Origin of the sequence: Nonomuraea terrae (assembly GCF_004348995.1) — a bacterium.
GTDB lineage: Bacteria > Actinomycetota > Actinomycetes > Streptosporangiales > Streptosporangiaceae > Nonomuraea > Nonomuraea terrae.
Window position 1 is genome coordinate 1 of sequence record NZ_SMKQ01000025.1, and the last position, 56,498, is coordinate 56,498.

Sequence of the window (56,498 nt, forward strand, 5' to 3'; positions counted from 1 at the left end):
GTGTGAGGGGGTTGGGGGAACCGGGGGCGAGAGAGGTCGTCATGGGCGCGCGTCCTTCCCTGAAGGGGTCTCGCACCTATGTCGACATGCGGAAATGACGTCCGCCCCGCGCGTCGGGGGCAGCCAGACGTCGGCGTGGTGACGTTCAGGCGGCCATCGCCTCAAGAGGTCGCGCCGGCAGATCATCCCGAGAAGGCGGCCACCGCTGGAGATCGCGCCCGTGGAAACGACCGGAAAAACCGCTTCCCCCGGCCGGGCGGGCGTGATTAAGATCGCTGCGACCGCGAGACGAGAGAGAGGAGCCGGCCGTGCGCCACCGCACCGTTGCCGTCGTCCTCCCGTCGCGCCACGAGGTGATCCTGATGTCTCGGCCGCTCCGGTGCCGGCTGCGCGGCCGTCACCGGACGACGCCCTGACGAGGACGCCTCATCCCCCCTCGCCTGGGCTGATCGCGCTGTCCCACCACGACCATCCCGAAAGGGTTCATGGGCCATGCGTGCTCGCCTCTCCAGTCCCCTTGCCACTGTCCGCAACATCGGCGTCCTCGCCCACGTCGACGCGGGGAAGACCACCGTCACCGAGCGGATGCTGTATCTCGCCGGAGCCACCCACAAGCGCGGCGAGGTGCACGACGGCACCACCGTCACCGACTTCGACCAGCAGGAGCGCGACCGGGGCATCACGATCTTCGCCGCCGCGGTCAGCTGCGACTGGGACGGCCACCGCGTCAACGTGATCGACACCCCGGGCCACGTCGACTTCTCCGACGAGGTCGAGCGGTCGCTCCGGGTGCTCGACGGCGCGATCGCGGTGTTCGACGGCGTCGCCGGGGTCGAGCCGCAGAGCGAGTCGGTGTGGCGGCGTGCCGACCGGCACGGCGTGCCGCGCATCGCGTTCGTCAACAAGCTCGACCGGGCCGGCGCCGACCTGGACGCGGCGGTGGAGTCGATCCGCCGGCGGCTGCATCCGGCGCCGCTGGTCGTGCAGCTGCCGATCGGGCGCGAGGACGGCTTCACCGGCGTGGTGGACCTCGTGGGCATGCGCGCGCTCGTCTGGGAAGGCGGCGCCTGCCACGCGGGCCCGGTGCCGGACGACCTGCTGGCGGAGGCCCGGGTGCGGCGCCGGCTGCTGGAGGAGGCGGTGGCCGAGCTGCACGCGGGCGCGCTGGAGGAGTTCTGCGCGCAGCCGTCGCTGTCGGAGGCGACGCTGACCGCCGCGCTGCGCGACCTCACCGGGACGGGCGACGGCGTGGTGGTGCTGTGCGGCTCCGCGTACCGCGACCGCGGGGTGGAGCCGCTGCTGGACGCGGTCGTGCGTTACCTGCCCTCGCCGCTGGACGTGCCCGCGGTGCGCGGCCAGGACGGCGAGGCGCGCCCCGCCGACCCGGCCGCGCCGCTGGCCGCGCTGGCGTTCAAGGTGAACGCGACCGCGACCGGGCGGCTGACGTACGTGCGGATCTACTCGGGAACGCTGCGGAAGGGGGACACCGTGCTGGACGCGGGCACCGGCCGCGCCGAGCGGGTCGGCCGGATCCTGCGGGTGCAGGCCGACCGGCACAGCGAGGCCGAGCAGGCGGTGGCGGGCGACATCGTGGCGCTGGTCGGGCCGAAGACGGCCCGTGCCGGCACGACGTTGTGCGCGCCGGAGGCGCCGCTGCTGCTGGAGCCGCCGGTCGCGACCGAGCCGGTGGTGTCGGTGGCCGTGGAGGTTCGCCGGAGCACCGACGGCGACCGGCTGGCGGCGGCGCTGGCGCGGCTGGCCGAGGAGGATCCGTCGCTGGCCGTGCGGAACGACGCCGAGACCGGGCAGACCGTGCTGTCCGGGATGGGCGAGCTGCACCTGGAGGTGGCGGCGGAGAAGCTCCGCCGCGACCACCGGCTGGAGGTGAACGTCGGCCGGCCGCAGGTCGCCTACCGGGAGACGGTCGTGCGCGGGGTGAGCGGGCTGCTGTACCGGCACGTCAAGCAGGACGGCGGCGCCGGCCAGTTCGCCCACGTGGTGATCGACGTCGAGCCGCTGGAGGAGGGCGGGTTCGCGTTCGCCTCCACGGTGAGCGGCGGGCGGGTGCCGCGCGAGTACGTACGGGCGGTCGAGGCCGGCTGCCGGGACGCGCTCGCGGCCGGTCCGCTCGGCGGCCATCCGGTGACCGGCGTGCGGGTGACGCTGACCGACGGGGCCACGCACACCAAGGACTCCTCGGACCTGGCGTTCCGCACGGCGGGGCGGCTGGCGCTGCGGGAGGCGCTGCGTTCCTGCGAGCTGCGGCTGCTGGAGCCGGTCGTCGAGGTCACGGTCACCGTGCCGGACGACATGGCCGGTGGCGTGCTCGGCGACCTGACGGCCCGGCGCGGCCGCATCTCGGGCTCGCGGGCGCGGGCGGGCGCGGTGGTCATCACCGCCGTGGTGCCGCTGGCCGAGGTGTTCGGGTACGCGACCCGGCTGCGCAGCCGTACCCAGGGCCGGGGCACGTTCACCACCCGCCCGGCCGGCTACGCCCCGGCGCGCTGACCCGAGGGCCGGGCCCCACAGAACGGGGCCCGGCCCGAACCGGCGGCTACGGCGTCGTGACGGCCGCCCCCGTGACGGAGGACGACCAGTACAGCGCCCTGGCCACCTGCGGGAAGAGTCCCTTCGGGTGGTTGCGGAACATCGGCTCGGTGCCGAACATGACCACGGCCGCGCCGCGCTCGTCCCGGCCGCTGACCACGGCGGCCTGGCCGCGGGCCTGCTCGGGGCCGCCCATGCCGTTCTGGTCGGCCCGCCAGTGGCCGGAGACCAGCGGCCCCTCCGCCGCGTACGCCTGCTCGACCTGGACCTCCGGGCCGAGGCCGGTGAACCAGCGCGGCGAGTACACGAACGAGTGCTCGGGCGAGCCGGCGCCGACGGAGCCGTCGGAGACGACCGTGCGGACCACGCCGTTGGCGTCGCTCCGCCCGGCCACCCCGGTCACGGTGAGCAGCCCGGCGGCGGCGTTGAACGAGGTGCCGGTGCCGCCGCGGGTGACCACGCCGCCGGTGGTCAGGAACGCGTCGAGCGCCGTCCTGGCCTGCGGAGAGAGCTGGGCGTGGTTGAGCCCGCTGGAGACGAACAGCACGTCCGTCGCGCTCCAGTCGAACCCGTCGTTGAGCACCTGCGTGGAGACGGGCGTGACGGAGAAGCCCATCTCGCGCAGCGTGTACAGCTCGTCGGCGGACGCCGCCGCGGCGATGCGCACCTGCGTGAGCGGGGTGCCGCCGGACCGGCGCGCCGGGGTGAAGGCGACGCCGTAGCGGTCGGCGGCCGTCCGCGCGGCCGCCCTGGCGGAGGCGGGCACGACGGCCGTGCCGCCGTCGCCCCACGTCACCTCGACGCCCTGGGCCAGCAGGTCGTTGAGCGCCATGACCTCCTTGGCGTCGCCCACCTTCAGCGCGAGCGGGCCGAAGGTGCGCGGCACGGAGCCGGTCGGGGCCGCGGCCTTGACCGGGTCGGCCTTCACCCGCAGCGAGTCGACGGGCTCCACGGTGGCGCCCCACAGCAGGGCGTGGCTCCAGCCGGAGATGTCGTACATGGCGTCGACCCGCGGTGAGATGTCCTGGCCGGGCTCCAGCATGACGTTGGCCAGGCCACGCTTGGGCTGGCGCATGTCCACGACGTACGAGCCCTCGGGGTAGGTGGTGCGGCCGACGCGGAACGAGCGCTCGGCCCGCTCGACCCGGACGTCGTTGGCGATCAGGTGGTCCACCAGGCGCCCGGCGGCCATCTCCGACCGCTGCCCGGAGCCCGCCGGGATGACGTACGCGCGCGGGTAGGTCGTCGTGTAGACGTCCTCGGGGCCGAAGCCGGGGACGATGCCGAGCGGCACCTCCTTGGCCGGCTCACCGGCCGTGCCACGCCGGAACACCTCGATCTGGTCGGCGACCAGCTGCTGGTGCCGGGAGTGCACGAACGTGTACGTCGCCCGGATGGCGGCGGCGGCCACGTCGGTGTTGATCGCCGAACGGCGGCGCAACTCCTCGACCGGCAGGTTGGTGTAGTCGGCGTTGTTGACCCGCAGCGGGATCTCCACGGTGTGCGAGGCGACGGCGCCGTGGAAGGGCGCGTACTGCGGGGTGAAGATCGGCGGCCAGTCGTCCCAGCCCTCGGGGTCGTCCCGGAACGGGATCTGCACCGGGCGCACGCCGTCCTTCTCCAACGTGTAGCCCAGGCCGTTGACCGCGGCCTCCATGCCGAGGCCGTTGGCGTAGGTGTTCTTGATGAACAGGTCGTACTCGTAGTTGGCGCCGTGCGGCGGCGTGGTCGGCTCGATGAGGGTGCCGTTGACGTAACCGTGCAGGTCGACCATGGCGACCGGCTGGGTGTCCGTCATCAACTGGCGCATCGCCCGCGTCTCGGGCTGGGAGGCGGTGATGAAGTCGCGGTTGAGGTCGAACCCGGCGCCGTTCGGGCGCTGGCCGAGGACGCGGCCGTCGGGGTTGGCGGTGACGTTGAAGTACAGCCGGGTCTTCGACAGCAGGTCGGCCACGGCCGGGTCGGTGCTGGTCGCCAGCTCCTCGACGGTGCGCAGGACGCCGTCGGTGCCCTCCCACTCGTTGCCGTGGATGTTGGCGTTGACGAACACCGGGGCCTTGTACCGCTTGGCCAGAGCGCGGTCGCGGGCGGCGGAGGCCGGGTCGTTCTCGATGCGCTCGCGCATGCGGGCCTGCTCGCGCGCCTCGGCGGCGCTCTCGGGCGCGGTGACCGTGACGAGGTACATGTCGCGGCCCTGGTGGCTGCGGCCAAAAACCTCGACGCTGACGCGGTCGCTGCGCCGCTGCAGCTCGTTCAGCTTGGGCGCGATGGCGTGGTACGGCACCAGCCCGAGCTTGATCGAGGCGTCGGCCGGGTTCTCCGCGGGCTCCGGCAGCCGCGTCTGGCGCGGGTAGCCGTGACCGTGGGACGGCCAGGCCGGGTCGGGCCGTTTCTCCGCCTGCGGGGCGCGCAGCGTGCCGGCCTGCTCGGGCAGGCCGGCCGCCACCTCGTTCCGTTCGGGGCCGTTGCCGAAGTCGCGCACCGCCGGGGGCTGCGGGTCTGCGGGATCGGCCTGCGCGGACTGCGGGACGACCAGGAGCGCGGCCGAGACGGCCACGCCGAGAAGGGCGGTGGGTAAGCGCAAGGGAAGTCCTCCAGGGTGCGTGTCGGGGAGATCGGCATGCCGGTCCGCCGGGAGCGCCGCCCTGTGACGGCGGCGCTCCCGGCGGGCCCGGGTCAGCGGTCGGGGGTCAGCGGGCCCGGGCCAGTGGGCCCGGGCCAGCGGTCGGGGGTCACCGGTCGCGGGTCAGCGGTCGCGGTAGTCGGCGGCGATGCCGATGAGGGAGATCAGGCCGGCGGCGAACTCCATCGCCTCTTGATGGCCCTCGCTGAACGGCGGCTGGAAGCCCACGGGCTCCCACCTGCGGGTCTCGGAATTCCACAGGTCGGCGCCGACCTCGAAGTCCCAGCCGTAGATGCCGTAGTCGTACCAGAGCTCGTCGGCGGAGTTGCCCGCCGCCGAGTACAGCACGTCGGTGACCGGGCCCGTCTGCTGCGGCCAGATGACCGTGCCGCGCTCGGCGACGATCGCCTCCTCGATCGTGCGGGCCGAGTCGAGGAAGAACTCCTCCTCCTCGGGCGTCGGCCGCGGCAGGGTGACGCGGCCCTCGGCCTGGTAGGCGCCGGGAGGCCACATGAAGTAGCCGCCGTAGCTGTGCACGTTCATGGCGAACTTGATGTTGCGGTACGTGTCGGCCAGCCACATGACGTTGCGGCTCTCCGGCTCGGAGTGCTCGGCCGGGCCGGCGTACGAGCCGCTCTGGCAGTTGGTCGAGCCGCCTACGTAGCCGTCGTGCACCGAGCCGGCGGCGTAGTTGCGGTTGACGTCCACGCCCCACTGGTTGCGCAGCGCCGGGTCGGACTGCTGCGGCGGGCAGTGGTTGGTCATGTTCTTCCGCTGGGAGTTGAAGTCGTAGAAGCTGTAGTTCGCGCCGTCGGGGTTGACGACCGGGACGATGAAGACGTCGGTGCGCTCCAGCAGCTTGCGGGTGGCCTTGTCGCCGGCGTAGTTGCGCAGCAGCCGCTCGGCGGCCTCGATGCTGACCAGCGGCGTCACCCATTCGCGGGCGTGCTCCTGGGAGTAGGCGAGCACGCCGGTGCGCGAGCCGTCGCGGTGCACGCCGATCCGCAGCGCCAGCACCTCGGCGGGCTCACGGGAGACGTCCGCCGGGGCGTTGAGGAAGTCGTCGAGCTGCGTGGCCGGGGCCGGGGCCATGACGCCCGCGCCCGGGTCCGTCCGGTAGACGGACGCCTTGACCGGCAGGCCGGCGGCGGCGTTGATCGCGGCGGCGACCTGCGCGGCGGTGCTGACCAGCGCGCCGGAGGCGTCGGTGGCCAGGCTGACGGTGACCAGCTTGCCGTCGAGGCTCGCCTGCAGCGGCCGGTCCGGCGCGCCGGGGTCGACCAGCTCGACGCTCAGGTCGTTGCCGCCCTCGGAGCCGTAGGCGTCGGAGGTGACGACCACGGCCGCGGCGGGCGGGGTGCCGAGCACGGCCTGCGCGTGCCGCCGGTAGCCGTTGGTCTTGTACGGCAGCGTGATGAGGTCGGTGAGCTTCGGGTAGCGCCGGTGCAGGTCCTTGACCCGCTCGTTGAGCTGGGCCGGCGTCATGTACTGGGTGACGAAGTCCTTCTGGTAGCCGCGCGAGGCGCGGTCGGGCCTGTCGCCGTCGGGCCACTGCCTGACCTTGGCCTCGGCCTGGCCGCCGCCCGCCGAGGTGACGGTGATGGACTGCGGCTGGTTCCCGGCCGGGACCGGGGTGCTGAACTGGTGTCCCAGGTACTGGCCGGCGTCGACGTAGGCGACCATCTCGGCCTGGCCGCTCGTGCCCTTCTTGCCGCGCCAGGAGACGGTGAGGTCGGCCGCCTGCGCGGCGCTGCTGGACGCCTCGACCGACAGGAAGTATCCGTCGCGGGATTCATACCAGACCGCCCGTTCGATGACGATCTGGTCCTGCGGGGCGGCGGCCTTCGCCCTGGCCTGCGGCGGGGACTGCGGGGCCTCGGAGGCCAGGGTGGCGCCCAGCGGACGCAGGGCCTCCAGCTGGCTCTCGGTGACGACCGCGTCCACCTGGACGCTGCCGTCGGCCTGCGGGCGGACCCGTTCGGTGAGGTCGGCGCCGGAGGCCACCAGCCGTTCCATCGCGGCCCGGTCCGGTACCGAGAGCGTGACCAGCGAGGCCGGCTCCGGGTCGGCCGGACCGGCGGCCACGGCCGGTGTGGACGGCTGCGCGCCCACGAATGTCGTTGCAAGGACGATCAGGGCGACTGCGGACGCCCGTAAACCACGCATTCGGACCCTCCCGGATCTTTCGTGTGGAGATCATTGAAAGCTGACAAAGCTCCCACGGGCAAGACCCAAGAGGACGACGGACGGATCAGGAGGCGGTGACCTGCGGCACCGCCTCGTACAGCGCGAAGTCGGCGCTGATCGCGCTGGCCGTCTTCAGCAGCAACGGCAGGTGCTCCTCGGTGAGCTTCTCGAGGGAGGTCTCGGCGGCGTGGGCGTTGACGTTCACGGCGGCGATGACGTTGCCGAGCCCGTCGCGCAGCGGCGCGGCCACCGACCTGATGCCGAGGGCGAGCTGCTCGTCGGTGATCGCCCAGCCCTTGGCCCGCACCGAGCGCAGCACCGCCTCGCGCTCCTTGGCGTCGGGACGCCAGCGCGGCTCGATGCCGGAGCGGCTCGGCTCGGCCAGCACCCGCTCCACCTCCGCCGGCGGCAGCGCGGCCAGCAGCACCTTGCCCAACGAGGTCTGCAGCGCCGGGAAACGCGTGCCGACCTGCACCGACAGCGCCACGATCTTCGGCACCGCGACCCGGGCGACGTAGACGATGTCGGAGCCGTCGAGCTGCGCGATCGACGACGACTCGTTCGTCTGGGCGACGAGCCGCTCCAGATGGGGGCGCGCGACCTCCCACAGGCCCATGGAGCGCACGTAGCACACGCCGAGCTCCAGGACGCGCGGCGTGAGCGCGAAGCCGCCCCGCTCGGCCCGGGCGTAGCCGAGCTCCTGGAGGGTGAGCAGGATGCGGCGGGCCGTCGGCCGGGCCAGGCCGGTCGCGGCCGCCACCTCGGTCAGCGACATGACCGGGCGGCCGGGCTGGAAGGCCCTGATGACATCGAGGCCGCGGGCCAGCGCCTCGATGAAGTCAGGTCCGGTCTCACCACGTGCCATGTACACCCTCACTAGCTCGGATACGTCCGGTCCGACTTTAGACGGTCGCCCGTCCGCACAGCGTCCGGTCAGAGGCGGTGCGTGGCGTCGCTGCGGTAGTCGGTGTAGGTGTACGGGTTGTCGAGGACCTTCGCCGTAGGGATGTCCGGGTTCATGCCCTTGGCCCACGCCTCCTCCCCCATCGCGCCGCGCAGGTACTCGATCGTGCGGTCGATCTGGGCGCGGGCCGCGGCGAGGTCGACGCCGAGCAGCCGGTGCTCGTGCTTGACCACCCGGCCGTCGACGATGACGGTGTGCACGTCGCCGCGCTGCGCCTGGAAGGCCACGTGCCCGTACGGGTTGAGCAGCGGGAACGACACGGGCGAGTGGTCGTTCTTGATGAGCACGAGGTCGGCCTTCCTGCCGGGCTCGATCACGCCGAGGTCGTCGCGGCCGAGCGCGCGGGCACCGCCCCTGGTGGCCCAGTCCACGACCTGGTCGGAGCGCAGCGCGCAGTGCGTGACCGTCTCGCCCTTGGTCTGCGCCTCCAGGTGCTCGCGCGAGCGGTCGGCGCCGAGCGTGGTGCGCATGGCGGAGAACAGGTCGCCGCTCCACCAGACGCTGGTGTCCATGGACAGCGAGACCGGGATGCCGTGGGCGCGCAGCGTCCAGGTGGGCGGGTAGCCCTGGCCGGCGCTCTGCTCGCTCTCGGTGGAGACCGACACGGAGCCGCCGGTGGCCGCGATGCGGTGGTAGGAGTCGGCCGACAGCGAGGCGGCGTGAACGTAGATCGTCTCCGGGGTCATGAAGCCGTGCTCGTGCATCAGCCGGATGCCCTCGTCACTGGTGGCGCCCCAGACACCGGCGTGCGTGGTGACCGGGACGCCGAGCTCACTGGCCACCTCGAACGCGGGCCTCTCCGGGAACGCGGGATCGCCCAGCACGTCGAAGGCGATCTGGAAGCCGAGCATGTCGTCGCCGGTGATCCGGCGGCGCACGAAGTCGCGGAACTCGGGCGCGCCCGTCCACTCGGCGGGCGGCTGCTGGATGTTGCCGTACGCGAGCACGTACCGGCCGGGGACCGCCTGCAGCGCGTCCACGGCGGCATCGGCGTGCTCGACCGTCCGCAGCCCGTGCGACCAGTCGACGACGGTGGTGACGCCGGCCTCCAGGGCCTCGATCGCGGCCAGCGTGTTGCCGGCGTGCACGTCCTCGGGCCGGAACAGCTTGCCGTGCTCCAGGTAGAACCAGACGAAGTACTGGGTGAGCGTCCAGTCGGCGCCGTAGCCGCGCAGCGCGGTCTGCCACATGTGCCGGTGGGTGTCGATCATGCCGGGCATGACGATGCCGCCGGACGCGTCGATCACGGCGGTGCCCTCCGGCACCTCCAGGTCGGGGCCCACGGCGGCGATCCTGTCCCCCGTGACGAGGACGTCCGTGCGCTCCAGCACTCGCCTGCCGCCCTCGGGCGGCCCGTCCATGGGCAGCACGGTGCCGCCGCGCAGCACCACGGGCCGTCCTGCCTCGAACTCGTTCATGGCTCGCTCCTCGCTGAACTCCGCGGCGAACAGTTGTCCGCTCTACGGTCAAAGCAACTGTGATGAGCAGCTGCTGAGCTGTCAAGGCGGTTGACGCGGCGGCGGGATAGTGCTGGGATCACTTGAGCGGACATACGTCCGATGGACGGACGCGAGGATGGATTGTGAATGACTGACACCGTGGCAGCCGGGCCGCTGTCCGGCGTGCTGGTGGCCGACTTCTCCCGGGTGCTGGCCGGGCCGTACGCCACGATGCTGCTGGCGGACCTCGGTGCCGACGTCGTCAAGGTGGAGGGCCCGAACGGCGACGACACCCGCTCGTGGACACCGCCGTCGCGGGGCGAGGCGTCCACGTACTATCTCGGGGTCAACCGCGGCAAGCGGTCGATCGCGCTCGACCTGCGGGACGAGGGCGACGCGGAGCTGGCCAGGGAGCTGGCCCGGCGCGCCGACGTGCTGGTGGAGAACTTCCGGCCCGGCGGCCTGACCAAGTTCGGCCTCGACCACGCCGCCGTCAGCGCGCGCAACCCCGGCGTCGTGTACGCCTCCATCAGCGGCTTCGGCTCAGGGGCCGGGGCGCGGGTGCCCGGGTACGACCTGATGGTGCAGGCCATGTCGGGGCTGATGAGCCTCACCGGAGAGCCGGACGGGCCGCCGTACCGCGCCGGGATCTCGGTGTTCGACGTGATGGCGGGCAACCACGCCGTGATCGGCATCCTGGCCGCGCTGCGCCACCGCGACGCCACCGGGCAGGGCCAGCACGTGGAGGTGAACCTGCTGTCGTCGGCGCTGACGGGCCTGGTCAACCAGAGCTCGGCGTACGTGGCGGGCGGCGTGGTGCCGTACCGGATGGGCAACGCGCATCCGAGCGTGTTCCCGTACGAGCCGCTGCCGACGGCCGACCACGAGCTGATCGTGGCCGCGGCCAACGACGGGCAGTTCCGCAAGCTGTGCGAGGTGCTCGGCATCCCCGAGGTCGCCGCCGACCCGCGCTTCGCGCGCAACGCCGACCGCACCGCCAACCGGGAGGAGCTGCGGCCGATCCTGGTCGAGCGGCTCGTCACCCGGCCGGCGCAGGAGTGGTTCGAGCTGCTGGTCGACGCGGGCATCCCGAGCGGCCCGATCAACACCATCGACGGTGGTTTCGCGATGGCCGAGCGGTTCGGGCTCGACCCGGTCGTGGTGGTCGGCGAGGGCGAGAAGGCGGTGCCGACCACGCGCCACCCGATCCGCTTCTCCCGGACGCCCGCCGGCTACCGCCTGCCGCCGCCCGACCTCGACGAGCACGGCGCCGAGCTGCGCAAGTGGCTGGCCTCCAGGGGCCAGGATGCCTGAGTACCCGACCGCCCTCGGGGCGTCCACGCCGACGTCGATCACGCTGCTCGGCCACGACCTGGCCTCCGAGGTGATGGGCGAGGTGGGCTTCGGCGAGCTGGCGTTCTGGCTGGCCACGCAGCGCCGCCCGTCACCGGGTGAGACCCGCGTGTTCGAGGCCGTGCTGGCCGCGCTCGCCGACCACGGGTTCACGCCGACCGCGATCGTGACGCGGCTGACGTACCTGTCGGCGCCCGACTCCGTCCAGGGGGCGCTGGCCGCCGGGCTGCTCGGCGGCGGCTCCCGTTTCCTCGGCGTCACCGAGGACTGCGGGCGCTTCCTGCACGAGGTGGTGGCCGCGCACGACCCGCTGCCGAGCGACGACGCCGGCTGGGACGAGCTCGCCCTCCAGACCGTCCGCGCCCGCAGGGAGCAGCGCGAGCTCATCCCCGGGCTCGGTCACCACGTGCACAAGGACGGCGACCCGCGCACGCCGCGGCTGTTCGAGATCGCGGCCGAGGAGGGCCTGCTCGGGCCGCACCTGTCGCTGTTCGCCGCCATCGGCCGCGTGCATCCCGCCGTGCTGAACCGGACGCTGCCGCTCAACGGCGCCGGGGTCTGCGGGGCCGCGCTGGCCGACCTGGGCCTGCCGCTGGAACTGCTGCGCGGCTTCGCGCTGCTGGCCAGGACCGCGGGGCTCATCGGGCAGCTCGCCGAGGAGCTGCGCCGCCCCGTGGCCAACGAGATCTTCCTGTCGGTGGACCTGAACAACAAGCCCATTCCGCCCGAGCCGTTCCCTCCTGGAGAATCGCATGGCTGAGGTCGTCGCGGTCATCGCGTCCACGCACCATCCCTTCTACTACCGCGCCAGCACCGCCACCGGAGAGGACCGCCCGCCGTTCGCCGACGCGTGGGTGCGCAAGGTGGAGGCGTTCCGCGAGACCCTGACCAGGGCGCGGCCGGACGTGCTGGTCATGGTCGGCTCCGACCACTTCCACCAGCTCTGGCTGGACAACATGCCGCAGTTCCTGGTCGGCAAGGCGCCCTTCTACGACGCGAACTTCTACAACGAGGAACGCGAGTTCGGCCTGCCGCGGATGTTCTTCACCGGGCAGGAGGACCTGTCGTCGTACATCCTGCGCGAGGGGATCGACGCCGGGTTCGACCTGGCGTTCTCCAACGAGCTGCGGATCGACCACTCGATCACGTGTCCGATCATCACCCTGCGCCCGCAGAACGACCTGCCGATCGTGCCGATCTACACCAACATCTTCGCCCCTCCCCTGCCGCGTCCCTCGCGGTTCGTGCAGCTGGGGCGGATGATCCGGCAGCTCGTCGAGTCGTGGCCGTCGGATCAGCGGGTGGCGATCATCGGCACCGGGCACCTGTCGCTGGAGCTGGGCGGGCCGCGGCAGTTCGGGCCGCACGGCCCCGACCCGGAGTTCGACCGCAAGGCCGTGGAGTGGATCTCGACCGGCGACATCGAGGGGTGCCTGTCGGAGGTCACCCTCGACAGCCTGCACCTGCCGGGCAACGCCACCCACGGGTTCATGGACTTCATGCTGATGATGGGCGTCGCCGGCGAAGGCCGCAAAGCCGACTACGTCGACACCTATGACCTGTTCCACACCATGGAGGCGTACTTCACCTGGTACCCGGGAGGCCGGCCGTGAGCAAGTACCTGCTGAACAAGTTCCTGTTCACCGTCGACCGCGACCCCGAGCTGGTGGAGCGCTACCGCGAGGAGCCGCGTGCCACCGTCGAGTGGTGGGAGTCGGAGTACGCCAACCGCATCCTCGGCTCCCACACCGGCGAGTCGTCCACGTGGCTGCGCTTCGACGACGTCGAGCGGGAGGCGCTGGCCGCCCACGACTACCCGAAGCTGTTCGAGCTGGGGGCGCATCCGTTCCTGACGCTGACGCTGTTCATCGCCATGTTCGAACGCGACTACCCGCCGCTCGGCTTCCAGACCGAGTACGCTCAGCGCCTGTCCCACATGAAGCTCCCGTATCCGGACATCGCCACCTGATGAACACTCTGACCCTGCGCATTCCGCTTCCGGGGCACTCGACCGGCTGGGAGGCGCGCGTTCCGCTCCCCAACCCACGAGAGGCACGCATTGCGCTTCCGGGTGTCTCGGGCGGGGAGGCGTGATGCGGGCGGCGTTGATCGAGTCGTGCGCCCGGCCGCCCGTCGTCGCGGACCGGCCGGCGCCCGAGCCGGGATCCGGCTGGGCGGCCGTACGGGTGACCGCCGCCCCCATCACCCCGCTGGACCTGCTGTGCGCGGGCGGCACGTCGTACTTCGGCGTGCCGGCTCTGCCGTACGTGCCGGGGGTGCAGGGTGTCGGCACCGTCGGCGGGAGGCTCGTGTGGTTCCCGACCTCGGCCGGGATGGCGCCGGGCGACGGCAGCATGGCGGAGGTCGCCCTGGCCCGGTCCGCGGATCTGGTGGAGCTGCCCGCCGGGGCGGACCCGTACGCGGTGGCCGCGCTCGGCCTGTCGGCGGTGGCGGCGTACCTGGCGCTGACGTGGCGCGGGGAGCTGCGCGCGGGCGAGCAGGTGCTGGTGCTGGGCGCCGGCGGCGTGGTCGGCCAGGCCGCGGTCCAGCTGGCCCGCCTGGCCGGCGCCCGCCGCGTGATCGCGGCGGCCCGCTCGGCCGCGGCCCTCGAACGCGCCCGTCAGGCCGGCGCCGACGCCGTGGTCCCCCTCGATCCTTCCGAGATCACCGGCCACAGGCCCGGGACGGCGGCGGAGCCAGACACGGACACCGCTGCCGAGGTGGCGGAGCTGGCCGCCCGGTTGTCGGCTGCCTGTGACGGACCGGTCGACCTCGTGCTCGACCCGCTCTACGGGCTGCCGGCCGCGGCGGCGGCCCGCACGTTGCGCGAGGGCGGCCGGCTGGTCAACCTGGGCAGCTCGGCGTCGGAGACGTGCCCGCTCGACTCCTCCACGCTGCGCAGCCGCTCACTCCGGATCCTCGGCTACACCAACGCCTCCATCACCGCCGAGCAGCGCACCGCCGCCATCACCTACATCGCCGAGCAGTCGACGGCCGGCCGGCTCGCGGTGGCGTACGAGGTGATGCCGCTCGACCAGGTCGCCAAGGCGTGGCACCGCCAGGCGGACGGCACCGCGAAGGGCCGCATCGTCCTCCGCACCCCCTGACCGAACACGCTCAGCCCCCGATTTCCGGCCAACCGGGCCGCCTCCAGAACCCGCTACGACCGTCCGGGCACGCGACGTGCGCAGCCGCTGATCGCGCCGAACACGTGCGTAAGAGGCCTGTGCGTTGTCCCGGGAGATGCTTGACACCTCTGTCCAGGACATGCTTGACGGGTGCCGTTGTCGGCCGATCTTTCGTGCGTCGCGCGTCTGGAGGCCGGGATTGGCCCTGGTGAATGTCCGTTGACGAGCAGCGGTATCGGTGCTGGCCGGCGGTTCGGTGACTGAGGTCGCGTGAGGTCAGCGTGGTCGTCAACGTTCCGACGCCTCGGTTCAGCTCGACGACGGAAACGGATCCGCGTCACATGGACGTGGGCCCGTGGTCGGAGCGGCGTTCGACAGCCGTGAGCCGGCGTCCGTCGCGGCTTACCGGTCGTTGACGTTGGCCGTGACGATCCGGGGGCTGAACTCGAACAGGTTGGGGTCGCGCGGGTCGATGGTGGCCTCCACCCAGTGGGTGTTGCCGTCGCCGAACGTCTCGACCCGGGTGAACTTCTCCACCACCTGGCCGTTGTCGTACTTCAGCGGCTTGTCCAGCTTGAAGTAGTGGCTGTCACCGTGGACGAGCGCCGACTGGCCCGGGAACGCGAGAACCTGCTTGCGCAGTTCGGGGACGATCTCGTTGAAGCCGTCGTACTGAGCGGGCTGCAGCTTCTGCTCGTTGCTGAAATTCGGGTCGGCCTGCCAGGTCACGAGGACGCCCTTGACCCCGAGTCTCTTGGCCTCGGCATAGGATTCCGACAGCCAGTGGATGTTGGCCGCCTCGCGCTCCTGGTGTTCGGCCGTCATACGCGCGATCTCGCTGTCCGGCCGGGTCTCGCCGTCGACGCCCGCGTGCGGCAGATTGTCGTTGGAGCCCTGGACATTGAGGGTGACGTACATCACCGGGCCGTACACCCAGCGGACGTTCTCCCGATACTTCTTGTAGCCGGGCTCGGAGCTCTGCCGCTGCAGGGTCATCGTGTGACCCCCGAGGCTCTGGTCGGTCGGGTAGAAGACCCGCCGCTCGTGGTCGAGCCGCTCGAGCGGGTCGAAACCGCCGGTGCCCGCGCCGTACCGTCCCCAGCAGTCCGTCCAGTCGTTGTCGCCGGGGATCACGACGACAGGACGCTTCTGGCTGTTGAACGAGGCGAGCGACGTGGTGTAGAGCGAATCCGCGCAAGTGCCGTCGCCCCCGGCCTTGAGGTCGCCGTCGAAGATCGAGAACTTGATATCCGACTTGTTCATGTCGTCGATCAGACGGGGATACTCCACCCGTCCGGCGGCGCCGTACGGCATGTCGCCGAAGAGCCCGATCGTGTAGGGGTGGTCCTTGGCGTGGCCGTCATCGTGCTTGTCAGCGACGGCACTCGCGCTGCTCACGCCCATGGTCAGCGTCGCGATCGCAGCGGTCGCGGCCAGCGCCGCAGCGCCTCGCCAGATGTTGTGCATTTTCCGAAACTCCGTCATAAGGGGGAAACGATCGGCCGCAGCGTATCGGGGCGCGACTGGACGGCTCCTCCCTCGGAGATTGCACCAAAGCGACACCTAAGGGAATAAATAGATATATATCGCGCTTGTTGAAGCTGTCACTGGAACACGTAAGTGTTCACTTTTTAGATGGTCTGCCGTCATCAGGTACCTTGCGTGCAAGACGGCGAGAACTGCGGGACCCGCATCCTTCCACCCTCAGCCCATGGGCGAGTGAGCCACCACGTGCTCTTCTTAGGGCCGGCCAGTCGAGCTGCAGACAGTGAGCCCTCTTGCCGGCGAGGGGCGCTGGTTCTTCGTGAGGCCCGTCGTCAGCTCTCTCGCCGATCATGTTGACCGCACATGCGTCCTCGGGGTCGACCCGCGCCGGAGGATGGTCCGAAAGCGTCGGCGGGGTCGAGTTCCCGCTGAGCACCCCCGATCCGCTACTCTGTGGTACTTTGTAGCGGTACTCGGTATTACCGAGTACTTGGAGACCGAAGAGGGCCCACGATGGACGACCTGACGGAGATGCTGAAGGGCACGCTCGAGGGCTGCGTGCTGGAGATCATCGGCAGCGAGGAGACCTACGGGTACGCCATCACGCGTCGGCTGAACGAACTCGGCTTCGCCGACGTCGTCGAAGGGACGGTTTATACCATCCTGCTGCGACTGGAGAAGAAGGGCCTCGTCCAGGTGACGAAACGACCGTCCGGGCTGGGCCCGCCTCGCAAGTTCTATGCGCTCAACGACGCGGGGCGTCAAGAACTCGCGACGTTCTGGGCGAAATGGGAGTACATCACATCACGGCTCGGCAAGCTGAAGGAGGGCGGGAGATGAACTTCTGGGAGACCATCACAGGCAACGATCTCACCAGGGAATGGAAGGCGTTCGAAGCTCGGGCCGGGGCATTGCCGGCCGACCACCGGGCGGCGTGGGACGAGATCAAGGGTCATCTTTTTCTCTACGGGGACTTCACAGGTCGAAACTTGATGCCGATTCTCGACGGTGCTCTGGGGCTGCTCGAAGAGACAGCGACCGATGGGCAGAGCATTCACGAGGTGCTGGGAGACGACATCGCGGGCTTCTGCGCGGCGCTGGCCGGCGGAGAAGGAGCCCGGAGCTTTCGCGACCGGTGGCGCGAGCAGCTGAACAGGAACGTCGCGAGGAAATTGGGCCGGCTAGGAGGCTGACGTGGGCATCCACGACATCATCGAGGGCAAGAAGCAGTGGCGGGCGCACATGGCGCGGGTCAAGGCGCTCCCGCCGGACTACCAGATCGTCTACAAGGAGATGCAGAGGTACTTCTTCAAGGTCGGGCCGGTCGCGCTGGCTGACGGATCGCTGCTCACGGGAGTCGTCGATTTCTTCGAGGAGGGCGTCGCGGCCGGCAAGGGAGTCCTGGAACTCATCGGCAACGACGTCGCCGCCTTCTCCGACGACCTGATCAAGGACTCGCCTACCTACGCGGACATCTATCAGGAACGCATCAGCACGAAACCCGGCACGGCCGAGGAGTAACGCCCGCTGACCAGCCGGTCATCGCGCCGCTTACGTCCCGGATGCCGGAACCGCCGCTTCCGCTCGGGCAACAGCGGCTCGATCACCGCCCACAGCTCCTCGCTGACTTCCCAGCCATGTATGCTCCCGCGCCGGCAACCTTCCGGCGCGGGGACACGATGATCACCTACCCGGCTCGTCGGTGCGGCGGTCGAAGGTGGCGTGTCCGTTCGGGCACTTAGGGATCTTGTCCCCCTTCTTGACCTGCACCTTCTCGCTGCACTTCGCGCAGTGAAAGACGCCGCTCTCTTGCGCCTTCTCCCCGGCTTTGGCTGCCATGGTTCCTTCTTCCACCTGTGGGCCTCCGTGGACCGCACCACAGGGCAGAGGCGAGGCGCGCGCTCTGCGACCAGGGCGCGCGCCGTGCCTGTCACTGCCCGTCAGTGGGTGCGGTTTGCACGGAGCAGGGCATCGAGGTGCATCTGCACGACGGGGCGAGCGTCGGACGCGACTTTCTTGACGTCCGGGTTCGCTCCATTGCGCAGCTGTTCCTCTATGGCCGCGAGCGTCTGGCGATGACCGGTGATCTGAGAGGCCACCCACGCCTCGTCGAAGTCCTCGCCGCTCTTGGCCGACACTTGGGCCAGTGCGGCGCGCTGCTGTGGGTTCGGTTCGCTCGGCAGGTCCACGTCGGCTTGGTCAGCCTCCCGCTTGACGGCGCGATCGAGTGTGGTGTGGTCCCTGACCAGGATCGTGCCCACTTCGCGGATCTCTTCCGTGGCCGCCTTGTCACCGGCGGCGTTTCCGGCCTGGATCTCGGCCAGGTTGGCTTGGTGCGCCTGGACCAGGAACGTACGGTCCTGGTCGTTCAGTTCGGGTTCGGTGACCGCGCCCGCGGCCACGGGAGAAAGCGCTACCGCTGCGACGGCGGTCATGATCATGATTCGTCCGGCCATCGACGCCCTCCACCAGTCGGTTCATCGGCTCAGGTCAGTTGCCCTGCACAGATGAGGTGAATCCGCACGCCGACCAGGCGGGCGCTTCTCTGACAGAGTCTTGGAAGTGAGCGCCCGACGGTCGGGAAACATTGCTGGGAGCAGACCGAGTACACCTGGAAGAGACGGTGGACCTTCCACATTGTCCGGCGCCGGCACGGCAAGCGCTCCAGGGCCGTCACCCGAATCACCTTCGCTGCACACCGCAGGGGCGTCCAGCGGGATCGGCCGGGGCTGGGGAAGAAGGAAGCGCGTGACTCCCAGCGACGCCAGGCGGGACGCCGACCGGAACGAGCTCAGGAGCGTCCGCGGCCGGTCAACGCGTCACGGATGCGATCCACCAGCCCGGCCCCGGGAGCAAGCAACTTGTTGCCGGGCGGGGTGTCGGGCGCGGACGGGTGGGGACGGGTCGGCGCCATCTTCTTGGCCCGCTGCACCTTGCCGCCCAAGTCCACCAGTTGCTCCTGTGAGCAAGCCTGCCGCAGCCGCGGGAAGAGATCGTTCTCCTCTTCCTGGATGTGGTGACGGATCTCCCGCATCAACCGTTCCATCGTCGGCCAGAACTCCGCGTCGCCCGGCTCCAGCCGCTCCAGCTGCTTCATCGTCTCCTCGGCCTCGGCGTGCTCGGCGATCTCCTCATCGACCAGCGCATCACCGCCCTCGATGTGCTCCCGCGCGGCCGGGTACAGATACGCCTCTTCGGCGACCGAGTGCCGGATCAGCTCGATGACCACCTTCTCGGCCAGCGTCTTGGCCCGCTCGCCGCCATCGCCGCTCATCTGCTCCAGCTGGGTGAACATCTCCTCGACCTCGCGATGGTCGGTCACGAGCACCGCGATCACGTCCTGCTGCTCAGCCATCAAGGGCCCTTTCGTGATGAGACATCAGGGGCACGGCTACGGGCCGGACCGGTACGGTGGCCACAGCCCAGCCTCGGATCCATCACATTCCCGGTGATGACGGATGAAACATGCAGGATTTCGCCATGTTCATGGTGACGGGGAGCAATGATCGCGCCCCTTGGGTTGACCGGATCGCCGTCCATCGCCTCTCAGGTACAGCCCGATCAGCCGTGGTGGAGCTGCCTGTTCGCGTTGTTGAGCGGTCAGGGCCTGGCGCATCTGGGTAAGGACGGCTCGCACGATCCGCGAGGACATGCATCTGGGAGCCCGTTGCTGGCCTCCCTGTCCTGACCTGCCACTATTCCGCTCCCGCCCGCCAGCCGGCCACATCCAGGACGTGGCCTGAACGGACACTTCGCGTACGTCACCGAGACGGAACTTCTCCGCTGGGCTCGACACTTCGACTACCCGTACAGCACTGGTCCCGCTTCCCGCACGGTCGGTGCCCTGGGCGGCAGGACCCTCCACGCCGTTTCGGCGCCCGTTCGTTTCGGGGAACGGCCAGCGGGCAGCGGCGACACCCATGATGCGCAACCTCGTTCACGGTGTGGTCAGCGGCGCCGTGGCCACCGCCGCGATGAGCGCGGTGATGGTCGCGGGCGAGCGGGCGGGCATGATGCCCGACCAGCCGCCGAAACGTATCGTCCGCGCCGCCCTTCCCGGCCACAAACACCGCCGCAAACCGGGCGAGAAGGCATTAGGAGCGGTCGCCCACCTCGGCTTCGGCACCGCATCCGGCGCGTTGTTCGGCCTCCTGACCCGGGGACGGCAGGCCCCGGGTCTCGCTCGGCATCGCGTACGCGCTGACGATCTGGATCGGTAGCTACGCCGGCTGGGTGCCGGGCCTGGGCATCCTGCCGCCGATCCAACAGGATCGGCCGGGCCGTCAGGCGGTGCTGGCGGCGGGGCACGTCGTGTACGGCGTCACGCTCGCCCGCGCCATGAACCGGCTGAGGTCCAGGTGAACCGCGGCGCTGTGGGGTGAACCACTGGCAAGAGCCGTTTTCGTCTCCGGCTCCAGGGCAAGAGCGGCCCCATGGATCATTCTCAGACGTTCTTCTCCACCTAAGTGGCAGCTCCCTGTCGGTCAAGGCGTCCATGTTGTCGGTCGCGGAACCGCACGAGAAGCTGCTGATCGGCCGGGACACGCACAAGTCCGTGGTGGCGGGTCTGATCCTGCCGGGGATCTGTCCGGTGTGGGTCGAGCCGCAATGGGACGAGAAAATGCATCTGGCCCACCCACCGGCCCCTGAGGCGTTCGCCGAGCACCCGGACGCCAAGGGGGCGCTGGTGGTCACGCCGACCCCGTACGGCACCTGCACCGACCTGGCCGCTCTCGCCCGGGTCTGTCACGAGCACGGCAAGCCGCTGATCGTGGACGAAGCCTGGGGCGCGCACCTGCCGTTCCACCCGGACCTGCCGACGTGGGCGATGGACGCCGGCGCGGACGTGTGCGTCACCAGCATCCACAAGATGGGCTCCGGACTGGAGCAGAGCTCCGTCTTCCATCTCCAGGGCGACCTGATCGCACCGGAGTTGCTCAAGGAACGGGCCGACCTGTTCAGCACCACCAGCCCATCGGTGCTGGTCCATGCCACGCTGGACGGCTGGCGCCGTCAAATGGTCGAGCACGGCCACGCCATCCATGACGGCACGCTCGCGCTGGCAAAGGCGACGCGTGCGCGGATCGAGGAGATCGGCGGTCTGCACGTGCACGGCCGTGACGACTTCTGCGGGCCCGGGCGTGCGTTCGACGCCGACCCGCTGCAACTCATGGTCGAGGTGCGCGATCTGAGCACGGGCGGCTACCAGGCCGCCGACTGGCTGCGCGAGCAGCACCAGATCAACGTCGGCCTGTCCGACCACCGCCGCATCGGCGTCCAGCTGACCCACGCCGACGACGAGCACAGCACCGACCGGCTCCTGCGGGCGCTGCACGACCTCGCCGAGCGCGCCACCGAGCTGCCGCCCGCCCCTCGCCTGCGCATCCCGCCGCCGTCCGAGCTGCGGCTGGAGCAAGCCCTGTTGCCGCGAGACGCGTTCTTCGGCCCGGTCGAACACGTGCCCTGGCAGCAGGCGAGCGGGCGGATCAACGCCGAACTACTCACCCCGTACCCGCCCGGCATCCCGGCCGCGCTGCCGGGCGAGCGCCTCAACCGCGACGTCCTGGAGTGCCTGCACAGCGGACTGGAGGGCGGCATGGTCATTCCGGACGCCGCCGACCCCTCGCTGAAGACCGTCCGCGTGGTCGCCTGACCGCGTGGCGGTTCCCTGCGAAAGTCCGGCACGCTCCCGCTGAAAAGGCGCGCACGGACGAGGTCGACGCCGCGGGCTTTTTGGATCCAGTGCGGCACGCAGCAGATGGCGGCTGCACCTTGTCCTCGCCCGCGACGACGAACATCCTGCGGAACGTCCCCAGGACGGTCTCAAACACCAGCACGATGTGCGACGTGTCGAAGCACGTACCCCACAGGTCGTAGAGCGAGGCCGGTCGGCGCGTCGCGCTGGGTGCCGGATGAGGTCAGACGCCGCACGTTCCCTGCGTGGCGCGGGGGATGGCGTCGATGCCCGACACATCTGTCCCGGCCAACTCGCCGCGCGCCACCGCGTTCAGCACCGCCATCGTGGGCACGGTGAACAGCCGCTCGAGGTAGCCGTTGCTCTTCTGCCCGACCGAGCGAACCTCGTAGAAGATCGCGCCCTGCGTCGCGAAGCCGGGGCTGCTGCCGTCGGGGCCCGGCCCGCCGAGCAGCATCCGGGAGAGCACCGCGTTGGTGATGTCGATGTCCGGATAGCGCGCTACGTGCGTCTGCCCGAACCCGTCGAGCGCGTTCACCGACACCATCGACAGTTGCTGGGCTGTGCGCCACTGCGTCGCGGTCATCCGCGAGGGGTCGATCGGCCGGATGCCGATCTGGAACTGGTTCAGCTCGTCGGTCCCCTCCACCACCGGCGCAGTGCCCATGTGGTGCAGGTCGAGCGCCAAGCGTGGCCGCATCTGCTGCCAGAGCGCGTACCACGCGCGGGACTCGGGCTGGGCGAAGTTCTCCCAGTCGCGGTTGAGGTCGATGCGGTTGGGGGTGGTGCTCTGCCGGATGTTGGCCTCGGCGCCGTCGGGGTTGTACATGGGGATGACGATCACCGTCATCCGTTCCCTGATGAGCCGCGCGTCGGGGTCGCCCGAGGCCAGGTGGTCGAGGACCTGGAGGACCGACTCGGTGGAGTGCAGCTCGTCTCCGTGGATGCGGGCGTGCAGCCAGAAGACGTCGGGCCCGCGGCCGACGGTCGCGTACAGCAGGTCACGCCCCTCGCCCGAGCGCCCGGCCTTGTGCACGGTCACCAGGCCTTTACTGGTCCGCGCGATGCGGTCCAGGCCGTTGACGACATCGGCGTAGCCGGCGACACTGCTCCGGCTGACGTTCTGGTTGTCCTGGAGGCAGGGGCCTCCAGGATGGGTGGGGGGATCGGCGGCGGCGGGAGCCGCAGGCAGGCCAACAACTGCGCAGGCCAGTACTACGGCGAGTAAGCGACGCGTCAGCATGAAAAGGGCACCTTTCTGGCATAACTTCACCGGCAGTCTTCATCCTCGACGCCAATCGATCAAGGCTGTTAACGTCCACGGAAGTGATATATGGGCGACCCCGTTCATAACGGTTCACGCCTCGCTGGACGTGTCCCTGCGAATGGGACCCGCGGACCCTGCCGCACGCCTTCCGCCGCGCGCGTCCGCCGGGAAGCCGGCGTAGACATGGCCTTCCTCAAGCCGACCTGCGCAATCGTCTGCCGGCGACGCCTGTCCTCATCGCCTCAGCAGCTCGACAAGCGGACGCCGCCGGTGTGGGTTCTGCCGGAGCGTGCGCCCTCGTTCCGTGAATTTCCGGACGGGATCGGCCGGCAGGCGATGAATTCGACGACCGGGCCAGGTCTACTCCTGTGCACCGCAAGCCGCACATGATCAGGAGAGACCATGAGCATGAACCCGCTACCGCCCGTCGTCGACGCCGGCACCTGGCAGCGTCAGCTCGAAGCACTGCGTGCCCGGGAGAAGGCCGCGACCCGGGAGCTCGACGCCATCGCCGCCGAGCGCCGCCGCCTGCCCATGGTGAGGATGCCGGACTACACCCTCGACGGCGAGCACGGACCGGTTCGGCTGGCGGACATCTTCGAAGGCAGGACACAGCTGATCGTCTACAACCACATGTGGTTCCCGGGCAAGGAATGGCAGTGCCCCGGCTGCACCGGGTTCACCTCGCAGTTCACCCGGCTGGAGTTCCTGGACGACTACGATGCCCGGTTCGTCATCGTCACCCAAGGCCCCATCGACGAAGCACTCGCCTACAAACGGCGGGTCGGCAACACGATGGCCTGGTATTCCACCGCCGACAGCCCGTTCGGCACCGACGTCGGCGCGCCGCCCGGCGGAGGCTTCGCCGTCAACGTGTTCCTGCGCGACGGCGACACCGTGTATCGCACCTGGCACACCAACGGCCGCGGCACCGAGCAGCTCAGCCACACCTTCGCGCTGATCGACCTGCTGCCGTACGGGCGGCAGGAGGAGTGGCAGGACTCACCCGACGGGTGGCCGCAGTCGCCTACCTACAGCCGGTGGGCCACCGCCAAGGACATCGCCACGCTCTACGGCCCGGACACCACCTAGGAACCTTCGTCCGTCCCAGCAAGCGGAACCGGCCGGGAACGCTGCGGCGTTCCGCAGGCGCCGTCAGCGGGTCGGGGCCCGGGGGCGGTTCCACCAGAGGGAGAGGGACAGGGCCGCGGTGATGAGGATGGCGCCGCCGGCGGCGAAGGCGGCGGCGGTGTCGACCCGTTGGTGGATGACGGTGAAGCTGCCGGGGAGGGCGTCGAGGGCGCTTTGCAGCTGGTCGGCGTTCTCGGCGCGGTGGTAGGAGCCGCCGGTGGTCTGGGCTATCTGTTCGAGTGCGGGCTCGTCGATCAGGCGAACGTTGCGGCCGCTGTCGAATCTGCCGCGGCCGCCCCAACCGCCGAAGCCGCGGCCGTCGAACTGGGAGTTGTCGCAGACCATCGGGGCCGGGTTCGTGGTGCCGAAGCCGATGGTGAAGACGCGGACGCGGCGCAGGGCCGCCTCCTGGGCGGCGGTCTGCGGGTCGACGCCCTGGGTGTTGGCGCCGTCGGTGAGCACGACGATCGCGGCGCCGGCGTAGCCTTCGCCACGGCCGCCGGGGTTCGCCCCGGTGGGGGCGACCGACGGGTCGACCTCCGCGATCGCGTCGATCGAGGTGAGCATGGCCTGCCCGATCGCGGTGCCGCGGGCCACGGTGAGGCCGTCCAGCGCCTCGATCAGCGACTCGGTGTCGTCGGTGGGAGGGACGAGCAGACCCGCGGTGCCCGCGAAGGTGACCAGGCCGATGCGCGGCCCGCCCCGCTGCGACTCGATGAACTCCGCGGCGGCCTTCTTCGCGGCGGTGATGCGGTTGGGGTCGACGTCCGTGGAGCACATCGAGCCGGAGGTGTCGAGCGCGAGCAGGATCGTCGCCGAGGTCTGCGGCACCGGCACCGACGCCTGCGGGCGCGCGGCCCCGACCGCGAGCAGCGCGAGTCCGGCGATGAGCAGTGCCGGGGGGATCTTCCGCGTCCAGCGCGTACGGCCGGGCAGGGCGCTTCGTACGAGCGCCATCGAGGTGACGCGGACGGCGGCCCGCCTGCGGCGGCGCAGCGCCCACCAGCGGACGGCGAGGATCAGCGGGATGACGAGGAGGGACAGCAGCGACCACGGCCATGCGAACGACATTCAGATCACCCGTCCAGACCGGAGCACGGTGAGCGCCGCTCCCCCGGTGAGCAGCGCGAGGGCGAGCCCGATCAGCCCGCCGGCGAGGGGCAGCGGCTCGTCGGAGACGGTGAGCCGCAGGTCGATGGTGTCAGCGATCCCGTCGAGCCGCGCGGCGTCGGAGGCGGGGTGGTAGGCGCCGCCGGTGGTCTGCGCGATCAAGGTGAGGGTGTCCTCCTCGAGCGAGGTCTGCAGGTGGTAACCGTCGACCTTCACCGTCGCCCCCGCCGTGGTGCCGACCCCGACGGTGTGGATGTGGACGCCCGCCTTCTGGGCGACGGTGGCGGCGCGTTCGACGTCCGGGCCCTGGTTCTGCCCGTCGGAGAACATCACGATCGTCGCCGACGGCCAGTAGCCGATGTCGGGCGCGGTGCCGTCGCGGCCGAGGGCCACCTGCTCGCCGGTGATCGCCGACAGTGACGCCATGATGGCCGTCCCCAGCGAGGTGCCGCCGGTGAGCTTCAGCCGGTCGATGGCCTTGAGCGCGATGGAGTGGTCGGCGTCCGGCCGTGCGGTGGTGAGCGCGCCCCGTTCGAACGCGACGACTCCGATGTCGACGCTGCCGGGCTGCGCCGCCACGAACGCGCGAGCCGCCCGCTGCGCGGCCGCCAGCCGGGTCGGCGCGACGTCGTCGGCGCCCATGCTGTTGGAGACGTCGATGGCGAGGATGACGGTGCCCGCGGTCCGCGGGACCGGCACCATGGCCGCCGGTCCCGCGGTGGCGATCGCGAGCACCCCGACGCCGGCGATCGTCAGGCCGGTTCCGAGGTACGCCCGGCGTCCGCCCGCCACGGCGACGCCGGCCGCGGCGAGCGCGGCCGTCCGCCGGCGGGCCGAGACGACGGCCGCCCAGGCGAGCGCCGCCGTGACGAGCAGTCCGACGGCCAGCAGCAGCGGGGAGGACAGGGTCATGAGCCTCCTCCGGCGACCCCGGTCATGACGACCGGTCCCGGTTCCGGGCGACGACCTCGACGAGCGCCTCGGCCAGATCACGGTCGGTGTCGACGCGGTGGACGGGCACCCCTGCCCGGCGCATGCCCGCCGCGAGCCGGGCGTCGCGGGCATCGACGGCGGCACGGAAGCGGACCCGCAACAGCGGGTCGGCGGAGTCGACGACGAGCTGCTCGCCGGTCTCGGCGTCCTCGACCACGATCAGCCCGGCTTCGGGCAGCACGTCGTCGGCGGTGTCCACGATCCGCAGGGCGACCACCTCGTGCCGCCGGGCCAGGCGCTGGAGGGAACGCTCCCAGTCGCCGTCGCCGATGAAGTCCGACAGCACGACGACGAGTGCGCGGCGGCGCGCGAGCCGTCCGGCCGCATCGAGCATCTCCGCCAGGTCGGTGGTGGCGCCGCCACGCGCCCCGGCGGTGCGTTCCAGCTCGGCGCCGATTCGCAGCGCGTGCCGCCGGGTGGTGCCGGGCGGCACGACGCGCAGCATCCCGGTGTCGAAGAGCAGGGCGCCGACGCGGTTGCCGCCCCGGCCGAACAGCCGGGCGAGGACGAGCGCGAGCTCGGCGAGCACGTCGTGCTTGCCGCGCCCCGGCCGGCCGGCCGCCATCGACGCCGACCGGTCGAGCACGAGCCACACCGTCAGCTCGCGATCCTCGGTGAACACGCGCACGTGCGGCTCGTCCAGCCGCGCGGTCACGTTCCAGTCGATGTGCCGGGCGTCGTCGCCGTCGTTGTAGGGGCGCAACCCGGTGAAGTCGATCCCGGAGCCGCGGTACGCGGTGCGGTGGGCGCCCTGGAGCCGGCCGTCGAGTCTGCGGACGACCTTCCACTCCAGGTGGAGCAGGAGTCTCTCGGGAGCGGTGGCCATGGCTCAGCGGTTCTGCAGGACGACGTCGGGCGTCCGGACGGCCCCGAGCACCCTGGTGATGATCGTGTCGGCGTCGACGTCGTCCGCGAGGGCCTCGTAGGACAGCACGAGGCGGTGGCGCAGCACGTCGAGCGCGAGCTCGGACAGGTCGTGCGGCAGGACGTAGTCGCGGCCGCGCAGGAGCGCCAGCGCCCGGGCGCCCGTGACGAGCGCGATGGACGCCCGCGGGCTCGCCCCGTGGGTGACGTACGGTTCCAGCTCGCCGAGCCCGGCCGTCGCGGGGGAACGCGTCACGGAGACCAGCCGCACCGCGTAGTCGACGATCGCCGGATCGACGTAGACCTGCTGGGCGCGGGCCCGCATCGCGATCAGGTCCTCGGCCGTCACCATCGGCTGTGGCGGCTCGGGCGGACGCAGCGCCCGTCCGACGATCGCCTGCTCTTCGGCCTGTGTCGGATAGTCGACGATCACCTTCATCATGAACCGGTCGACCTGCGCTTCGGGCAGCGGGTAGGTGCCCTCCGACTCGATCGGGTTCTCCGTCGCCATGACCAGGAACGGCTCGGGCACCCGGAACGTCTCACGGCCGATCGTCACCTGATGCTCCTGCATCACTTCCAGCAGGGCGCTCTGCACCTTGGCGGGGGCGCGGTTGATCTCGTCGGCCAGCAGCAGGTTCGCGAACACCGGGCCGAGCTCGGTCTTGAACTCCCCGGAGTGCTGGTGGTAGACCCGCGTGCCCACGAGGTCGGCGGGCACCAGATCGGGGGTGAACTGGACGCGCTGGAAACTCCCGGCGATCGCGGCGGCCAGCGATTTCACCGCGAGCGTCTTGGCCAGGCCCGGCACTCCTTCGACGAGCAGGTGGCCGTCGGCGATCAGCGCGACGGCCATGCGCTCCAGCAGGACGTCCTGGCCGACGATCGTGCGTTTGACCTCGAACAGCACATGTTCGAGCGGATGGGCCGACTCGGGGGGCTTGGTCGAGGTCATGGTGTCCCTTCTCGTGACGCTCTCGGTCAGATCTCGGGCCCGTCACCCGGCGGGCCGTCGCCTTCGCCGCCGCCCAGGGCCGCGCCGATCGGCACCGCGAACGCGATGCCGGCGAACGCCTCGTCGCCTCCCGGGTCGGCGATCGAGACGACGATCCCGATGACCAGGCCGCGAGCGTCCAGGAGAGGGCCGCCGGAGCTGCCGGGGTTGACGGAGGCGTCGAACTGGATGAGCCCGCTCAGGTCGCCGTTCTCGGCGCTCCGGTTCAGGCCCGACACGACCCCGGTGGAGACGCTGTAGGTCAGGCCCAGCGGATTGCCGATCGCCACGACGGGCGCGCCCACGGCCACGCCACCGCCGAGCGTCGCCGGGACGACGATCTCCGGCAGCTCCGCGGGTTGGAGGGTCGCGACGTCGCGCTTGGGATCCGACGACACGACAACAGCCTTCGCCTTGGTGCCGTCGGCGAACGTCAGGGTGACGTCTTCGGAGTCTTCGATGACGTGGTGCGCCGTCAGAATCGTCCCGTCCTCGGCCGCGATCACCCCGGTTCCGAGCGACTTCCCGGCCTGGATGACCACCACCGACGGCCCGACCTTCTCGAAGACCTCGGCCGTTGTGAGCGCCGCGCTGGGCGTCGGCGTCGCGCTCGGCCCGGGTGCGGCCGCTTCGCCGTTCCCCCCGCTGCTTCCCAGCCAGTACGCCAGCACCGCCACGACGACGAGTGCGCCGCCCACGACGACCAACCGCCTAGCTTTCCCGGTCACAACTTTCCGAGCCTCGGCCGCACCGTCATCCTGCGGCACACGCTCCATCGTTCCATCTTCATAAAACTCAGCCCAAAACGCCACATAATCGACCTGAAAACTCCGCCAGAACGGGTCCTCACAGCCCAACGCGCGCAGGACGGAGACGGCGCCCGCGGCGCCGGCTGTCTGTCGAGCCGGTGACGCTCGGGGGTGCCATCGCGGCAGCGGTACACGTGGCAGTGGGGATGCTGTTGCCGGTCGGGGCGGAGGAGTGGTTTGTGCCTCACGGCGCCCGCCGCCGGCCACCGATCTGGTGACCGGCCGGCGCAGCGCTTTCCGTCTTTCTGGTCGCCCTGGCGGGCGTGGCCCTCGCGATGCGACGACAGGCAGCCGCGAGAGGGATGGCCGTACCCGCGGACTAGCGGTGCGTCGCCAGGACCGCGTGGTGATCCACGCCTTCGACGCCTCCCGGATCGGTGTGCACGGTGGCGGCGCGCAGGCGGGGCAGGTCATGGATGAGCCGGTGCTCGGCCTCCACCGCGATCGCGTGAGCGCCGACCAGGGTCTCGTCATGGCTGACCACGATGTCGACCTCGGCGTGCAGGGCGTGGCCGACCCAGCGCAGCCGGACCGCGCCCACGTCCTTGACGCCAGGGGCGCCGCGGATGATGTCTTCGGCCTGGTCCACGAGAGCCGGGTCGACGGCGTCCATCAGGCGGTGGTAGATCTCGCGCGCCGCGTCCCGAAGGACGAAACAGATGGCCACGGTGATCAGCAGGCCGATGACGGGGTCGGCGATCGGGAAGCCCAGCGCCGCGCCTCCGGCGCCGAGCAGCACGGCCAGCGAGGTGAAACCATCGGTACGGGCATGCAGGCCGTCGGCGACCAGTGCGGCCGAGCCGATCTCACGCCCGACCTTGATCCGGTAGCGGGCCACCCACTCGTTGCCGACGAACCCGATCACGCCCGCCGCCGCGACCCACCACAGAGCCCGCACGTCCTGCGGGTCGATCAGTCGCTTGACGGCCTCGTACCCGGCCAGGGCGGCCGACGCGGCGATGATGACCACGATCACGATCCCGGCCAGGTCCTCGGCCCGGCCGTAGCCGTAGGTGAACCGCCGCGTCGCCGCCCGCCTGCCCACCCAGAACGCGATGGCCAGCGGCACCGCCGTCAGGGCGTCGGCGAAATTGTGCAGGGTGTCACCCAGCAGGGCCACCGATCCCGAGAACGCCACGATGACCGCCTGGGCGAGCGCGGTCACCATCAACATCGCGAAGGAGAGCGCGAGGACCCGCATGCCGCGGCTGCTCGACTCCAGCGCCGCGTCCGTCTTGCCGGCGCTGTCGTGGCTGTGCGGAGTGAAGGCATGTCCCGCACGCGCAAGCAGACCGCGCAGCCGAGCGGCCCTACCCGCCGCCCCGTGCCCGTGCCCGTGGCCATGGTCACCCCAGGTCGGCTCCTGCTCTACGGACATACCGCTCCTTTCCACATAAGTCCCAGGATGCCGACTATATGTATTCATGTACGCACGCGACAACTATTCACTTACCAATCACTCGCAGTTGCAACCCTCGCGAACCTTTTCCCGGTCTTGAACGGGCTGCTGACCTGCTGACTCGTGAGCCGCGGCCTCTGCGGGGTTCGCCTGGTACGGCGCAGAACTCGTTCCGTCCGGTGCCGACTCTCCGCCCGGACGCAGCTTGATCCCACCCGAGCGCGGCGATCAGCGGACGCTTCCGAAGCCGACAGCGAAGGCCCGCTTGAGGTACTCCCAGCCAAGGGCGGTGAGCAGTCCTTTCGTCGCGGCTTCAGGCCCCTGCCGGTCGATCTTCGCGTAGAGGGCCGAGAGAACGCTCCTGTCGTCGCCGGTCATCTCCGTGACGGTCTCGAACCACTCTTGGGCGAGCTCCTGCACCGCCGGGTCGGCGGGGTCGGTGCCGCGCTCCGCGTGGTCGACCACCCGATCCGCCAGATCCGCCATCCGCTGCCGCCATCGGGCGAACCCCTCGTCGCCCACCTCCACATGCCGCCGCTTGAGCCGCGCGAACTGCTCGTCTGTCAGGTTCTTGGCCTGCATCATCGCCTCCATCGCCTCGAGGAGCTGATCGATCGAGGGCTCGCGGGCCTCCCGCAACGCCCGTTGAAGTGCCTGCAGCCGCCGGTGCAGCGTGTGGTTCAGCGTGAGTTGCCGTTCCACCTGGTCGAGCTGCTGCTCGATGGCCGCCCTCAGATCGCCCCCATCGCCGTCCAGGGAGCCCGCGATCTGACCGAGGGGCATCCTCAGCTCACGTAGCGCCACGATCTGATACAGCCGACGGACGTCATCACCGGTGTAAAGACGATGACCAGCCGCCGACCGCTCGGCCGGGCGCAGCAGCCCGATCTGGTCGAAGTGGTGCAAGGTCCGCACCGTCAGGCCGGCCGCGGCAGCAAGCTCGCCGATCTTCCAGCGTCGTTCGGTCACATCGATCACCCGCCAGGAACGCTATGTCCTGACGTCGCGTCAGATGCAACCACCGGCTCTGTCATCCCCGGAGCATCCGCTGAGCGGCGACGGAAGTACATGTGCCGACAGCACCAAGACCGTGGCCGCCGCACCTGCTGCTCCTGACGCTCGCCCTGTCGGTGGTGAGCACTCCGAGCAGCCTGTTCCTGCTCCCGCTGTGAACGTCACAGCAGCACGGTGGCCAGACCGAGCACGGCGCAGATGCCGAGGATACGCAGCATCGGCCACTTCAGGACAAAGGTCATGACGAGCGCCGCCACGGTGATCATCAGCGCGATCGGGCTGATCGTCCCCGTCTCAGGGAGCTGGATGCTGAACGGGCCCCAACCCCAGGTGAAGGTGCGGGTGAACAGGGTGTGCTCGGCGAAGTAGAGGGCCAGGTTGGCGATGACGCCGACGACGGCGGCGGTGATGCCCGTCAGTGCGGCGCTGATGGCGGTGTTGTGCCGCAGCCGCTCGACATAGGGAGCGCCTAGAAAGATGAAAAGGAAGCACGGCACGAAGGTGACCCAGGTGGTGAGCAGGGCACCGAGCAGCGCGCCCGCCCACGGGGTCAGGGCACCGGGATCCCGGTAGGCGCCGAGGAACGCCACGAACTGCACGACCATGATGAGCGGCCCCGGCGTGGTCTCCGCGAGGGCCAGCCCGCGCACCATCTCACCGGGTGTGAGCCAGGCGTAGGTCTCCACCGCGCGCTGGGCGACGAAGGCGAGCACCGCGTACGCGCCGCCGAAGGTGACCAGGGCGGTGCCGGAGAAGAACAGGCCCTGAGTGGTGAAGACGCTGTCGGCACCCAGGAACAGTGCCACTGCGGCCACCGGCAGCCACCACGCGACCAGCCCGACGGCCAGGATCCTGCCCGCGGAGCGCAGGCTGGGCTGTGCATGATGCAGAGCGTCGTCGGGGATCAGCGGGGCGGGCCCACCGTCACCGCCGTGCCCGTTACCCTGCGTGAGCACATGCGGGGTCACCTTGTACGTCGTCCAGCCGCTGAGTGCGGCAACGGCGATCACGATGGGGAACGGCACGCCGAACAGCGCCAGTGCGAGGAAGGCGGCCACCGCGACGGCGACGAACACCGGATGCGTCAGCGACCGTTTGGCGACCCGGATGACGGCCTGGGCGACGATGGCCAGCACCGCCGGGGCGATCCCGGCGAACAGGGCGGTCACCACGGTGGTGTCCTGCCACAGGATGTACACGGCCGACAGCGCCAGCAACGCAAGCATTCCGGGCAGCACGAACAGGGTGCCGGCGACCAGGCCGCCCCGGGTGCCGTTGAGCAGCCAGCCCACGTAGATGGCCAGTTGCTGTGCCTCGGGGCCCGGCAGCAGCATGCAGTAGTTGAGCGCGTGGTTGAAGCGCTGCTGGCCGATCCAGCGCTTCTCCTCCACGAGGGTGCGCTGCATGACGGCGATCTGCCCGGCCGGGCCGCCGAAGGTCTGCAACGAGATCAGGAACCAGGCCCGTAGCGCCTGCCGGAACGGGATGACGTCTTCGGTCAGCTGCTGGGCCATGCCAACCTCCGCGGGGGCAGGGATGTCGTTCCTCCGGCAGGCGGACCTGTCGGAAGAGCGAGGTCGTGGCCGATCTCCATGGCGGCGGCGCGCACGGCCCCGTTCATGCCGGTTCTCGTCCCAGCAGCAGGCCACGCCGGTAGAACTCGTACAGCCCGTCGAAGATCGGCCCGGTGAGCTCCAGCACCCGCCGGTCGTCGCAGGTCATCGACAGGCCGCGCAGGATCACGTCCAGTCCGGGCGCCTCGGGGGCGTCGAAGCGCTCGTCGTCGATGTCCGCCTCATGGACGATCTCGGCGATCTTCCACAGCACCGGATCGGCCAGCTCGTACCGGTGCAGGATCGTCTCGAACGAGCAGTCGCCGCCGTGATGGGACAGCTCCACGCCGCGCATGTCGAAGGGCGTGGCGTCCTCGGGCACCTCGGCGGGGTCGCCGACGAACACGAATTCCGCATCGGGATCCAGGTGCCGGCGGACCAGCCAGGCGCAGGCCGCCCGGTCGATGTGCACTCCCCGACGGGTTGCCCACTTCACCGTGACTCCTCCTTCACGGCGGCGCTCTGCTCGACGAGGGCTTGGACGGCAAGGCGCGCCTCGTCCCGCTCGGCCGGCGGGAAGTAGTCGCGGCGGCCGATCCGCCGCAGCTCGGCCTGCAACCGCTTGACCACCCTCGCCCGCTCCCCCGGCCGGGCCTGCGCCGCGCCGCGCGCCTGCGCGATCACCGCCTGGTACTCCTCAGCCCTGGCCCGGCGCATCTCCGCCGCTATCGCCTGCTCCTGCCCCTGGCTCCCAGGCGCGGCCAGCCAGAGCGTCGACGTGCCGCCCATCTCGCCGATCTCCTCCGCGATCCACTCCAACTGCTCACGCGTACGCGCGTCGGCGGGCAACGCGACCAGCCCGTCGCCGAGCCTCGCCACGCCGAGCCGATCGAGCTTGCGCCAGATCGTGATCCGCAGCGTGGACGGCTGCCGGGGCATCCGGTACGCCAGCAGGACCCACTGCCCCATCGCCCCTGTCACGGCCCACCTCGCTCGCTTGCCATCAAGTATTGAAACCATAGTTACTGTAACCACAGTTACGTGCCATAGGGAAGTTCCAGACCGGCGAACCCGCAGATGGGCAGCGACCTGACAGCCGACGCGTACGGGCGGGCGCAGCAGATGTCGGGCTGCTGATCAGAGTCCGACCCAGACCCAGGTAGACCGGGCGACCGTCGGGTTCGAGGGGAAGGGGATCACCGGCACCCCGGCCGAACTGGACGCGGCCTTCCGGCACCGATCCAGTGACGGCTGCGGCTCCAGCTCGCCGGAACTCGCCGCGACGGCGCCGTCAGGCCGTGAGCTCGTGAGCGCGGCGCAGCACGAACGGCACCAGCAGGAACGCCACTCCCGCAGTGAGGAAGGCGCCCGCCCCGACGGCGCCGACGGGCCAGGCGGCCAGCGCGGCGAGAGGCGGGACGGCGGGCTGTGCCAGACCCCATGACGATCCCTGAAAGGCGAACCAGCGCGGCCGATCGGACTCCGGAGCGGCATCGGCGACGACCGACTGCCAGCGGCCGAGCAGCACGCTGTTGACCGCGGTGCAGGCCAGGTAGGCGGCAATGGTGAGCGGCGGGCTGGTGGTCAGCGCCATGACCAGCGCGAACACCCCGAGCAGCACCGTGCCGACGCCGAGGATGACCCCGTGCGCGCGCCCGGACAGCAGCCGCCGAGCCGCCCACAACGCCAGCGGAGCCACCACGGCCGCACCCGCCAGCGTCATACCGGGCGCCCACGCGGCCACGCCGCGCTCCAACAGCGCCAGCGGCAGGTACATCATCACCGCCAGGGAGCCGACCGCGAACGCGGTGCCGGCCACGGTCAACCGCAGGAGCAGAGCCGGCGGACGCCAGCGCTCAGCGGCTCGGGCGCGGCGCGCGCCGCGCCGGCCCTCTTCGCGGGGCAGGAACGCCATCGCCACGGCGGCCGCCGCCAGGCAGGTGAGTGCGTCGGCGGCCACCAGCCAGCGCACTCCCAGCGGCAGCAACACCGCGGCCAGCAGCCCCCCGGCCGCTCCGGCCGCCGACAACGCCACGCCCATCACCGCATACGTCGTATGGCGCTGTTCGCCCGAACTCGCCCGCGCCAGCAGTTCCTGGGCCGCCGGCTCATACAGCTCGAAGGCCAGCCCGACCAGCGCGATCGCGATCAGCACCTGCGCCGGGCCGTGTGCCAGCGCCAACACGATCAGCGCCACGCCGGTCGCGGCCAGCCCGGCGGCCAGCACCCCACGGGGCGAGCACCGATCCAGCAGGAACGCCCCCGCCCAGCGCGAGACCAACGCCGTCACCCCGAACAGGGCCAGCGCCGCCGCTGCCAGATCCGGCCCTGCCAGCACCGCGAGGAACGACAGCGCATATGCGCCGAGCTGATTGAGAATCCGCACCCACACCAGCGTCCTGGCCGCCGCGGGCAGTGATCTGAACAAGGGGTCTCCTTACGACGCCCGGCGAAGGCGACATGCTCGCACACGCCACCGACAACACGGCACGGTCTGACGCGTGGCCGAGGTCGTCGAAAGTGAGACTCGTGCCCGCGAGGCAGGGCTGGAGGTCACCGGTGACGCTGTCCTGGGCCGGAGAGCTGTGCTGGAGTCACTCCTCACATGGGCGTTCGAACCGAGAAGCCGTACGGGAGCTCCAGGCGGTGCCGGCTCAGGAGCTCGGGGTCGGCGAGGATCGCGGCCGTCGGGCCGTCCGCGACGACGGTCCCGCCGGACAGGATGAGGGACCGCTCGCACAGTTCGAGGGCGTACGGCAGGTCGTGGGTGACCATGAGGATGGTGACATCGAGCGAGCGCAGGATGTCGGCCAGTTCGCGGCGCGCGGCAGGGTCCAGGTTCGAGGACGGCTCGTCGAGAACCAGGATCTCGGGCTCCATGGCGAGCACGGTCGCGACGGCGACGCGGCGGCGCTGTCCGCCGGACAGATGGTGCGGTGGCCGGTCGATCATGTCGAGCATCCCGACCCGCTCCAGCGCCGCGCAGATCCGCCGTTCCAGCTCGTCGCCTCGGATGCCGAGGTTGGCGGGGCCGAAGGCGACGTCCTCGCGGACCGTCGGCATGAACAGCTGGTCGTCGGGATCCTGGAAGACCAGGCCGACGCGGCGCCGGATCTCCTTGAGGTTGTCGCGGGACACGGGCAGCCCGCCGACGGCGACCGTCCCCAGGCTGGGCGTGAGGATGCCGTTGAGGTGCATGACCAGTGTCGTCTTGCCGGCGCCGTTGGGCCCGAGCAGCGCGACCCGTTCTCCCCGCTCGATCGACAGGTCCACGCCGAACAGGGCCTGGGTGCCGTCGGGGTAGGCGTGCATCAGCCCTTCGACCAGCAGAGAGTTCACAGCAGTCCTCCGATGAGTATCGTGATCGCGGCCGCGGGCAGGGTGGCGGCCAGCGCCCACTGCGCGGCGGAGCCGCGCACGTCCTGGATGACGGGCATGGTGCCGGTGTAGCCGCGGCTGAGCATGGCCAGGTGCACACGTTCGCCACGCTCGTACGAGCGGATGAACAGGGCTCCCGCCGAACGGGCCACGACGGGCAGGTGCCGGATGTCGCGCGCCACGAACGCGCGGGACTCCCGCGCGATCCGCATCCGGCGCATCTCGTCGAGGATCACCTCGACGTAGCGCAGCATGAAGGCGGCGATCTGCACCAGCAGGTGCGGAAGCCGCAGCCGCTGGGCGCCGAGCAGCAGGGTCCTCGGCTCGGTGGTGGCGGCCAGCAGGATGGAGGCGATCACCCCGAGCGTCGCCTTGGCCACGATGTTCCACGCGTCGAGCAACCCGTCCGCGCTCATCGACAGGCCGAGGACGGTCATGCGCTCCCCCTCGGACAGGAACGGCAGCGCCGCCGCGAAGATCACGAACGGCACCTCGACGACCATCCGCCGCAACAGCAGCCTCAGGGGGACGCGAGCCGCCACGGCCACCACGCCGAGCAGCACGAGGTAGAGGGCGAACGCCCAGAACCGTTCTGGATCGGTGGCCACGACGATCAGGACGAACGCGATCAGCGACAGCAGCTTGCACTGCGGCGGGAGCCGGTGGACGGGCGTGTCGGCGTGGAGATACAGGTGGTGACTCTGTCCGGCGGCCATGAAGTCACGATTCCGGCGTCAGCGGCTCGGCGATGGTCGCGGCTCCTGACCGGCGGCGGGCTCTGCGTCGCAGCGACCAGGTCACAGCGGCGCCCACGGCCAGCGAGATCCCCACCCCGAGCGCGCCGGCCAGTCCCACGGACAACCGTTCGTCATCGACGCCTTTGATGCTGTAGTCGGCGAACGCCGAGTTGCCCAGCGGATGGTCCTGCGCCTGGGACAGGAATCCGAAGTCGGCTGCCACCCGCTCCAGGCCGTCAGGGTTCGCCGAGGCGTAGAAGCTGACCAGCCCCGCGAGCACGACGGCTGCGGCGGTCCCGCCGACGAGGAAGGGCCGAAGACGCGGAGCCGCGCGATGGGCTCCTTCCGCCGGCCGAGCCGAGACCAGCTCACCGGAGGCCGTGCGCAGCGTCGAGGGCCCGATCAGGCTGCGCGCGCCATACACCAGGTCGGGCCGTACGGCCAGCACGGTGCTGACGGTCAACGCCGTGATCGCGCCTTCGCCCAGGCCGATGACCACGTGAACGCCGCCCATGGCCGCGGCGACCGTGACGGGATCGATCGAGGAGGTCCCGCCGATGGCGTACAGTCCCGTGAACGCCAGGGCGGACAGGGGCACCGACAGCATGGCTCCGACGAAGGACGCGATGACGACGCCGGTCCGGTTGCGTGGAACCAGCTTGCCGACCGCGCGGAAGATCCCGTATCCGGCGAGGACGGTCACCAGCCCCATCAGGCAGATGTTGACGCCCAGGGCGGTCAGCCCCCCGTCGGCGAAGAACAGGGCCTGCACCGTGACGACCACGGCGATGCACAAGACCCCGGTATAAGGTCCGACGAGGATCGCTGCCAGCGCGCCTCCGAGCAGGTGGCCGCTCGTTCCGGCGCCGACGGGGAAGTTCAGCATCTGCACGGCGAAGACGAAGGCAGCCACCAGCCCGGCCAGCGGGGCCATCCGGTCGTCCAGTTCGTCTCTCGCCCTGCGCAGGCAGTAGGCGACGCCACTGGCGGCCACGGCGCCCGTGGCCAGGGACATCGGAACGGTGAAGAAGCCGTCGGGTACGTGCACGAGATCCTCCGGGATTGCTTCCCAAGCGATTGGCTTCGCAACGGTCACTCGTCGCCGCCGTGGCGGCGCTGCTTTCGGGCCGAGCTCACCGGGGGGCAGTGATCACCGGAACTGTGGACGGGCCACCACCGCTGACGCGTTGACCCGTATAGATGTATGCACTCGCGAATATGTCATCCATGCGATGACCACAAGCCCGCCTCCCGGTGGACCACGCCGAATCCGAGTGTCGGCTTGGGTGTGTCTTTGATGATCGACGCAGCGCCCACCGGGCGGCACGCGATATGCCCGCCGGATCACTCGTGCCGCGGGATCCTCGACACCTCGTGATCGGCATGATGGACCGCCTCGGCGATCAATGCTCGGATGTGAGAGTCGCGGGCACGGTAGAGAACCCGCCTGCCTTCCGGGCGACAGGCCACCAGGCCGGCCAGCCGCAGCTTGGCCAGATGCTGCGACACGGCGGGCCGGGTCGCTCCCACCACCGTGACGAGGTTGCCCAGGTCGTACTCGTCCTGGGCCAAAGCCCACAACAGGCGCAGCCTGGTGGCGTCAGAGAGCATGCGGAACGCCCTGACCGCCACCTCCACCTGCGCTCCGGTCGGTTGGCCACCGTTGTGCTGCTGCATGGTTGACGCACCTAACATGTGCTTGCGTGCGCATATGGATACATATTGGCGGGTATGACCCTAGAGCCCCCGTGCTCCGCCGAGACAGGACGAGGAGCAGCAGATGAACGCGCGCAGACGCCCAGAACCGCCCCACGGACGAGATCACGGACAGGGCCAGGGACAGAGACACGGCCACGGCCATGCATCCCCCAGGCGCACCCTAGGGGAACGCCTCCGCCATGTGGTGACGCCACACAGTCACGACGCGGCGACCAGGACCGATCAGGCGCTGGAGACCAGCCGTCGCGGCATGCGCACCCTGGCCGTCTCCTTCGCCGTACTCACCGTCACCGCTCTCGCCCAAGTAGCGATCTTCATGATGTCGGGCTCGGTGGCCCTGCTCGGCGACACCCTGCACAACTTCGCCGACGCCCTGACCGCGGTGCCGTTGGCGATCGCCTTCACGGTGGGCCGGCGGATGGCTTCCCGCCGGTTCACCTACGGATACGGCAGAGCCGAGGACCTGGCCGGCATCATCATCGTGCTGATCATCGCCGCCTCGGCGGGCCTGGCCGGGTACGAGGCCGTCAAGCGGCTGATCAGCCCCCAGGATGTGGAGGCGCTCGGCTGGGTCGCCGCCGCGGGAGTGATCGGCTTCCTCGGCAACGAACTGGTGGCCCGCTACCGGATCAGGGTCGGCCGCGAGATCGGCTCCGCGGCCCTCGTCGCCGACGGCCTGCACGCCCGCACCGACGGCTTCACCTCACTGGCCGTGCTGCTCGGAGCGGCCGGAGTATGGGCCGGTTGGCCGTACGCCGACCCGATCATCGGCTTGCTCATCACCGTCGCGATCCTCTACGTACTGCGTGACGCCGCCCGCGAGGTCTACCACCGGCTGATGGACGCCGTGGACCCCGCGCTGATCGCCAAGGCCGAGCAGATCGTCGCCGAGACCCCCGGGGTGCGCCGGGTCGGCTCGCTGCGCATGCGCTGGATCGGCCACTCCCTTCGCGCCGAGATCGACATCGTGGTGAGCCATGAGCTCTCCCTGGTCGAGGCGCACGCCGTATCGGTGGAGGCCGAGCACCGGCTCGTTCACGACCTGCCGCGTCTGCGGGCCGCCACGGTGCACGCCGATCCCGACGGACCTGAAGGCACCGACCACCACGCCGTCCTGGTCGTCCACAGGTAGCCGCGACGCCTTCGACCGATCCGTGCGCCGCGGCTCTACGATGTGGTCATGAACATGCGCGCGGCTCATGTGGATGCGCTGGCCTCCGAGCAGAGAGGCGAGCGGTTCGAGGTCGCCGCGTCCGTTCTCGCCCTCCTCGCCGATCGCACGCGATTGGCCCTGCTGAACCAGTTGAGCCTCGGCGAGGCCGATGTCACCACCCTGACCGAGGCCATCGGCGCCCCTCGTCCCTCTGTCAGCCAGCACCTGGCCAAGCTCCGGCTCGCCGGCCTGGTGGCCTCCCGCAGGGACGGGCGCCACGTCGTGTACTCCCTCCACCATGGACACCTCCGCCGGCTGGTCGAGGAGTCGCTGAATGTCGCCGACCACCAGATCGGCGCACTGCCGCCGCACGACTGAGCGGCACGTCCGCGTCACCTCGGCGATTCTGTGATCCGCCGCGGAGGCAGGTCGATGCGGTCCGGGGCGCACGTGCCAGAGGTAACGGCCTTTGCCGTTGTTTCCGCACGTCAGGCGGATATCGAGGATGAGCGCTGGGTACGTGCCGCTTCTGGAAGAGACATCTTCCTGGGGGCGGTAGATGGAGGCGGTACGGGCGTGGCACCTCGGTCGGTGAGGTCGAGGAGCAGCCCGACGGTCGACAGCGTCCGCCACGCCCGCGAACCGGGCATCAACGTAGCGAACGGACGGCGAGCCGGGAGCGGGTGTGGGCAGCGCCCCAAGGATTTCTCCCGCGCCGGCAGCCCTGGGCTTGTCGGGGCATACGCCCTGGTAGGTCGGCAAGGAGCACCTCATGCCACCGACGAAGCACACCACGGGGAGCCTGCGCAGCCAGGCCTGGTGGGACAACGCGGGCAATCCGGAGATGACGGCTCTGTATCTGGAGCGCTTCCTCAACTACGGCCTCACCCCGGCGGAACTCCAGTCGGGCCGGCCGATCATCGGCATCGCCCAGACGGGTAGCGACCTGGTCCCCTGTAACCGGCACCACCTTGCCCTCGCCGATCGGGTCAGGGACGGGATCCGCGACGGTGGTGGCATCCCGTTCGAGTTCCCCGTTCATCCGCTGCAGGAGACGGGCAAGCGCCCCACTGCGGCGCTGGACCGCAACCTCGCCTATCTCGGGCTGGTGGAGGTGCTCTACGGGTATCCGCTCGATGGAGTGGTCCTGACGACGGGCTGCGACAAGACCACGCCCGCGTGTCTGACCGCGGCGGCGACGGTGAACCTGCCGGCGATCGTCCTGTCCGGAGGGCCGATGCTCAACGGCTACCACCATGGCGAGCGGATCGGTTCGTCGGGCTCGGGCCTGGTGATCTGGCAGTCGAGGCGGCTGCTGGCCAGCGGGCAGATCGACTACGACGAGTTCATGGCGCGCGTGGCAGCCTCCGCGCCGAGCATCGGGCACTGCAACACGATGGGAACCGCGCTGTCGATGAACAGTCTCGCCGAGGCCTTGGGGATGTCCCTGCCCGGTTGCGCGGCGATCCCGGCGCCCTATCGCGAGCGGGCGCAGATGGCCTACGACACAGGCCGGCGGGCGGTGGCCATGGTGCACGAGGACCTTACCCCGCGCAAGATCATGACCCGGCAGGCCTTCGAGAACGCGATCGTTGTCGCATCGGCGATCGCCGCCTCGACCAACGTCCCCATCCACATCAACGCCATCGCGCGCCACGTCGGGGTGGCACTGTCCATTCAGGACTGGCAACGGGTCGGAGCCCACATCCCGGTGCTGGTGAACGTCGCTCCTACCGGCGAGTTCCTCGGCGAGGACTTCTACCGCGCCGGCGGCGTCCCCGCGGTCATGCGGTCGTTGTTGACGGCGGGCCTCCTGCACGGCGATGCCATGACGATCTCCGGTCGTACCGTGGCCGTGAACCTGGAGGATCTCGCCCCCGCCGACCCGGCGGTCATCCGTCCCCTCCACGAGCCTGTTGCCGCGCGGGGAGGACTTCTCATCATGACCGGGAACCTGTTCGACTCCGCGGTCATGAAGACCTCGGTCATCACCGACGACTTCCGGGCACGCTACCTGCCGGATCCCGATGAACCGCAGGTGCTCGACCTTCGCGCCATCGTCTTCGACGGGCCCGAGGACTACCACGCCCGCATCCAAGATCCTGAGCTGGGCATAGACGAGAACTGCATCCTCGTCATCCGCTACACCGGGCCGATCGGCTATCCGGGATCGGCCGAGGTCGTGAACATGGAGGTGCCTACCGCGCTGGTCCGGCTGGGCGTCACCGTGCTGCCCACGCTCGGCGACGGCCGGCAGAGCGGCACCTCGGACGCGCCGTCCATCCTGAACGCCAGCCCCGAGGCGGCGGTCGGCGGCAATCTCGCCATCCTGCGCACCGGCGACCGCATCCGCATCGACATGGACAATGCGTGCGTCGACGTGCTGCTGTCAGCTGAGGAGATCGCCGAGCGGTGGGCTCACTACACATCGCCGACATTCGACAACCAGACACCGTGGCAGGAGATCTACCGCTCCACGGTCGGGCAGCTGGACAGCGGGGCCTGCCTCGAACTCGCCGTGTCCTACCAGGATCTCGTACACACCAAGGGGATTCCCCGTGACTCGCACTGACCCCAGAGGCACGATCATGATCGCCGACTCGGACTTCGGCGATGTGGAGACCGAACGCGCGATCGTCGAGGGCGCCGGATTCGAACTCCTCGCCGCGCAGTGCAAGAGCGAGGACGAGGTCATCGAGAAAGGGCGAGACGTCGATGGCGTCCTGACCCAGTACGCGCGGGTCGGTTCCCACGCCATCGATGCCTTCACCCGTTGCCGGGTGATCGCTCGCTACGGCACCGGCGTGGACATCGTCGACGTCGACGCCGCGACCCGGCGAGGCATCCAGGTCACGAACGCGCCGAACGAGTGGTGCGCCGAGGAAGTCGCCGATCATGCCGTCGCGCTCTGGCTCGCCGCCGCCCGCAAGATCTGCCGATACGACCGGGCGACCCGGCAGGGCACATGGCAGTGGCAGAGCGGAGAGCCGATCTGGCGGCTGAGGGAACGGGTGCTCGGGCTGCTGTCGTTCGGCTCCATCGCACGGCTCATCGCCGAACGCGCGAGGGCGTTCGGGGTCGAGGTCTGGGCGCACGATCCGTTTCTCGACGAGTTCGAGATCCGATCCCGCCAGGTGCGGCCGGTGTCCTTCGATGAGCTCGTGGAAGGTGCCGACTACCTGGTGATCCAGTCGCCGCTCACCCCCCAGACACACCACACCTTCGACCGTGCGACGCTTCGCAGGATGAAGCCGGACGCCATCCTCATCAACACCGCGCGCGGACCGATCGTGGACGACGCGGCGATCTACGAGGCACTCACCGAAGGATGGATCGCCGGCGCAGCGCTGGACGACCTGGAGGAGGAGCCCGCCAAACAACGCGACTGGCGCCCGCACAACCCCCTGCTCAGGCTGCCCAACGTGATCGTCACCCCCCATGCCGCGTACTACTCCGAGCAGGCCGTCACCATGGTGCGGCGCATCGCCGCCGAAGAAGCCGTGCGGGTCCTGACCGGGCAACCGGCGCGTTTCCCGGTCAACGACGTGGCGGCCGGCTTCCGTTCGACCTGACGCGGCGGCCGCCGGAATGAGCGGGCCGACATCGACGGAGACCACCGTGGGTCGCCTCCCGGCACAGCATGTGCGGGTCAGCTGAGGCCAGATCCAGCTCGCACAGGGCGCGGTTGTCCCCGCCGGCGGTGGTCAGCGGGGAGAGTCGCCTCCCTGCCGGTCCGCACCCGAAGCTCGGCGTCGGCCGGCCGGGCCGTTGATCGTGCCGAAGCGTTGTGCCCGTGCCGCCAGGGCGAGCTCGCCTGCCCGCCGGTTCCCAAGCCCGCCTGCCGGCAAGCAGGCGGTGTCGCGGATCAACAACGAGGAGCGATTCGTTCCAGCGTCTCCTCGGCGAGCGCGAGCTGGACGACCTTGACGCCACCTCACTCGTCGGAACGGGGACTCCCGCTCGCTGAGAACCGCAAGTCAGGCCGGCGGGCAACCTGAACTCCGCCGACGGGTGGCGGCCACCGGGCGCCTGGCCTGCTTATGCGCGACACGTGGCCCGGTGGCCGGCTCATCTCAATCGACGGTGATCAAGCCGCGCTGGTAGGCGCGGATGAGGCGCCGGGGCACGAGCAGCTCCCGGCCGTTCACGGTGATCGGAACGAGGTCGGGCGCGGCGGCCTTCCACTGGCTGCGGCGGTGCCGGGTGTTGCTGCGCGAGGTCTTGCGCTTGGGAACGGCCACGGTCACCAGCTCGCTTTCGTGATGCCGGGCAGCTCGCCCCGGTGGGCCATCTCGCGGAAGCGCACGCGCGAGAGGCCGAACTTGGTGAGGTGCCCGCGGGGACGGCCGTCGACGGAGTCGCGGTTGCGTACGCGGGTGGCGCTGGCGTCGCGCGGTTGCCGGGAGAGCTCGCGTACGGCGGCGTCCCGTTCCTGCGGCGTGCCGGTGCGGATGATTTCCTTCAGCTGGGCGCGCCGTTCGGCGTAGCGCAGAACGACGGTTTTACGTCGCTCGTTGGCCGCGATCTTGCTCTTCTTGGCCATCAGATCTTCTCTCCCCTGGCGCGGATCCGTGCGACAGCAGCCTCGACGCCGATCTTGTCGATGGTCTTGATCGCGCGAGCGCTGACCGTGAGCCGGACGTAGCGGTCCTCACTGGGCAGCCAGTAGCGGCGCTGCTGGATGTTGGGGTTCCAGCGCCGGCGGGTGCGGCGGTGGGAGTGGGAGACGTTGTTGCCGAAGACCGGCTTGACGCCGGTGAGCTGGCAGTGCGCCGACATCAGGTCCTCCCGTAGCGCTGCTTGAACCGTTCGACCCGGCCCGCGGTGTCGAGGACGCGGCTGCGGCCGGTGTAGAAGGGGTGGCTCGCCGAGGACACGTCGACGTCCACCACCGGGTAGGTGTTGCCGTCGGTCCACTCGATGGTCTTCTCGCTGGTGATCGTGGACCGGGTGAGGAACGCGGAGTCCGCGCCGGGGTCGCGGAAGACGACCGGGCGATACTCGGGGTGGATGCCCTTCTTCATCGCTCCTCCCGGAAGAGAACGTGCTGACGGATGGTCGGGTCGAACTTGCGGAGGGTGAGCCTGTCCGGGGTGTTCCGGCGGTTCTTCCTGGTCACGTAGGTGTAGCCGGTGCCGGCCGTGGATCGGATCTTGATCACGGGTCGCACCTCATTTCTGGCCAAAACAGTTCCTTCCCATGGGCGAACTCATGCCATGATAACGACAACGATTTTCATTGCTGCAACAGGAGGCCTCCATGCCGACCCCCGTCGTACTCGTCGCAGGCCTGCATCGCACGGCCCGTACGGCAACGGTCGAGCGGCTGCTCGCGCAGCATCCGGGAGCGGTCGCCGTCCACCACGACCTGGCCGACATCACCGACGGGCTCGTGCGGCGCAGCATCCGGGACAGGACGGGCGTGCTCGGCACCGCCGAGGTGCGGCTCGCGCACGGCTGCGTGACCTGCACCGTGCGCGAGGACCTGCTCCCCGAGCTCATCAGGCTCGCCCGCGACTCGGAGCTGCTGATCGCCGACCTCTGGGACTCCGTGGAGCCCCGCTCGGTGGCCGAGGCCGTCGACTGCGACGAGGCCCAGGAGTTCCTGCGCCTCACGGCCGTGCTCACCGCGCTCGACGCCGCGGCCATGCCCGACGACATCACCCGCGGCGAACGCCTCAGCGAGGTCGGCAAGCCCGCGGCCGCCGGCGATCAGCGCTACCTGGCCGAGGTCCTGGCCCGGCAGCTCGAGTACCCGACCGCCTTGGTGCTGCACGGCGGCGACGAGGACGAGCTGTCCCGCACGGTGCTCACCCACCTCGCCCCCTTCACCCCGGTCCACACCCTCGGCGCCCTGCCACCGGTCACCGGCGCCCGGATATGCGCCGACGAGCTGGCCGAACGCATGGACCCCGCCACCGCCCAGCTGCCCGGCGACGCCCAGACCGACGAGATCGTCACCGCCGTCTGGCGCAGCCGCCGCCCGCTGCACCCCGCCCGTCTGTTCAACGCCGTGGACGAGCTGGTCATCGAGTCCGTACGCTCACGCGGCCGCTTCTGGCTGGCCAACCGCCCCGACCAACTGCTCGCCTGGGACGCCGTCGCCGGCATCGTCTCGGTCGAGGACGCCGGGCCCTGGCTGGCGGCGCTGCCCGGTGCCGCCTGGGACCTGGTCTCCCCCGCCCGCCGCACGGCCGCCTCGCTCGACTGGGACCCCGAACGCGGCGACCGCGTCCAGCACCTGGTCTTCACCGGTCCCGACCTCGACACCGAACGCCTGCACGCTCTGCTCGACTCCTGTCTGCTCACCGAGGAGGAGGAACGAGCCGGACAGGACGCCTGGAACCGCTACGACGACCCGTTCGCCCCCATCCTCATCAAGGAGAACGCATGAAGACCCACCGCGCCCCGCGCAGGAAGCCCAACCCCCTCCTGCATGTGGACCGCATCGACTACAAGGACACCGCGCTGCTGCGCAAGTTCATCTCCGACCGAGGCAAGATCCGCAGCCGCCGGGTCACCGGCGTCACGGTCCAGCAGCAGCGCCTGGTCGCCAAGGCCATCAAGAACGCCCGTGAGATGGCCCTGCTGCCCTACGCCTCGCGCTCCAGCACCATGAACACGCCGCGGTGACCATGCCCTCCGTAGGTGACCGCACATGTCCTGATATCTAGTCGTTTCATGGTGTTGGAGGGTCCTGTGCCCATTCCCGTCGCCCTCGTCGGGGGCCTGTACGGCTGTGCCGGAGCCGAGGCGGTCGATCGGCTGCTGCACCGCCATCCACAAGCTGTCGCCACCCATCGCGCCATCGCCGCGGGCCAGGTCGAGCGCGTGGTCCGCGACTTCTCCGGCGTCCTGGACCGCGCCGAAGTGCGCCGCACGCACGACTGCGCCCCCCGCACCGTCCGCGAGGATCTCCTCCCCCAGCTCGTACGGCACGCCGCCCGGGCATCGCTGTTGATCATCGACCTCTGGGACTCGGTCGAGCCGCGCCCGGTGGCCGAGGCGCTGGCCAGCGCCGACGAGCTCCTCCTGACGTGCGTGCACACGGCGTTGCGGGCGGAGCACATGCCCGTGGACATCTGCCGGGGCGACCGGCTGACCGAGGCCCGCCTGGCCGCGGCGCCCGGCGATCAGCGTTACCTGGCCGAGGTGCTGGCCCGCCAGATCGAATACGCCACGAGCCTGTCCCTGCACGGGGGCGACGCCGACGACGCCGAGCTGTCGGCCGCCGTGCTCGGCCACCTGGCCCCGCACACGCCGATCGTCGCCATCCCCGACGTCACCGGCCCCGTACTGGACGTCCAGGGCCTCGCCGAACGCGTCGACCCGGCCACCGCCCAGCTCCCGGCCGACAGGCAGACCGGCGAAGTCACCACGGTCGTCTGGCACCGGCTGCGCCCGCTCCACCCCGGCCGGCTGTTCGACGTCATGGAGGAGCTCGTCACCACCACGGTCCGCTCGCGCGGCCGGTTCTGGCTGGCCAGCCGGCACGAACGCATGCTGGCGTGGGACGCCGTGGCGGGAGTGGTCTCCGTGCAGGACGCCGGCCCCTGGCTGGCGGCGCTGCCCGAGGCCGCCTGGGAGCTCGTCTCCCCGACCCGCCGGGCCGCCGCCGCCATGGACTGGAACCCGATCATCGGCGACCGCGTCCAGCATCTCGTCTTCACCGGACCTGACATCGACGGCGACCGCATCTGCGCCCTGCTCGACTCCTGCCTCATCGATCAGGGCGACGTCCTGCCGGGCGCCGCGGCCTGGGCCCGTTACGACGATCCTTTCGGCCGCGTACTGAATCTGGAGGAGAGCGCGTGAAAACCTCATCACGTGGAGCGGGATGATCGCATGACGGACCCGTACGAGCGCTCCGCCGCGTTCGTGGACGTCATGCTCGCCCCCGGCCTGGACGGCGCCGGCCCCTGCGCCGGCCGGGGCGTTACGCGGAGCCGCCGGGCCGGTCGTGGACGTCGGAGCCGGAGGCGGCCACGGCACCCTGGTGATCGCGCGGGCGCTCCCGCAGGCGGAGATCTTCGCCGTGGAGCCGTCGCCAGGCCTGCGTGGACCATTTCGAGGGGCGAGGCGCACTGCCCCGCCTCCGCCCACGCGGAAAGCGCCTCCTGACGCCAGGCGCGGTGATCGGCTCGGTCAAGGCAGGATCTCGACGTACCCGTCGGTTCCGTGTACGCGGATCCGCTGCCCGTCCCGGATCAGCCGGGTGGCGTCCACCACACCGACGACGGCCGGCAAACCGTACTCCCGTGCGATCACCGCCCCGTGCGTCATCAACCCTCCGACCTCCGTCACCAGGCCTGAGACGGCGACGAACAGGGGCGTCCAGCTGGGGTCCGTATGGGCCGTGACCAGGATGTCGCCGGCTGCGAGATCGGCCTCCGCCATGTCCAGGATGACGCGGGCCCTGCCCTCGATGGTCCCGGCGGAGACCGGCAGGCCGATCAGGGCACCGGCCGGCACGTCGTCGCGTCGGTACGCCCCGGTGATGACCTCGCCGTCCGAGGTGAGCACCCGGGGCGGCGTGAGCGCGTGGTACGACCGGTACGCGTCCTTGCGCTGCTGGATGAGCTGGTCGTCCACCTGGTTGGTGCGCACGACGTCGTGGAGCTCCTGGAAGGTGAGGGAGAAGATGTCCTCCTTCTCGGGGAGTACGCCGGCCCGCACGAGACGCTCGGCCTCCTCCAGCAAGGCCTGCTTGTAGACGAAAAAGCGGCTGACGATGTCGTACTTCGGGTACTCGCGGTAGCCGATGAAAGTCCGGACCCGGTCGATCATCCGCTTGGCCTCGTCGGCTTTCCGCTCCCCGTCCGGCAGGGCCCGCAAGCGTGACAGCACGTCCCGCTCCTTCTTCTCCGCCTCCTGCCGCCCTTGCTCGAAGCGCCGCTCGGCGGCGCCCGGCTCGAAGAGCTTGACGTTGTCGAGGATCACGGGCACCAGCGTGGTGGGGCGCTCGCTCCAGCGGGGCCTCGTGATGTCGATCTCGCCGACGCAGCGCATGCCGTACCGGTCGAGGTATGCCTCGATGGCCTCACGCGCTTCGGTCCCGCCCGCGAGCTTCGGCAACTCGTCCAGGAAGCCCTCGTCCTCGACGCCCTGCAGGAACGCCACCACCTCCGGATGCGGCCGGATCACGTCCGCGACGTCGAGCAGCGCCAGTCCCATCTCCGACGTGACGTTGCCCGGGGCGGACAGCGTGAGCGTGTCGGCCGCGTTCTTCTCGCCCAGCCACTCGTACAGCTTGTCGTTGAGCCACCACGTGGCCTCCATCCCCGCCATGATCGCCTGAAAGTTCAGCGGATCTCTGAGGACTCGCTTGTGCTCCTCGAAGGCGTCCAGCAGGAAGTCGAACAGCGCCGGCCCGGTCTTCGTCCGGATGTCGCGCCGCAGGGCGGCGATGGACGCCTGGCTGCGCTCGATCAGCTGGGTGACGATGGCCGGATCCGTCTCGATCGGGGCCGGCGGGCCGCCGGCCGGCGGGCCGCCGGGACCTCCGTCCGGGAGTGACGGGACGACGTCGCCGCGGTCGAGGACCGTCTCCAGCGCGTCCCTGATGAGCGGATCGGACCTGCCCGCCATCTCCAGGAAGCCGTCGCGGCTCGCGGGCGACGCCAGGTGCCGGGTGACGTCGACGAACAGCCTGCCGCCGGCCTCGTGCATCGGCGCCATGGCCGTCAGCCGCCATATGGAGAGCCCCAAGGGCTTCATGGGGTCGGTCATCATCTGCCCATGACCGACGGAGACGTAGACGTGGTTGTCCTGGTCGCCGGTCTCGGGGATGGGGAACAGCGTGGTGATCGGCCGGCTCTGAACGATCTGGAAGTCATCATCGACCAGGCACCATTCGATGTCCTGCGGGCGGCCGAAGTGCGCTTCGAGGCGCCGGCCGAGCCGCACGAGCCGCACGACCTGCGCATCCGTCAGCGCAGCCTGCCCCTGCCGCCGCGGGTCGATCGCCACTTCCTGCGTCCCGCCGCCCGGCAGCGGGTGGACGGCACGCTGCTTGGCGGAGACCGCCTTGGTGACGACCTCGCCGTCTCGCACCTTGTAGACGTCCGGGTTGACCAGGCCGGAGACCAGGGCTTCACCGAGGCCGAAACCGGCGTCCACGGTGGCGACCTTCCGGTTGCCGGTGACGGGGTCGGCCGTGAACAGGATGCCGGACGCATGCGGGAAGACCATCTGCTGCACGACCACGGCCATGCGGACCTTCCGGTGGTCGATCCCGTTGCGCCGGCGGTAGGCCACCGCCCGTTCGGTGAACAGCGATGCCCAGCACCGGCTGACGTGCTGGAGGATCGCCGCCGGGCCCACGACGTTCAGGTAAGTGTCCTGCTGGCCCGCGAAAGAGGCCGTCGGCAGGTCCTCTGCCGTCGCGCTGGACCGCACGGCGTAGGCGGCTTGCTCGCCGAGCCGGGCGAGCGCGCGGGTGATCGCCGCCGCGAGATCGTCAGGGAAGGCGATCCCTTCGATCGTCCGGCGGATGTCCGCGCTGAGCGTGCGAATCGCCTCCCGGTCATCCGGGTTCAGGTGCGACAGCTGATCGAGCCGATCGGCCATCGACGGCGTATCCGCCACGATGCGCCGGTAGGCGTCCGTCGTCACGCAGAAGCCGGCCGGTACGCGGATCCCTTCGATCCGCGACAGCGCGCCCAGATGCGCGCCTTTGCCGCCCACGACCGCGACCTGTGTCTCGTCAGCCTCTCGCAGACCCATCACGTACTCGATCACGCCGATACCTCCGCGACAGTCTTGCTCCGTCGCGCTGCACCGGCCGATCGGATCACCGGCGCCTCGCGCTTCGTCGAACCCGCTTGCTGGGCACGTCGCCATCTCGGTTGCCTTCCCTGTGCCGAGCCGGCCTTCCGCTCCGCCCAGTCGGTCGGCGCGTACACCCGCATCTCCGACCCGAGCGCCCGCAACGGCGCCGGGGGTCCCGGCACCGGTTCGACGTCACCGCGTCCCTCGTACATCGACAACAACACAGGCATGTCGAGCCCCCGTTTTCCGCAGGTTGTGACCTCGGCCGACGATTGTGCGGCAAGACCCGGGTCTTGCCGCAAGCCCCCCGGTGCGCTATACGGTAGAAGCGGCAAGGAGATCTCCTCGCCTTCACCTTTCGTCGTCCTCTGGAACTGACGAGTTCCTCACGAAGCGGTGGGCCGCAGCGCGACGGCCAGACGCGAGACGCCCGGTCGGCATGCGCCGGGTTGTCCTGACCGACGCGCCACCACGCCGCTCCGGCGTCGCTGATCGGCCGCGGTCGACGCGCTGCGCCACGTGCGCTCTGTCACATCAACAGCGCAGCCCGGGTCGTCAGTGCATGATGCCTGCGGCCAGGACGGACGAATCCCGAAGGCGTCATGACCTATGCCGCCGATCAGGTCGAGGCAGACCGCATGCCCGAGACGATGGTTCAAAAGGCAAGCGCCTGTCTTCGACCCTGAATTGATCTCCGAGTGGTCACAGTGTGCGGATGTTCTCAGCTACGTAGTCAAAGCTGTCCTGCGGCCGTTTGACGACGTCGAACTCGACCTCGTCACCTGCCTCCAGGCTCCGATACCCGCTCGCCACGATGTCGCTGAAGTGCGCGAACGCATCACGATCGGCCGGGAGCTCAGGAGAGGAGATCGCTCCCCAACCCTTCTCGGCCTTCCAGAACTTCACAGTGCCACGTGCCATCACCCTATGATCGCTGATCACCGCACTGTCGGAAGCCGCACTTCGTCATGACCCTTGCAAGCCGGCTGCACCCTGACAAGGCCTCCTGGCCGTCGGCCCACCCCGTACTTGTGCTTCGACGCCTGATGGGACAGGCCCGCCCTCAGTCCGCTCACGGCGGTGGAGGTGACGGAGGCCCGCATGCCGCCCATGATCGGCCGGCGCGGCAGTATCGAACATCGTGAGTTCGTCGACGCCATCGAGCGCCATGACGCCGACAAGGCCACGGCGATCACGCGCGCCCGCCTCCAGCGCACCGCTGACCGGGTCGCCCCGCGCACCATGACGTGCTGGCACCGCCTACGGGACACGCCAACATGCCGACCGGCGTACGGTCCACGACCGCCACCGCGTTCCCGCGCCGATTTCGCCGGTGGAAGGCGGCTGTGAGCGTACGGCGCGGGGTCAGCGGGCGTTCCAGGGGCGGGCGTGCTGGTCGACGATGGCGGCCAGGTGCTTCAGCCGCGGGACCGAGAGGTTCCGCAGGCCGGCGGGTACGTCGGCGGAGCCGACGACGTCGCTCCAGATGGCACGGCCGGCGAGCATCCCCGAAGCGCCGGCCCGGCAGGCGGCGCGTACGGCGGCCGGGAAGTCGTCGCGCTCCACACCCTGCGAGAGCACGACCCACGGGACCGGGATGACCTCGTCGAGGCGCGCGCACTCCTCGAGCAGGCGGTCCTCGGGCGCCGCCCCGCCGAGCGGCACCTGCGCCTTGTAGAGGCTCGGCCGCAGCGCGGCCAGCTCACGTGCGGCCTCCCGGACCGCGGCGCGGCCGTCGAACGACGCCTCCTGCCCGGCGGCGGGCTTGGCCACGCCCTCCAGGACCGACAGCAGCCCGGCGTCGGCGCAGCGCCGGACGAACGCGGCGGCGGTGTCGAGGCGGCGCCCCCGGTGTTCGTCGTCGCGCCAGATGAGCAGCAGTTTGGCCGCGACGGCCCCGGCCTCCCTGGCGGCGGAGAGGTCGACGCGCTCGTCGATCGCCGTGTCCTCGACGGGGCCGTCGGGCTCCTGCCGCAGGCTGTCCACGGCGATGATGAGCCCGCCGCGCACCGTGCGTTCGGCGGCGATCCGGTGGAAGCCGTAGTCCTGGTCGACCAGGAAGCCGGAGGCGTGCGGCCCGACCTGCCTGGCCACCGCCAGCTTGAACGACGTCAGCGTCTCGTCGCCGACACGTGCCCCCGTGGCCGCGGCGAACATCTGGCGCAGGCTCTCACGCTGGTCCATCGCGACCATGGCGAAACCGCCGGACGAGCGGGCCAGCACGTCGAGCGCCGGCGCGGTGGTCTCGGGACTGGTCAAGGAAGGCTCCGATCCGGTGGCGGTCTACGACCATGTTGACACGACAAATCCAAAAAGATGGCGGAAATCTGCCATCTTTCCGACATCATGGGCCTATGAGTGATACGGAGCCGGGACTGCGCTACTCGTCGGCTCCGCACCGCCGCGAGGCGATCCTGCGCCGCGTCGCGCTGGACGGGTACGTCGCCGCCACCGACCTGGTCGACGAGCTGGGCGTCTCTTCCAACACCGTCCGCCGCGACCTGCGGAGACTCGCCGGCGACGGACTCATCCGGGCGGTGCGCGGCGGGGCCGCCGCCACGGAGACGGGCTCCGTGCCGTTCGCCGACCGTTCGGGCCAGGCGGGCGAGGCCAAGCGGGCGATCGCCGCCGCGGCCGTGCGACACGTCGAGGCGGGCACGGCCGTGGCGCTCGACTCGGGCACCACGACGCTGGAGATCGCCCGGCTCCTGCCCGCGGACGCGGGCCTCACCGTGATCACCCATTCGCTGCCCGCCATCGCCGCGCTGGCCCCGAGGGCGGACGTGACGCTCATCGGCATCGGCGGCCAGTACGGCAGGGACACCCGCTCCTTCAGCGGCCCCGAGACCCTGACGGCGCTGGAGCACCTGAGCGTGCGCACCCTGTTCCTGGCCGCCACCGCGCTGGACGCCTCGGGGGTGTACGGGGCGACGCCGTACGAGGCGGAGACCAAGCGGCGGCTCATCTCGATCGCGCGCCGGACGATCGTCGTGGGCGACGCGCGGAAGTTCGCCCTGAGCGCCCCGATCCGGGTGTGCGGCTGGGACGCGGTCGACCGCCTGGTGACCGACACCGTGCCGGCGGGATTCACCGGCGTCCTGCTGGAATTCGCGCGATGACGGGCACACGCGCCGCAACAGAAACTCACGCTCAACGCCATGAGGCGACGCCGTAACAACTCTTGACAAACCTCACAATTCGCCAATATTCTCCGCAATAAGATTGAATCGATTTAATCTGCGGAGTGCGCATGAAACCCCCCGACAGCATCCGCCGCGTCATCACCACCGGCCTCGCCGCCCTGCTCGCCTTACCCCTCGCCGCCTTACCGGCCGGCGCGTCAGGCGAGAAGACCACGGGCCGCGACTCCCCCGGCATCCGGCTGGAACACCTCGACCGCGGCCTCGTGGCCGTTCCGAGCAGCGAGGGCGTCTTCCTGAGCTGGCGTCTCCTCGGCGACGAGGTCACCGGACACGGCGACTCCGGCATGACCGGCGCCGACTTCCGCGTCTACCGCGACGGCCGCCGCATCGCGACGGTCACCGACAGCACCAACTACCGCGACCCCGGAGGCACGGCCGCGTCCGAGTACCGCGTGGCCCCGATCGTCCAGGGTCGCGAGGGCCGGCGCAGCGCCCCCGCCACGCCGTGGGTTAAATCGTTTTATGACCTCCCGCTGCAGAAGCCGGCCGACGGCGTGACCCCGGCGGGCGAGGCCTACACATACGAGGCCAACGACCTGAGCGTGGGCGACGTGGACGGCGACGGCCAGTACGAGTACGTCGTCAAGTGGTACCCGTCGAACGCCAAGGACGTCTCGCAGCGCGGCTACACCGGCAACACGTACCTGGACACGTACGAGCTGGACGGCACCCTGCGCTGGCGGCTCGACCTGGGCGTGAACATCCGTTCCGGCGCCCACTACACCCAGTTCCTCGTCTACGACTTCGACGGCGACGGCCGCTCGGAGCTGATGCTCAAGACCGCGCCGGGCACGAAGGCCGTCCGGTACGGCGCCGGCGGCCGGGTCGTCTCCGAGCGTTACGTCACGATGCCGCGCGCGGACGTCAAGGCGGGCTACTCCCACGACGACGACTACCGCATGAGCGCGGCGGACTACTTCGACCACGTCGTGCGGATGTTCGAGCAGTGGCACGAGCACCCGGAGGTCAAGGCCGGACGCTGGCCCGCGACCCTGGAGCAGGCCTTCGGCATCGAGCCGCGCCACTCCTACCCGCTCTCGCACGACGACGCCGTCGAGCTCGCCACGTACTTCGTCGACACCTACGCGCCGTCCCGCAGCGGCAACAACCGGCTGCGGGAGTTCGCCGGGTTCGTCCTGACCGGTCCCGAGTACCTGTCGGTCTTCGACGGCGCCACCGGCAAGGAACTGCAGACGATCCCCTACAAGCCCGGCCGCGACGACGACGGCCTGCTGTGGGGCGACTACGCGATGTCCAGGATCGAGCCCGGCAACCGCGTGGACCGCTACCTGGCCTCGGTCGCCTACCTCGACGGCAGGCGCCCGTCGGCGATCTTCGCCCGTGGCTACTACACCCGGGCCACGCTCGTCGCCTACGACTGGAACGGCCGCCGCCTCAAGGAGGTCTGGGACGTCGACAGCGGCCACGTGCCCATGGCCAACCCGTTCAACGCCGCACCCCACGGCGTCCCAGGAAGCAACCCGGAGTACGCCGGCCTGACCACGCAGGGCTTCCACTCGCTGAGCGCGGCCGACGTGGACGGCGACGGCCGCCAGGAGGTCGTGTACGGCGCCGCGACCATCGACGACGACGGCGACCTGCTGTACTCGTCCTTCGCCGAGGGCCCGCCGCAGAGCAACGTGCCGGGGCAGAACGTCCGCCTCGGCCACGGTGACGCGATGCACGTGGGCGACCTCGACCCCGACCGGCCCGGCCTGGAGATCTGGACGGTGCACGAGGGCGGCGCGTCGGCCCCGTACGGGTGGGCGCTGCGCGACGCCGCCACCGGCGAGGTGATCCACGGCGGCTACAGCGGCGTGGACACCGGGCGCGGCATGGTCGGCGACATCGACCCGGCCGTCCGGGGCGTCGAGACATGGTCGTCCATGCCGCCCGACCAGCAGGTCCAGGCGGGGCTGTGGTCGGCGCGCGGCGAGTACCTGGGCCGGAACGCACCGGGCACGAACATGAGCATCCGCTGGGCCGCCGACATGACCACCCAGATCGTCAACGGCTCCGGCGCGCAGGCGCCCACCGTGGACGACTGGAAGCGCGGCAGGCTGCTGACCGCCGACGGCACCGTGACGAACAACGGCACGAAGGGCAACCCCGGCCTGGTGGCCGACGTGCTCGGCGACTGGCGGGAGGAGCTGCTCGTGCGCACCGCCGACAGCTCCGCGCTCCGGGTCTTCGTCAGCACCGAGGTGACCGGCAGGAAGCTGTACACGCTGATGCACGACCCGCAGTACCGGGTGGAGGTGGCCCGGCAGCAGACCGGCTACAACCAGCCGGCGTACCCGAGCTTCTACCTCGGCTCGGACATCGACTGGTCGAAGGTCCCCATCCCCCGCACCAAGTGAGAAGAGGGCGCCCCGCGTAGGGGCGCCCTCTTCGAGAGGTCCGTCGTCAGCCGGTCGGCTTCTTCACCGAGACGGACTGCACGGTCTCGGTGTCCTTCTCGGCCCAGGCACCGGTGGAGAAGGACACCGGGTGGCTCTTCTTGCCGACGCCGTCGCCCCACTTGGTGATGACGTACTGGACGTCGATGTGGCCGGCGCCGGAGCCGCCGTCGACGCCGAGGGTCTCGGTGTTGAAGCGGCCGCCGGTCAGCTCGGCGAAGGTCTTGCCGTCGAGGTCCAGCATGATGCCGCGGCTGGAGGGCTCGCCGGGACCGCGGTCACCGACGAAGAACGGCATCTTCTTGCCCTTGTAGATCACGTAGCCCTCGGTCATCAGCGGCCAGCTGGGGCTGGCGACCATGCCTTTCTGCATGGGCTTGCCGCTGGCGGGCAGGCCGGTGTCGCCGGCGCGGCCGGAGGCGTCGTCCCAGAAGTACGACGCCGTCGTCGTGCCCTGCAGCATGACCCTCTCTTCCACGCCGGTGTCGGCGTGCGCGGCGGCGGTGCCCATCGTGAGGGCGGTCACGGCGGAGGCGGTGAGCATGGCGACGGTGCGCAGGCGAGCAGACATCAAGAATTCAGGTC

55 protein-coding genes are annotated in these 56,498 nt (G+C 70.4%); 22 read left to right on the forward strand and 33 right to left on the reverse strand.

Translation table 11 applies throughout. The features are described from left to right. The first annotated feature begins 492 nt into the window (after nt 1–492). Complete coding sequence (gene fusA, locus E1286_RS11820; RefSeq protein WP_132611656.1) at nt 493–2,508, forward strand: elongation factor G; 2,016 nt, start codon at nt 493–495, stop codon at nt 2,506–2,508. A gap of 46 nt (nt 2,509–2,554) precedes the next feature. Here fusA and E1286_RS11825 read toward each other — a convergent pair whose 3' ends face one another. From E1286_RS11825 to E1286_RS11840, 4 genes are all read right to left on the reverse strand, one after another. Then, nucleotides 2,555–5,131 carry a M14 family zinc carboxypeptidase gene (locus E1286_RS11825; RefSeq protein ID WP_132611658.1) on the reverse strand — a complete coding sequence of 859 codons (2,577 nt, stop codon included), beginning with the start codon at nt 5,129–5,131 and terminating at the stop codon, nt 2,555–2,557. Between the two features lie 162 nt (nt 5,132–5,293). Further along, on the reverse strand, nt 5,294–7,282 hold the full coding sequence (locus E1286_RS11830) for a M14 family zinc carboxypeptidase (protein WP_132611660.1): 1,989 nt from the start codon (nt 7,280–7,282) through the stop codon (nt 5,294–5,296). A gap of 139 nt (nt 7,283–7,421) precedes the next feature. Further along, a complete protein-coding gene (locus tag E1286_RS11835) occupies nt 7,422–8,222 on the reverse strand; it encodes an IclR family transcriptional regulator domain-containing protein (protein WP_132611662.1) in 801 nt (266 codons plus the stop codon). A 68-nt stretch (nt 8,223–8,290) separates the two neighbouring features. Further along, nucleotides 8,291–9,739 (reverse strand): amidohydrolase family protein, encoded by a 1,449-nt coding sequence (locus tag E1286_RS11840; protein WP_132611664.1) that lies wholly within the window; start codon nt 9,737–9,739, stop codon nt 8,291–8,293. A 168-nt stretch (nt 9,740–9,907) separates the two neighbouring features. Between E1286_RS11840 and E1286_RS11845 the strand changes: the two genes are divergently transcribed. The 5 genes from E1286_RS11845 to E1286_RS11865 all read left to right on the forward strand — a co-directional run bounded on the left by E1286_RS11845 (nt 9,908) and on the right by E1286_RS11865 (nt 14,220). Further along, complete coding sequence (locus tag E1286_RS11845) at nt 9,908–11,074, forward strand: CaiB/BaiF CoA transferase family protein (RefSeq protein WP_132611666.1); 1,167 nt, start codon at nt 9,908–9,910, stop codon at nt 11,072–11,074. Then, nucleotides 11,067–11,873: a citryl-CoA lyase gene (locus tag E1286_RS11850; protein ID WP_132611668.1), complete on the forward strand. Its 807-nt coding sequence runs from the start codon at nt 11,067–11,069 to the stop codon at nt 11,871–11,873. Before E1286_RS11845 ends, E1286_RS11850 begins: the two co-directional genes overlap by 8 nt. Continuing rightward, nucleotides 11,866–12,726 carry a DODA-type extradiol aromatic ring-opening family dioxygenase gene (locus E1286_RS11855; RefSeq protein ID WP_132611670.1) on the forward strand — a complete coding sequence of 287 codons (861 nt, stop codon included), beginning with the start codon at nt 11,866–11,868 and terminating at the stop codon, nt 12,724–12,726. The genes E1286_RS11850 and E1286_RS11855 overlap by 8 nt, the downstream gene beginning before the upstream one ends. Beyond that, nucleotides 12,723–13,082, forward strand: coding sequence for a hypothetical protein (locus tag E1286_RS11860; RefSeq protein WP_132611672.1), 360 nt, complete (start codon nt 12,723–12,725; stop codon nt 13,080–13,082). Before E1286_RS11855 ends, E1286_RS11860 begins: the two co-directional genes overlap by 4 nt. Nucleotides 13,083–13,206: 124 nt before the next feature. Continuing rightward, nucleotides 13,207–14,220, forward strand: a complete 1,014-nt coding sequence (locus tag E1286_RS11865; RefSeq protein ID WP_132611674.1) for a quinone oxidoreductase family protein — start codon at nt 13,207–13,209, stop codon at nt 14,218–14,220. Nucleotides 14,221–14,643: 423 nt separating this feature from the next. On the opposite strand, the gene E1286_RS11870 is transcribed toward E1286_RS11865, so the two are convergent. Then, a complete protein-coding gene (locus E1286_RS11870; protein ID WP_132611676.1) occupies nt 14,644–15,708 on the reverse strand; it encodes a hypothetical protein in 1,065 nt (354 codons plus the stop codon). Nucleotides 15,709–16,239: 531 nt separating this feature from the next. Between E1286_RS11870 and E1286_RS11875 the strand changes: the two genes are divergently transcribed. From E1286_RS11875 to E1286_RS11885, 3 genes are read left to right on the forward strand one after another with little or no spacing between them, the layout of a single operon-like run. Continuing rightward, on the forward strand, nt 16,240–16,566 hold the full coding sequence (locus tag E1286_RS11875) for a PadR family transcriptional regulator (protein ID WP_132611678.1): 327 nt from the start codon (nt 16,240–16,242) through the stop codon (nt 16,564–16,566). Further along, complete coding sequence (locus E1286_RS11880) at nt 16,563–16,919, forward strand: DUF1048 domain-containing protein (protein ID WP_132611680.1); 357 nt, start codon at nt 16,563–16,565, stop codon at nt 16,917–16,919. The genes E1286_RS11875 and E1286_RS11880 overlap by 4 nt, the downstream gene beginning before the upstream one ends. 1 nt (nt 16,920) lies before the next feature. Beyond that, on the forward strand, nt 16,921–17,247 hold the full coding sequence (locus E1286_RS11885) for a DUF1048 domain-containing protein (RefSeq protein ID WP_132611682.1): 327 nt from the start codon (nt 16,921–16,923) through the stop codon (nt 17,245–17,247). Nucleotides 17,248–17,409: 162 nt separating this feature from the next. Here E1286_RS11885 and E1286_RS11895 read toward each other — a convergent pair whose 3' ends face one another. The 3 genes from E1286_RS11895 to E1286_RS11905 all read right to left on the reverse strand — a co-directional run bounded on the left by E1286_RS11895 (nt 17,410) and on the right by E1286_RS11905 (nt 19,081). Then, nucleotides 17,410–17,565, reverse strand: coding sequence for a zinc ribbon-containing protein (locus tag E1286_RS11895; RefSeq protein WP_132611684.1), 156 nt, complete (start codon nt 17,563–17,565; stop codon nt 17,410–17,412). Between the two features lie 101 nt (nt 17,566–17,666). Then, nucleotides 17,667–18,182 carry a DUF4142 domain-containing protein gene (locus E1286_RS11900; protein ID WP_132611686.1) on the reverse strand — a complete coding sequence of 172 codons (516 nt, stop codon included), beginning with the start codon at nt 18,180–18,182 and terminating at the stop codon, nt 17,667–17,669. 335 nt (nt 18,183–18,517) lie between these two features. Continuing rightward, complete coding sequence (locus tag E1286_RS11905; protein ID WP_132611688.1) at nt 18,518–19,081, reverse strand: hemerythrin domain-containing protein; 564 nt, start codon at nt 19,079–19,081, stop codon at nt 18,518–18,520. Nucleotides 19,082–19,646: 565 nt separating this feature from the next. Here E1286_RS11905 and E1286_RS11910 point away from each other — a divergent pair. The 3 genes from E1286_RS11910 to E1286_RS51250 are packed head-to-tail and all read left to right on the forward strand — an operon-like array spanning nt 19,647 to nt 21,379. After that, nucleotides 19,647–19,946 carry a DUF6789 family protein gene (locus E1286_RS11910; RefSeq protein ID WP_246074757.1) on the forward strand — a complete coding sequence of 100 codons (300 nt, stop codon included), beginning with the start codon at nt 19,647–19,649 and terminating at the stop codon, nt 19,944–19,946. Nucleotides 19,947–19,959: 13 nt separating this feature from the next. Continuing rightward, complete coding sequence (locus tag E1286_RS51245) at nt 19,960–20,088, forward strand: hypothetical protein (protein ID WP_281282661.1); 129 nt, start codon at nt 19,960–19,962, stop codon at nt 20,086–20,088. A gap of 16 nt (nt 20,089–20,104) precedes the next feature. Further along, nucleotides 20,105–21,379: an aminotransferase class I/II-fold pyridoxal phosphate-dependent enzyme gene (locus E1286_RS51250; protein WP_281282662.1), complete on the forward strand. Its 1,275-nt coding sequence runs from the start codon at nt 20,105–20,107 to the stop codon at nt 21,377–21,379. Between the two features lie 265 nt (nt 21,380–21,644). Here E1286_RS51250 and E1286_RS11920 read toward each other — a convergent pair whose 3' ends face one another. Then, on the reverse strand, nt 21,645–22,664 hold the full coding sequence (locus E1286_RS11920; protein WP_132611692.1) for a M14 family zinc carboxypeptidase: 1,020 nt from the start codon (nt 22,662–22,664) through the stop codon (nt 21,645–21,647). Between the two features lie 426 nt (nt 22,665–23,090). Between E1286_RS11920 and E1286_RS11925 the strand changes: the two genes are divergently transcribed. Further along, complete coding sequence (locus E1286_RS11925; RefSeq protein WP_132611694.1) at nt 23,091–23,780, forward strand: DUF899 domain-containing protein; 690 nt, start codon at nt 23,091–23,093, stop codon at nt 23,778–23,780. A gap of 63 nt (nt 23,781–23,843) precedes the next feature. Here the strand turns inward: E1286_RS11925 and E1286_RS11930 are convergent, their stop codons facing one another. The 15 genes from E1286_RS11930 to E1286_RS12000 all read right to left on the reverse strand — a co-directional run bounded on the left by E1286_RS11930 (nt 23,844) and on the right by E1286_RS12000 (nt 38,347). Continuing rightward, complete coding sequence (locus E1286_RS11930) at nt 23,844–24,890, reverse strand: VWA domain-containing protein (RefSeq protein ID WP_132611696.1); 1,047 nt, start codon at nt 24,888–24,890, stop codon at nt 23,844–23,846. Continuing rightward, nucleotides 24,891–25,841, reverse strand: coding sequence for a VWA domain-containing protein (locus E1286_RS11935; RefSeq protein ID WP_132611698.1), 951 nt, complete (start codon nt 25,839–25,841; stop codon nt 24,891–24,893). A 22-nt stretch (nt 25,842–25,863) separates the two neighbouring features. Continuing rightward, nucleotides 25,864–26,748, reverse strand: a complete 885-nt coding sequence (locus E1286_RS11940) for a DUF58 domain-containing protein (protein ID WP_132611700.1) — start codon at nt 26,746–26,748, stop codon at nt 25,864–25,866. Between the two features lie 3 nt (nt 26,749–26,751). Further along, the gene (locus E1286_RS11945; RefSeq protein ID WP_132611702.1) at nt 26,752–27,741 is read right to left on the reverse strand and encodes an AAA family ATPase; all 990 of its coding nucleotides are present in this window, start codon (nt 27,739–27,741) and stop codon (nt 26,752–26,754) included. Between the two features lie 26 nt (nt 27,742–27,767). Next, a complete protein-coding gene (locus tag E1286_RS11950) occupies nt 27,768–28,478 on the reverse strand; it encodes a S1C family serine protease (protein WP_246074759.1) in 711 nt (236 codons plus the stop codon). Nucleotides 28,479–28,908: 430 nt separating this feature from the next. After that, on the reverse strand, nt 28,909–29,967 hold the full coding sequence (locus E1286_RS11955; RefSeq protein ID WP_132611704.1) for a cation diffusion facilitator family transporter: 1,059 nt from the start codon (nt 29,965–29,967) through the stop codon (nt 28,909–28,911). 249 nt (nt 29,968–30,216) lie between these two features. Then, nucleotides 30,217–30,966, reverse strand: a complete 750-nt coding sequence (locus E1286_RS11960) for a MerR family transcriptional regulator (protein WP_132611706.1) — start codon at nt 30,964–30,966, stop codon at nt 30,217–30,219. A gap of 197 nt (nt 30,967–31,163) precedes the next feature. Further along, complete coding sequence (chrA, locus tag E1286_RS11965; RefSeq protein ID WP_132611708.1) at nt 31,164–32,516, reverse strand: chromate efflux transporter; 1,353 nt, start codon at nt 32,514–32,516, stop codon at nt 31,164–31,166. A 103-nt stretch (nt 32,517–32,619) separates the two neighbouring features. Next, the gene (locus tag E1286_RS11970) at nt 32,620–33,051 is read right to left on the reverse strand and encodes a chromate resistance protein ChrB domain-containing protein (protein WP_132611710.1); all 432 of its coding nucleotides are present in this window, start codon (nt 33,049–33,051) and stop codon (nt 32,620–32,622) included. Next, nucleotides 33,048–33,536 (reverse strand): Chromate resistance protein ChrB, encoded by a 489-nt coding sequence (locus tag E1286_RS11975; protein ID WP_223189838.1) that lies wholly within the window; start codon nt 33,534–33,536, stop codon nt 33,048–33,050. The genes E1286_RS11970 and E1286_RS11975 overlap by 4 nt, the downstream gene beginning before the upstream one ends. A 310-nt stretch (nt 33,537–33,846) precedes the next feature. Then, the gene (locus E1286_RS11980; protein ID WP_132611712.1) at nt 33,847–34,983 is read right to left on the reverse strand and encodes an MFS transporter; all 1,137 of its coding nucleotides are present in this window, start codon (nt 34,981–34,983) and stop codon (nt 33,847–33,849) included. 173 nt (nt 34,984–35,156) lie between these two features. Continuing rightward, nucleotides 35,157–35,867 carry an energy-coupling factor ABC transporter ATP-binding protein gene (locus E1286_RS11985; RefSeq protein WP_132611764.1) on the reverse strand — a complete coding sequence of 237 codons (711 nt, stop codon included), beginning with the start codon at nt 35,865–35,867 and terminating at the stop codon, nt 35,157–35,159. A gap of 23 nt (nt 35,868–35,890) precedes the next feature. Then, a complete protein-coding gene (gene cbiQ, locus E1286_RS11990) occupies nt 35,891–36,649 on the reverse strand; it encodes a cobalt ECF transporter T component CbiQ (protein WP_132611714.1) in 759 nt (252 codons plus the stop codon). 4 nt (nt 36,650–36,653) lie between these two features. Then, on the reverse strand, nt 36,654–37,718 hold the full coding sequence (locus E1286_RS11995; RefSeq protein ID WP_132611716.1) for an energy-coupling factor ABC transporter permease: 1,065 nt from the start codon (nt 37,716–37,718) through the stop codon (nt 36,654–36,656). A gap of 296 nt (nt 37,719–38,014) precedes the next feature. Beyond that, nucleotides 38,015–38,347: an ArsR/SmtB family transcription factor gene (locus E1286_RS12000; RefSeq protein ID WP_246074761.1), complete on the reverse strand. Its 333-nt coding sequence runs from the start codon at nt 38,345–38,347 to the stop codon at nt 38,015–38,017. A gap of 226 nt (nt 38,348–38,573) precedes the next feature. Between E1286_RS12000 and E1286_RS12005 the strand changes: the two genes are divergently transcribed. The 4 genes from E1286_RS12005 to E1286_RS12020 all read left to right on the forward strand — a co-directional run bounded on the left by E1286_RS12005 (nt 38,574) and on the right by E1286_RS12020 (nt 43,114). Then, a complete protein-coding gene (locus tag E1286_RS12005; protein WP_246074763.1) occupies nt 38,574–39,521 on the forward strand; it encodes a cation diffusion facilitator family transporter in 948 nt (315 codons plus the stop codon). Nucleotides 39,522–39,569: 48 nt separating this feature from the next. Further along, on the forward strand, nt 39,570–39,920 hold the full coding sequence (locus E1286_RS12010; protein WP_132611722.1) for an ArsR/SmtB family transcription factor: 351 nt from the start codon (nt 39,570–39,572) through the stop codon (nt 39,918–39,920). A gap of 394 nt (nt 39,921–40,314) precedes the next feature. After that, the gene (locus E1286_RS12015; protein ID WP_132611724.1) at nt 40,315–42,114 is read left to right on the forward strand and encodes an IlvD/Edd family dehydratase; all 1,800 of its coding nucleotides are present in this window, start codon (nt 40,315–40,317) and stop codon (nt 42,112–42,114) included. Beyond that, nucleotides 42,101–43,114: a C-terminal binding protein gene (locus tag E1286_RS12020; RefSeq protein WP_165969697.1), complete on the forward strand. Its 1,014-nt coding sequence runs from the start codon at nt 42,101–42,103 to the stop codon at nt 43,112–43,114. The genes E1286_RS12015 and E1286_RS12020 overlap by 14 nt, the downstream gene beginning before the upstream one ends. A 501-nt stretch (nt 43,115–43,615) precedes the next feature. Here the strand turns inward: E1286_RS12020 and rpmF are convergent. The 5 genes from rpmF to rpmG are packed head-to-tail and all read right to left on the reverse strand — an operon-like array spanning nt 43,616 to nt 44,727. Then, entirely contained in the window at nt 43,616–43,783 is a 168-nt protein-coding gene (gene rpmF, locus E1286_RS12025) for a 50S ribosomal protein L32 (protein WP_132611726.1), read from the reverse strand. A 2-nt stretch (nt 43,784–43,785) separates the two neighbouring features. Beyond that, nucleotides 43,786–44,085: a 30S ribosomal protein S14 gene (rpsN, locus tag E1286_RS12030; RefSeq protein ID WP_132611728.1), complete on the reverse strand. Its 300-nt coding sequence runs from the start codon at nt 44,083–44,085 to the stop codon at nt 43,786–43,788. Then, the gene (rpmB, locus tag E1286_RS12035; protein ID WP_132611730.1) at nt 44,085–44,321 is read right to left on the reverse strand and encodes a 50S ribosomal protein L28; all 237 of its coding nucleotides are present in this window, start codon (nt 44,319–44,321) and stop codon (nt 44,085–44,087) included. Before rpmB ends, rpsN begins: the two co-directional genes overlap by 1 nt. Next, nucleotides 44,321–44,566 (reverse strand): type B 50S ribosomal protein L31, encoded by a 246-nt coding sequence (locus tag E1286_RS12040; protein WP_132611732.1) that lies wholly within the window; start codon nt 44,564–44,566, stop codon nt 44,321–44,323. The genes rpmB and E1286_RS12040 overlap by 1 nt, the downstream gene beginning before the upstream one ends. Next, nucleotides 44,563–44,727, reverse strand: coding sequence for a 50S ribosomal protein L33 (gene rpmG / locus E1286_RS12045; protein WP_132611734.1), 165 nt, complete (start codon nt 44,725–44,727; stop codon nt 44,563–44,565). The genes E1286_RS12040 and rpmG overlap by 4 nt, the downstream gene beginning before the upstream one ends. Nucleotides 44,728–44,801: 74 nt before the next feature. Between rpmG and E1286_RS12050 the strand changes: the two genes are divergently transcribed. The 3 genes from E1286_RS12050 (at nt 44,802) to E1286_RS12060 (ending at nt 47,356) form a co-directional block, all read left to right on the forward strand. After that, nucleotides 44,802–45,935: a CobW family GTP-binding protein gene (locus tag E1286_RS12050; protein WP_132611736.1), complete on the forward strand. Its 1,134-nt coding sequence runs from the start codon at nt 44,802–44,804 to the stop codon at nt 45,933–45,935. Next, a complete protein-coding gene (gene rpsR, locus E1286_RS12055) occupies nt 45,932–46,174 on the forward strand; it encodes a 30S ribosomal protein S18 (protein ID WP_132611738.1) in 243 nt (80 codons plus the stop codon). The genes E1286_RS12050 and rpsR overlap by 4 nt, the downstream gene beginning before the upstream one ends. A gap of 66 nt (nt 46,175–46,240) precedes the next feature. Next, complete coding sequence (locus E1286_RS12060) at nt 46,241–47,356, forward strand: GTP-binding protein (RefSeq protein WP_132611740.1); 1,116 nt, start codon at nt 46,241–46,243, stop codon at nt 47,354–47,356. 330 nt (nt 47,357–47,686) lie between these two features. Here E1286_RS12060 and rph read toward each other — a convergent pair whose 3' ends face one another. The 3 genes from rph to E1286_RS12080 all read right to left on the reverse strand — a co-directional run bounded on the left by rph (nt 47,687) and on the right by E1286_RS12080 (nt 52,570). Beyond that, complete coding sequence (gene rph, locus E1286_RS12070) at nt 47,687–50,281, reverse strand: rifamycin-inactivating phosphotransferase (protein WP_246074765.1); 2,595 nt, start codon at nt 50,279–50,281, stop codon at nt 47,687–47,689. Nucleotides 50,282–51,013: 732 nt separating this feature from the next. Continuing rightward, the gene (locus tag E1286_RS12075; RefSeq protein ID WP_132611744.1) at nt 51,014–51,232 is read right to left on the reverse strand and encodes a cold-shock protein; all 219 of its coding nucleotides are present in this window, start codon (nt 51,230–51,232) and stop codon (nt 51,014–51,016) included. 444 nt (nt 51,233–51,676) lie between these two features. Then, nucleotides 51,677–52,570, reverse strand: coding sequence for a hypothetical protein (locus tag E1286_RS12080; protein WP_223189839.1), 894 nt, complete (start codon nt 52,568–52,570; stop codon nt 51,677–51,679). Nucleotides 52,571–52,665: 95 nt separating this feature from the next. Here E1286_RS12080 and E1286_RS12085 point away from each other — a divergent pair, with 95 nt between their 5' ends. Then, complete coding sequence (locus E1286_RS12085; RefSeq protein ID WP_165969698.1) at nt 52,666–53,430, forward strand: DeoR/GlpR family DNA-binding transcription regulator; 765 nt, start codon at nt 52,666–52,668, stop codon at nt 53,428–53,430. Between the two features lie 131 nt (nt 53,431–53,561). After that, nucleotides 53,562–55,874, forward strand: coding sequence for a rhamnogalacturonan lyase (locus E1286_RS12090; protein WP_132611748.1), 2,313 nt, complete (start codon nt 53,562–53,564; stop codon nt 55,872–55,874). Nucleotides 55,875–55,920: 46 nt separating this feature from the next. Here E1286_RS12090 and E1286_RS12095 read toward each other — a convergent pair whose 3' ends face one another. Further along, nucleotides 55,921–56,484: a hypothetical protein gene (locus E1286_RS12095; RefSeq protein WP_132611750.1), complete on the reverse strand. Its 564-nt coding sequence runs from the start codon at nt 56,482–56,484 to the stop codon at nt 55,921–55,923. Nucleotides 56,485–56,498: the final 14 nt, after the last annotated feature.

Bases quoted from the DNA above. Each gene is read 5' to 3' on its own strand.
- E1286_RS11900 (WP_132611686.1), bottom strand. From the start codon at position 18,182: ATGGCCGGACGAATCATGATCATGACCGCCGTCGCAGCGGTAGCGCTT.
- E1286_RS11850 (WP_132611668.1), top strand. From the start codon at position 11,067: ATGCCTGAGTACCCGACCGCCCTCGGGGCGTCCACGCCGACGTCGATC.
- E1286_RS12040 (WP_132611732.1), bottom strand. From the start codon at position 44,566: ATGAAGAAGGGCATCCACCCCGAGTATCGCCCGGTCGTCTTCCGCGAC.
- E1286_RS11905 (WP_132611688.1), bottom strand. From the start codon at position 19,081: ATGGCTGAGCAGCAGGACGTGATCGCGGTGCTCGTGACCGACCATCGC.
- E1286_RS11875 (WP_132611678.1), top strand. From the start codon at position 16,240: ATGGACGACCTGACGGAGATGCTGAAGGGCACGCTCGAGGGCTGCGTG.
- E1286_RS11840 (WP_132611664.1), bottom strand. From the start codon at position 9,739: ATGAACGAGTTCGAGGCAGGACGGCCCGTGGTGCTGCGCGGCGGCACC.
- E1286_RS11895 (WP_132611684.1), bottom strand. From the start codon at position 17,565: ATGGCAGCCAAAGCCGGGGAGAAGGCGCAAGAGAGCGGCGTCTTTCAC.
- rpmB (WP_132611730.1), bottom strand. From the start codon at position 44,321: ATGTCGGCGCACTGCCAGCTCACCGGCGTCAAGCCGGTCTTCGGCAAC.
- E1286_RS11955 (WP_132611704.1), bottom strand. From the start codon at position 29,967: ATGTCCGTAGAGCAGGAGCCGACCTGGGGTGACCATGGCCACGGGCAC.
- E1286_RS12050 (WP_132611736.1), top strand. From the start codon at position 44,802: ATGCCGACCCCCGTCGTACTCGTCGCAGGCCTGCATCGCACGGCCCGT.
- E1286_RS11845 (WP_132611666.1), top strand. From the start codon at position 9,908: ATGACTGACACCGTGGCAGCCGGGCCGCTGTCCGGCGTGCTGGTGGCC.
- chrA (WP_132611708.1), bottom strand. From the start codon at position 32,516: ATGGCCCAGCAGCTGACCGAAGACGTCATCCCGTTCCGGCAGGCGCTA.
- E1286_RS11985 (WP_132611764.1), bottom strand. From the start codon at position 35,867: ATGCACGCCTACCCCGACGGCACCCAGGCCCTGTTCGGCGTGGACCTG.
- E1286_RS11935 (WP_132611698.1), bottom strand. From the start codon at position 25,841: ATGACCCTGTCCTCCCCGCTGCTGCTGGCCGTCGGACTGCTCGTCACG.
- fusA (WP_132611656.1), top strand. From the start codon at position 493: ATGCGTGCTCGCCTCTCCAGTCCCCTTGCCACTGTCCGCAACATCGGC.
- E1286_RS12015 (WP_132611724.1), top strand. From the start codon at position 40,315: ATGCCACCGACGAAGCACACCACGGGGAGCCTGCGCAGCCAGGCCTGG.
- E1286_RS12085 (WP_165969698.1), top strand. From the start codon at position 52,666: ATGAGTGATACGGAGCCGGGACTGCGCTACTCGTCGGCTCCGCACCGC.
- E1286_RS11910 (WP_246074757.1), top strand. From the start codon at position 19,647: ATGATGCGCAACCTCGTTCACGGTGTGGTCAGCGGCGCCGTGGCCACC.
- E1286_RS11835 (WP_132611662.1), bottom strand. From the start codon at position 8,222: ATGGCACGTGGTGAGACCGGACCTGACTTCATCGAGGCGCTGGCCCGC.
- E1286_RS12010 (WP_132611722.1), top strand. From the start codon at position 39,570: ATGAACATGCGCGCGGCTCATGTGGATGCGCTGGCCTCCGAGCAGAGA.
- E1286_RS11920 (WP_132611692.1), bottom strand. From the start codon at position 22,664: ATGCTGACGCGTCGCTTACTCGCCGTAGTACTGGCCTGCGCAGTTGTT.
- E1286_RS11855 (WP_132611670.1), top strand. From the start codon at position 11,866: ATGGCTGAGGTCGTCGCGGTCATCGCGTCCACGCACCATCCCTTCTAC.
- E1286_RS12095 (WP_132611750.1), bottom strand. From the start codon at position 56,484: ATGTCTGCTCGCCTGCGCACCGTCGCCATGCTCACCGCCTCCGCCGTG.
- E1286_RS11870 (WP_132611676.1), bottom strand. From the start codon at position 15,708: ATGCACAACATCTGGCGAGGCGCTGCGGCGCTGGCCGCGACCGCTGCG.
- E1286_RS11945 (WP_132611702.1), bottom strand. From the start codon at position 27,741: ATGACCTCGACCAAGCCCCCCGAGTCGGCCCATCCGCTCGAACATGTG.
- rpsR (WP_132611738.1), top strand. From the start codon at position 45,932: ATGAAGACCCACCGCGCCCCGCGCAGGAAGCCCAACCCCCTCCTGCAT.
- E1286_RS11930 (WP_132611696.1), bottom strand. From the start codon at position 24,890: ATGTCGTTCGCATGGCCGTGGTCGCTGCTGTCCCTCCTCGTCATCCCG.
- rpsN (WP_132611728.1), bottom strand. From the start codon at position 44,085: ATGGCCAAGAAGAGCAAGATCGCGGCCAACGAGCGACGTAAAACCGTC.
- E1286_RS11880 (WP_132611680.1), top strand. From the start codon at position 16,563: ATGAACTTCTGGGAGACCATCACAGGCAACGATCTCACCAGGGAATGG.
- E1286_RS11940 (WP_132611700.1), bottom strand. From the start codon at position 26,748: ATGGCCACCGCTCCCGAGAGACTCCTGCTCCACCTGGAGTGGAAGGTC.
- E1286_RS11925 (WP_132611694.1), top strand. From the start codon at position 23,091: ATGAGCATGAACCCGCTACCGCCCGTCGTCGACGCCGGCACCTGGCAG.
- E1286_RS11865 (WP_132611674.1), top strand. From the start codon at position 13,207: ATGCGGGCGGCGTTGATCGAGTCGTGCGCCCGGCCGCCCGTCGTCGCG.
- E1286_RS12000 (WP_246074761.1), bottom strand. From the start codon at position 38,347: ATGCAGCAGCACAACGGTGGCCAACCGACCGGAGCGCAGGTGGAGGTG.
- E1286_RS12075 (WP_132611744.1), bottom strand. From the start codon at position 51,232: ATGGCACGTGGCACTGTGAAGTTCTGGAAGGCCGAGAAGGGTTGGGGA.
- cbiQ (WP_132611714.1), bottom strand. From the start codon at position 36,649: ATGGCCGCCGGACAGAGTCACCACCTGTATCTCCACGCCGACACGCCC.
- E1286_RS12090 (WP_132611748.1), top strand. From the start codon at position 53,562: ATGAAACCCCCCGACAGCATCCGCCGCGTCATCACCACCGGCCTCGCC.